General features: G+C 59.9%; 52 protein-coding genes and 1 rRNA gene (1 of these 53 running past the window's edge). 30 read left to right on the top strand and 23 right to left on the bottom strand.

Features of this window, described 5'->3' with window-relative positions; genetic code table 11:
• On the top strand, positions 1-819 hold the 3' portion of the coding sequence (locus GTP45_RS26750) for a thioredoxin family protein (RefSeq protein ID WP_161016879.1). 522 nt of this gene lie to the left of the window's left edge; 819 of the gene's 1,341 nt are visible here — the last part of the coding sequence; the start codon falls outside the window, past its left edge; its stop codon occupies positions 817-819.
• Here GTP45_RS26750 and GTP45_RS26745 read toward each other — a convergent pair.
• Complete coding sequence (locus tag GTP45_RS26745) at positions 734-2,302, bottom strand: M20/M25/M40 family metallo-hydrolase (RefSeq protein ID WP_161016878.1); 1,569 nt, start codon at positions 2,300-2,302, stop codon at positions 734-736. The two genes, GTP45_RS26750 and GTP45_RS26745, sit on opposite strands and share 86 nt — an antisense overlap.
• A gap of 178 nt (positions 2,303-2,480) precedes the next feature.
• Here GTP45_RS26745 and GTP45_RS26740 point away from each other — a divergent pair, with 178 nt between their 5' ends.
• Positions 2,481-2,768, top strand: a complete 288-nt coding sequence (locus GTP45_RS26740; protein ID WP_161016877.1) for a DUF4148 domain-containing protein — start codon at positions 2,481-2,483, stop codon at positions 2,766-2,768.
• 153 nt (positions 2,769-2,921) lie between these two features.
• Positions 2,922-4,529 (top strand): methyl-accepting chemotaxis protein, encoded by a 1,608-nt coding sequence (locus tag GTP45_RS26735; protein WP_161016876.1) that lies wholly within the window; start codon positions 2,922-2,924, stop codon positions 4,527-4,529.
• Between the two features lie 92 nt (positions 4,530-4,621).
• Here GTP45_RS26735 and GTP45_RS26730 read toward each other — a convergent pair whose 3' ends face one another.
• Both GTP45_RS26730 and GTP45_RS26725 read right to left on the bottom strand, forming a co-directional pair.
• On the bottom strand, positions 4,622-5,047 hold the full coding sequence (locus tag GTP45_RS26730; RefSeq protein WP_161016875.1) for a YdgH/BhsA/McbA family protein: 426 nt from the start codon (positions 5,045-5,047) through the stop codon (positions 4,622-4,624).
• A 46-nt stretch (positions 5,048-5,093) separates the two neighbouring features.
• Positions 5,094-5,699, bottom strand: coding sequence for an OmpW/AlkL family protein (locus GTP45_RS26725; RefSeq protein WP_161016874.1), 606 nt, complete (start codon positions 5,697-5,699; stop codon positions 5,094-5,096).
• A gap of 162 nt (positions 5,700-5,861) precedes the next feature.
• Between GTP45_RS26725 and GTP45_RS26720 the strand changes: the two genes are divergently transcribed.
• From GTP45_RS26720 to GTP45_RS26685, 8 genes are all read left to right on the top strand, one after another.
• The gene (locus GTP45_RS26720; RefSeq protein ID WP_161016873.1) at positions 5,862-6,365 is read left to right on the top strand and encodes a (2Fe-2S)-binding protein; all 504 of its coding nucleotides are present in this window, start codon (positions 5,862-5,864) and stop codon (positions 6,363-6,365) included.
• Positions 6,362-8,539 (top strand): xanthine dehydrogenase family protein molybdopterin-binding subunit, encoded by a 2,178-nt coding sequence (locus GTP45_RS26715; RefSeq protein ID WP_161016872.1) that lies wholly within the window; start codon positions 6,362-6,364, stop codon positions 8,537-8,539. The genes GTP45_RS26720 and GTP45_RS26715 overlap by 4 nt, the downstream gene beginning before the upstream one ends.
• A 2-nt stretch (positions 8,540-8,541) precedes the next feature.
• Entirely contained in the window at positions 8,542-9,009 is a 468-nt protein-coding gene (gene soxX / locus GTP45_RS26710; protein WP_161016871.1) for a sulfur oxidation c-type cytochrome SoxX, read from the top strand.
• Complete coding sequence (locus GTP45_RS26705) at positions 9,006-9,437, top strand: SoxY-related AACIE arm protein (RefSeq protein ID WP_229258669.1); 432 nt, start codon at positions 9,006-9,008, stop codon at positions 9,435-9,437. Before soxX ends, GTP45_RS26705 begins: the two co-directional genes overlap by 4 nt.
• Entirely contained in the window at positions 9,437-9,769 is a 333-nt protein-coding gene (soxZ, locus tag GTP45_RS26700) for a thiosulfate oxidation carrier complex protein SoxZ (protein ID WP_161016869.1), read from the top strand. Before GTP45_RS26705 ends, soxZ begins: the two co-directional genes overlap by 1 nt.
• Positions 9,766-10,518, top strand: coding sequence for a sulfur oxidation c-type cytochrome SoxA (gene soxA, locus GTP45_RS26695; RefSeq protein ID WP_161016868.1), 753 nt, complete (start codon positions 9,766-9,768; stop codon positions 10,516-10,518). Before soxZ ends, soxA begins: the two co-directional genes overlap by 4 nt.
• 105 nt (positions 10,519-10,623) lie before the next feature.
• On the top strand, positions 10,624-10,932 hold the full coding sequence (locus GTP45_RS26690) for a c-type cytochrome (RefSeq protein ID WP_229258668.1): 309 nt from the start codon (positions 10,624-10,626) through the stop codon (positions 10,930-10,932).
• Positions 10,929-12,194 (top strand): NAD(P)/FAD-dependent oxidoreductase, encoded by a 1,266-nt coding sequence (locus tag GTP45_RS26685; RefSeq protein WP_161016866.1) that lies wholly within the window; start codon positions 10,929-10,931, stop codon positions 12,192-12,194. The genes GTP45_RS26690 and GTP45_RS26685 overlap by 4 nt, the downstream gene beginning before the upstream one ends.
• Here GTP45_RS26685 and GTP45_RS26680 read toward each other — a convergent pair.
• Positions 12,191-12,916, bottom strand: a complete 726-nt coding sequence (locus tag GTP45_RS26680; protein ID WP_161016865.1) for a substrate-binding periplasmic protein — start codon at positions 12,914-12,916, stop codon at positions 12,191-12,193. The two genes, GTP45_RS26685 and GTP45_RS26680, sit on opposite strands and share 4 nt — an antisense overlap.
• 143 nt (positions 12,917-13,059) lie before the next feature.
• On the opposite strand from GTP45_RS26680, the gene GTP45_RS26675 reads away from it, so the two are divergent.
• The 5 genes from GTP45_RS26675 (at position 13,060) to GTP45_RS26655 (ending at position 17,395) form a co-directional block, all read left to right on the top strand.
• Positions 13,060-13,959, top strand: coding sequence for a hypothetical protein (locus tag GTP45_RS26675; protein ID WP_161016864.1), 900 nt, complete (start codon positions 13,060-13,062; stop codon positions 13,957-13,959).
• Between the two features lie 11 nt (positions 13,960-13,970).
• Positions 13,971-14,231: a HigA family addiction module antitoxin gene (locus GTP45_RS26670; RefSeq protein WP_308494630.1), complete on the top strand. Its 261-nt coding sequence runs from the start codon at positions 13,971-13,973 to the stop codon at positions 14,229-14,231.
• 687 nt (positions 14,232-14,918) lie between these two features.
• Positions 14,919-16,121, top strand: coding sequence for a DNA cytosine methyltransferase (locus GTP45_RS26665; RefSeq protein WP_161016863.1), 1,203 nt, complete (start codon positions 14,919-14,921; stop codon positions 16,119-16,121).
• Positions 16,114-16,983: a hypothetical protein gene (locus GTP45_RS26660; RefSeq protein WP_161016862.1), complete on the top strand. Its 870-nt coding sequence runs from the start codon at positions 16,114-16,116 to the stop codon at positions 16,981-16,983. Before GTP45_RS26665 ends, GTP45_RS26660 begins: the two co-directional genes overlap by 8 nt.
• Positions 16,937-17,395 (top strand): very short patch repair endonuclease, encoded by a 459-nt coding sequence (locus GTP45_RS26655; protein WP_308494629.1) that lies wholly within the window; start codon positions 16,937-16,939, stop codon positions 17,393-17,395. Before GTP45_RS26660 ends, GTP45_RS26655 begins: the two co-directional genes overlap by 47 nt.
• 19 nt (positions 17,396-17,414) lie before the next feature.
• Here GTP45_RS26655 and GTP45_RS26650 read toward each other — a convergent pair whose 3' ends face one another.
• Positions 17,415-18,440 carry an HNH endonuclease gene (locus GTP45_RS26650; RefSeq protein ID WP_229258667.1) on the bottom strand — a complete coding sequence of 342 codons (1,026 nt, stop codon included), beginning with the start codon at positions 18,438-18,440 and terminating at the stop codon, positions 17,415-17,417.
• Positions 18,441-18,618: 178 nt separating this feature from the next.
• Positions 18,619-18,828 (bottom strand): integrase core domain-containing protein, encoded by a 210-nt coding sequence (locus GTP45_RS26645; RefSeq protein WP_229258666.1) that lies wholly within the window; start codon positions 18,826-18,828, stop codon positions 18,619-18,621.
• Positions 18,829-19,157: 329 nt separating this feature from the next.
• On the opposite strand from GTP45_RS26645, the gene GTP45_RS26640 reads away from it, so the two are divergent.
• From GTP45_RS26640 to GTP45_RS26630, 3 genes are read left to right on the top strand one after another with little or no spacing between them, the layout of a single operon-like run.
• Entirely contained in the window at positions 19,158-21,731 is a 2,574-nt protein-coding gene (locus tag GTP45_RS26640; RefSeq protein WP_161016861.1) for a hypothetical protein, read from the top strand.
• A gap of 23 nt (positions 21,732-21,754) precedes the next feature.
• A complete protein-coding gene (locus GTP45_RS26635; RefSeq protein ID WP_161016860.1) occupies positions 21,755-23,905 on the top strand; it encodes a hypothetical protein in 2,151 nt (716 codons plus the stop codon).
• On the top strand, positions 23,898-29,819 hold the full coding sequence (locus GTP45_RS26630; protein ID WP_161016859.1) for a DEAD/DEAH box helicase: 5,922 nt from the start codon (positions 23,898-23,900) through the stop codon (positions 29,817-29,819). The genes GTP45_RS26635 and GTP45_RS26630 overlap by 8 nt, the downstream gene beginning before the upstream one ends.
• A gap of 139 nt (positions 29,820-29,958) precedes the next feature.
• Here the strand turns inward: GTP45_RS26630 and gyrB are convergent, their stop codons facing one another.
• From gyrB to dnaA, 3 genes are all read right to left on the bottom strand, one after another.
• Positions 29,959-32,451 carry a DNA topoisomerase (ATP-hydrolyzing) subunit B gene (gene gyrB, locus GTP45_RS26625; RefSeq protein ID WP_161016858.1) on the bottom strand — a complete coding sequence of 831 codons (2,493 nt, stop codon included), beginning with the start codon at positions 32,449-32,451 and terminating at the stop codon, positions 29,959-29,961.
• Between the two features lie 114 nt (positions 32,452-32,565).
• Positions 32,566-33,672 (bottom strand): DNA polymerase III subunit beta, encoded by a 1,107-nt coding sequence (dnaN, locus tag GTP45_RS26620; RefSeq protein WP_161016857.1) that lies wholly within the window; start codon positions 33,670-33,672, stop codon positions 32,566-32,568.
• Between the two features lie 101 nt (positions 33,673-33,773).
• Positions 33,774-35,177 carry a chromosomal replication initiator protein DnaA gene (gene dnaA, locus GTP45_RS26615; RefSeq protein WP_161016856.1) on the bottom strand — a complete coding sequence of 468 codons (1,404 nt, stop codon included), beginning with the start codon at positions 35,175-35,177 and terminating at the stop codon, positions 33,774-33,776.
• A 388-nt stretch (positions 35,178-35,565) separates the two neighbouring features.
• Here dnaA and rpmH point away from each other — a divergent pair, with 388 nt between their 5' ends.
• The 7 genes from rpmH (at position 35,566) to GTP45_RS26580 (ending at position 40,280) form a co-directional block, all read left to right on the top strand.
• Positions 35,566-35,700, top strand: a complete 135-nt coding sequence (rpmH, locus tag GTP45_RS26610; protein ID WP_040378179.1) for a 50S ribosomal protein L34 — start codon at positions 35,566-35,568, stop codon at positions 35,698-35,700.
• Between the two features lie 36 nt (positions 35,701-35,736).
• The gene (rnpA, locus tag GTP45_RS26605; protein WP_161016912.1) at positions 35,737-36,183 is read left to right on the top strand and encodes a ribonuclease P protein component; all 447 of its coding nucleotides are present in this window, start codon (positions 35,737-35,739) and stop codon (positions 36,181-36,183) included.
• Positions 36,180-36,437 carry a membrane protein insertion efficiency factor YidD gene (gene yidD, locus GTP45_RS26600; protein WP_161016855.1) on the top strand — a complete coding sequence of 86 codons (258 nt, stop codon included), beginning with the start codon at positions 36,180-36,182 and terminating at the stop codon, positions 36,435-36,437. The genes rnpA and yidD overlap by 4 nt, the downstream gene beginning before the upstream one ends.
• An 8-nt stretch (positions 36,438-36,445) precedes the next feature.
• Positions 36,446-38,200, top strand: coding sequence for a membrane protein insertase YidC (yidC, locus tag GTP45_RS26595; RefSeq protein ID WP_161016854.1), 1,755 nt, complete (start codon positions 36,446-36,448; stop codon positions 38,198-38,200).
• 68 nt (positions 38,201-38,268) lie between these two features.
• Complete coding sequence (gene mnmE, locus GTP45_RS26590) at positions 38,269-39,648, top strand: tRNA uridine-5-carboxymethylaminomethyl(34) synthesis GTPase MnmE (protein WP_161016853.1); 1,380 nt, start codon at positions 38,269-38,271, stop codon at positions 39,646-39,648.
• An 88-nt stretch (positions 39,649-39,736) separates the two neighbouring features.
• Entirely contained in the window at positions 39,737-39,985 is a 249-nt protein-coding gene (locus tag GTP45_RS29380; RefSeq protein ID WP_161016911.1) for a DUF4160 domain-containing protein, read from the top strand.
• Positions 39,972-40,280: a DUF2442 domain-containing protein gene (locus GTP45_RS26580; RefSeq protein ID WP_161016852.1), complete on the top strand. Its 309-nt coding sequence runs from the start codon at positions 39,972-39,974 to the stop codon at positions 40,278-40,280. Before GTP45_RS29380 ends, GTP45_RS26580 begins: the two co-directional genes overlap by 14 nt.
• On the opposite strand, the gene GTP45_RS26575 is transcribed toward GTP45_RS26580, so the two are convergent.
• A complete protein-coding gene (locus tag GTP45_RS26575) occupies positions 40,249-41,184 on the bottom strand; it encodes an SMP-30/gluconolactonase/LRE family protein (RefSeq protein ID WP_161016851.1) in 936 nt (311 codons plus the stop codon). The two genes, GTP45_RS26580 and GTP45_RS26575, sit on opposite strands and share 32 nt — an antisense overlap.
• Entirely contained in the window at positions 41,181-42,149 is a 969-nt protein-coding gene (locus tag GTP45_RS26570; RefSeq protein ID WP_161016850.1) for a sensor domain-containing diguanylate cyclase, read from the bottom strand. Before GTP45_RS26570 ends, GTP45_RS26575 begins: the two co-directional genes overlap by 4 nt.
• Positions 42,150-42,411: 262 nt before the next feature.
• On the opposite strand from GTP45_RS26570, the gene GTP45_RS26565 reads away from it, so the two are divergent.
• Positions 42,412-42,621 carry a hypothetical protein gene (locus GTP45_RS26565; protein WP_161016849.1) on the top strand — a complete coding sequence of 70 codons (210 nt, stop codon included), beginning with the start codon at positions 42,412-42,414 and terminating at the stop codon, positions 42,619-42,621.
• A gap of 6 nt (positions 42,622-42,627) precedes the next feature.
• Here the strand turns inward: GTP45_RS26565 and GTP45_RS26560 are convergent, their stop codons facing one another.
• Both GTP45_RS26560 and GTP45_RS26555 read right to left on the bottom strand, forming a co-directional pair.
• Positions 42,628-43,233 (bottom strand): Hpt domain-containing protein, encoded by a 606-nt coding sequence (locus tag GTP45_RS26560; RefSeq protein WP_229258665.1) that lies wholly within the window; start codon positions 43,231-43,233, stop codon positions 42,628-42,630.
• Between the two features lie 99 nt (positions 43,234-43,332).
• A complete protein-coding gene (locus GTP45_RS26555; RefSeq protein WP_161016847.1) occupies positions 43,333-44,280 on the bottom strand; it encodes a CAP domain-containing protein in 948 nt (315 codons plus the stop codon).
• Positions 44,281-44,405: 125 nt separating this feature from the next.
• On the opposite strand from GTP45_RS26555, the gene pssA reads away from it, so the two are divergent.
• Positions 44,406-45,164 carry a CDP-diacylglycerol--serine O-phosphatidyltransferase gene (gene pssA, locus GTP45_RS26550; RefSeq protein WP_161016910.1) on the top strand — a complete coding sequence of 253 codons (759 nt, stop codon included), beginning with the start codon at positions 44,406-44,408 and terminating at the stop codon, positions 45,162-45,164.
• A 13-nt stretch (positions 45,165-45,177) separates the two neighbouring features.
• Here the strand turns inward: pssA and GTP45_RS26545 are convergent, their stop codons facing one another.
• Positions 45,178-46,089: an aldo/keto reductase gene (locus GTP45_RS26545; protein ID WP_161016846.1), complete on the bottom strand. Its 912-nt coding sequence runs from the start codon at positions 46,087-46,089 to the stop codon at positions 45,178-45,180.
• 78 nt (positions 46,090-46,167) lie between these two features.
• Here GTP45_RS26545 and GTP45_RS26540 point away from each other — a divergent pair, with 78 nt between their 5' ends.
• Positions 46,168-47,478, top strand: coding sequence for an EAL and HDOD domain-containing protein (locus tag GTP45_RS26540; protein ID WP_161016845.1), 1,311 nt, complete (start codon positions 46,168-46,170; stop codon positions 47,476-47,478).
• Between the two features lie 6 nt (positions 47,479-47,484).
• Here the strand turns inward: GTP45_RS26540 and GTP45_RS26535 are convergent, their stop codons facing one another.
• The 9 genes from GTP45_RS26535 to GTP45_RS26495 all read right to left on the bottom strand — a co-directional run bounded on the left by GTP45_RS26535 (position 47,485) and on the right by GTP45_RS26495 (position 56,007).
• A complete protein-coding gene (locus GTP45_RS26535) occupies positions 47,485-48,630 on the bottom strand; it encodes a D-alanyl-D-alanine carboxypeptidase family protein (protein WP_161016844.1) in 1,146 nt (381 codons plus the stop codon).
• Between the two features lie 42 nt (positions 48,631-48,672).
• The gene (locus GTP45_RS26530) at positions 48,673-49,341 is read right to left on the bottom strand and encodes an alpha/beta hydrolase (RefSeq protein ID WP_161016843.1); all 669 of its coding nucleotides are present in this window, start codon (positions 49,339-49,341) and stop codon (positions 48,673-48,675) included.
• A gap of 5 nt (positions 49,342-49,346) precedes the next feature.
• Positions 49,347-49,664: a (2Fe-2S) ferredoxin domain-containing protein gene (locus GTP45_RS26525; protein ID WP_161016842.1), complete on the bottom strand. Its 318-nt coding sequence runs from the start codon at positions 49,662-49,664 to the stop codon at positions 49,347-49,349.
• 27 nt (positions 49,665-49,691) lie between these two features.
• Complete coding sequence (locus GTP45_RS26520; protein WP_166454754.1) at positions 49,692-50,882, bottom strand: VanZ family protein; 1,191 nt, start codon at positions 50,880-50,882, stop codon at positions 49,692-49,694.
• Entirely contained in the window at positions 50,879-51,499 is a 621-nt protein-coding gene (locus GTP45_RS26515; protein WP_308494628.1) for an ABC-type transport auxiliary lipoprotein family protein, read from the bottom strand. Before GTP45_RS26515 ends, GTP45_RS26520 begins: the two co-directional genes overlap by 4 nt.
• A gap of 10 nt (positions 51,500-51,509) precedes the next feature.
• Positions 51,510-52,448, bottom strand: a complete 939-nt coding sequence (locus GTP45_RS26510) for an MlaD family protein (protein ID WP_161016841.1) — start codon at positions 52,446-52,448, stop codon at positions 51,510-51,512.
• Positions 52,448-53,290 carry an ABC transporter ATP-binding protein gene (locus GTP45_RS26505; protein WP_161016840.1) on the bottom strand — a complete coding sequence of 281 codons (843 nt, stop codon included), beginning with the start codon at positions 53,288-53,290 and terminating at the stop codon, positions 52,448-52,450. The genes GTP45_RS26510 and GTP45_RS26505 overlap by 1 nt, the downstream gene beginning before the upstream one ends.
• Positions 53,287-54,405: an MlaE family ABC transporter permease gene (locus tag GTP45_RS26500; protein ID WP_161016839.1), complete on the bottom strand. Its 1,119-nt coding sequence runs from the start codon at positions 54,403-54,405 to the stop codon at positions 53,287-53,289. The genes GTP45_RS26505 and GTP45_RS26500 overlap by 4 nt, the downstream gene beginning before the upstream one ends.
• Before the next feature lie 129 nt (positions 54,406-54,534).
• Positions 54,535-56,007: a B12-binding domain-containing radical SAM protein gene (locus GTP45_RS26495; protein ID WP_161016838.1), complete on the bottom strand. Its 1,473-nt coding sequence runs from the start codon at positions 56,005-56,007 to the stop codon at positions 54,535-54,537.
• 333 nt (positions 56,008-56,340) lie between these two features.
• Between GTP45_RS26495 and GTP45_RS26490 the strand changes: the two genes are divergently transcribed.
• Positions 56,341-56,936: ribosomal RNA gene (locus GTP45_RS26490) — 16S ribosomal RNA — on the top strand; the annotation flags it as partial.

Here is a 56,936-nt window from a genome sequence, read left to right as displayed (position 1 = left end):
ACCAATCCCGATGCCGCCGTACGTTTGAACCTGCATGCCCAGCTGGCTTCCGGCACGGGCGATGCGGCAGCCTTGCTGGCCGTGTTGGCCGATGCGCGCCTGACGCGTTCCAATATGGACATCTTCAACAACAGCGGCATCAACCTCATCAAGATTGCCAGCCGCCGCGAAGAATTGGCGGCAGCACTGGGCAGCGTGGCGGCGCAGTGGGCCGATGATTTCTGGCTCAGCGCGCCGGATCGCCTGATGGCCGTGCGCTTGCAGATGCGTCTGGCGCGTTTGCTGGCGCCGTCGCACGGCTTGCAAGACGTGGTGCGCGAGCGCGTGGAAGCAGCGCTGGCGGAATCAAGCGATCCTTACGAGCGCCACATGCTGGTCAACACCGCAGTGAGCGCGCTCAACGACGCGGGCTTGTCGGCGCAAGCCGAGCAAGTGCTGCTGGCGGAATTGCCGCGCTCGCATTCGCCTTACTACTTCATGCTGAGCCTGGCCGCCGCAGCCAAGCGCCGCAATGATGTGGCCGGCGTGCTCGATTGGTATGGCAAGGCCTGGCATGCATCGGTCGGGCCGGCCACGCGCCTGCAATGGGGCGTGACTTATCTCAGCAGCCTGATTGATCTGGCGCCGCAAGACGCCGCGCGCATCGAACAAGCAGCGCAAGGCGTGCTGGCCGATGTGCAGGCTGCGGGCGCCGATGCGCATCAGCAGCGCAACCTGGCCCAACTGCAAAAACTCAGCGCTGGAATTCGGCGCCTGCCTTCCACTTGGGATGGTCCTTGGACTGGGCAGCTTGGTAGCCTGCTTGAAACAGTAGGTTGATATCCTCCACCGCGCCGCTGGTGTTCCAGCTGGCTTGCACCACATCGTTGACGGTGTGGTACTGGTGCGCCATGTAGCTCAACAGCTTGCCCGTGCTGCCGCGCAGATAAATCGTCGGCACGCCGGCGCGGGCAAATTCCAATTGATCGCCGCGGTAGTAGCTGTCGTAGCTGGGCTTGAGCACGCGGCCTTGCTTGGCCGCTTGCGCCGCCACCAGGTCATCCGCCGTTGATTTGCCCATGCCGCTCAGTTCCACATCGCGGCTGCGGCCCCACATATTCAAGCCGTCGATATTGATGTTGAGGATGGTCTTGCCGATCGGGTACAGCGGATGGCGCAGGTAGTATTGCGCGCCCTGCATGCCGCGTTCTTCCGCTGTGGTCGCCAGGAACAGGATGGAGCGCTTGGGTGCGGCCGGCAGCGCCTTGTAGGCGCGGGCGATTTGCAGCAGCGCCGCTACGCCGCTGGCGTTGTCGACCGCGCCGTGGAAGATTTGCTGCGTGCGCGGCCCCGGCAGGTTTTCGTCGATGCCGAAGTGATCCCAGTGTGCGGTATAGATGATGACCTCGTTCTTCAGCACCGGATCGGAGCCAGGGATGCGCGCCACTACGTTGTGCGAGGCCACGTCGCGCACCGCGTTCAGCATGTTGACGTTGAGCTTGAGGCCCAGCGGCACGGGCTTGAAGTCGCGTGACAGGGCGCGCTGCTTGAGTTCCTTGAAATCCAGTCCGGCCGCCTCGAACAGCTCGCCGGCGCGCTCTTGCTGCAGCCAGCCGGCCACCGGCGGCAGGTAAGGATCGGCCTTGCCGTCTTGCAGCGCGAAGTTTTCGCGGCCCCAGCTGTTCAGCACCGCCTCGTACGGATGGCCGGCCGCCTTCGGCTCGTGAACGATCAGCGCTGCCGCAGCGCCCAGCTTGGCCGCCATCTCGAACTTGTAGTTCCAGCGGCCGTACCAGGTGACGGCGTTGCCGCCGAATACTTGCGGATCCAGCTGCCTGGGGCGCTTGGGATCGGGCAGCTGCGGGTCGTTGATCAGCATGACCAGCGTTTTGCCCTTGAGGTCGGTGTCCTTGTAATCGTCCCACTTGAACTCGGGCGCGCGCACGCCGTAGCCGACAAACACCAGTTCGGAATTGCTCACCTCGACTGTCGGCGTGGCGCGGGTGGTCCATGCCACGTAATCGTCGCCGAACTTGAGCTGGGTGGCGCCGTAAGCCAAGGTCGGGTGGCTGGAGATGCCGACCATCGGCACCGCCTGCATGTAGGTGCCGTCCGGGTTGCCCGGCTCCAGCCCCAGCTTCCTGAATTGCTGTTGCAGGTAGTCGATGGTCAGCTGCTCGCCCCGCGTGGCGGGCGCGCGGCCTTCAAATTCATCCGACGCCAGCGTGCCGATATGCTCCAGCAGCGCCGCGCCGTCGACGGGCTGGGACGCGGCCGCGTGGGCGGCGCAGGCCAGCAGCGCACTCGGCAGGAGCAGTTTCATGTGGTCAAGGAATTGTTAATAAGAAGCCACCATTTTGACACACTTTCTTGCCGAAAGACACTGCCACGTAAACCAGATTAATCGGATAAACAGATGGGTTTAAGCGAAAAATCGCGCTTTTTTATCGTTATTTTTGATACTAAGATGAGCTCATCGAATCCCACTTAGGAGCAACATCATGAACACCAAAGCCATCCTCGCCGCCGCCACCCTGATGATTGCCGCCGGCAGCAGCTTCGCCGCCGACACCAGCGAAGCCGCCTTCGACCAAACCTTCCTGAGCAGCGCCAAGAGCACCCTGACCCGCGAAGAAGTGAAAGCCGCCACCATCGCCGCCCGCGACGCCGGCCAGCTGGACACCAACGAGGCTTACCAGGACATCGCCTACATGGCGCCGCGCGCCAAGAGCGCCGAGGTGAAAGCGCAACTGGCCGCCAAGCAGCAAAAAGACAAGACCGCGCAATAAGCCATTCGGCTGATTGCACGCAGCGGGCGCCGCGATTTAATCGCCGCGCCCGCTTTCACTTTGGCGCATAAACCACAGACTTGCATTTCATACACCACCTGTCCAGCCTTTGGAGGTATGCTGGTTTCCAGAAGACAATAGGAGACTCATACCATGAACAAGTTGTCGTTCCAGCAGAAGCTGTGGGTGCCGTTGATTTGCAGCTTGCTGTGCATCACCGCGATTTTTCTCTTCGAAACCATCCAGACGCGCAATGTGCGGATGGAGGAGCGGCAGGCCGATCTGCGCAACATGGGCGATCTGGCGCTCAACATCGTCAAGCAATTTGGCGATAAGGCTGCGGCCGGCACCCTCTCCAAGGAGGAGGCGCAAAAGCAGGCGATGGACGTGATCCGCGGCCTGCGCTACGCCAAGGACGGCTACTTCACCATCAGCAGCGGCACCATGTCGGTGATGCACCCGATTAAGCCGGAAAACAATGGCAAGGACCTGGCCGATCTCAAGGATCCCAAGGGCACCTACGTCTACCGCGCGATTGCGGCCACGGCGGCCTTGCCCGAGGGCGGCGGTTTCGTCGGCTATTACTGGTCGCGTCCCGGTTCCAACGAGCCGGTGCCCAAGCTGAGCCGCGTAGTGGCTTATCAGCCGTGGAACTGGGGGATCACCACCGGCGTCTACACCGATGACATCGACGACGCTTTCCGCGCTTCGCTGCTGAAGTCGGCTGGCTGGCTGGTCGTGGTGTGCGTGGTGCTGTCGGTGATCGTCAGCCTGATCAACAAGAACTTGCGCCACACTATCGGCGGCGATCCTGAGTACGTGGGCGAGATCACGCAGCGCATTGCAGACGGTGATCTTAGCGTGGGCGTGAACACGCATGCCACCGATACCGGCAGCATCTTGTACTCGGTGAAATCCATGCAGCAGCGCTTGGCTGAAACCATCGGCGAAATCCGCAACAGTGCCGAAACGATCGCCACCGCATCAGGCGAAATCGCGACCGGCAATATGGACCTGTCGGCGCGCACCGAGTCGCAGGCGAGTTCGCTGGAAGAGACGGCGGCGTCGATGGAAGAGTTGACCTCGACCGTGAATCAGAATGCGGACAACGCCGTGCAGGCCAACAAGCTGGTGCAGTCGGCCTCGGAAGTGGCCGAGCGCGGCGGCAAAGTGGTGTCGCAGGTGGTGCAGACCATGGAGACCATCAATGCTTCGGCCACGCGGATTGTCGACATCATCAGCGTGATTGACGGGATCGCGTTCCAGACCAATATTCTGGCCTTGAATGCGGCGGTGGAAGCGGCGCGCGCCGGTGAGCAGGGCCGTGGTTTTGCGGTGGTGGCGTCCGAGGTGCGGAATCTGGCACAGCGTTCGGCAGCGGCGGCCAAGGAAATCAAGGAGCTGATCAACGCCTCGGTGGACAGCATCGGCGCCGGCAGCGCGCTAGTGGCGGAGGCCGGCACGACCATGGATCAGGTGGTGGCCAGCGTGTCGAAGGTAACGCAGATCATGGCGTCGATTACCGACGCGTCGAGCGAGCAGAGCACGGGCATCGGCCACGTCAACATGGCGATCACGGAGATGGATTCGGTGACGCAGCAAAATGCCGCGCTGGTGGAGCAAGCCGCAGCAGCGGCCGGCAGCATGCAGGAACAGGCGGCGATGCTGGCTTCGCTGGTAGCGCGCTTCAAGCTCAGCGGCGAACAGCAAGCGGCGCCGCGCGCGCGTACCAGCTCGCGCCAGGTGGCTTTGGTTCGTTAAAAACCGGGGTCAGTTCTGCCAATCGGACACGAGCCCTGCCGTAGCAGCCGCTACGGCAGGGCTCGTGTCCGATTGGCAGAACTGACCCCGAATTATTTAGCGTCGGCGGGCACGGTTTCGACCACGGCGGCTTCGTAGACGAATTTGTCGCCGTCGGAGCGGAACACGCCCATCAGCTCACCGCCGTCGCCTTTCACGTCGGGATACTGGGTGCAGGTCTGCGTTTCGACCTGCCACATTTCCTGGCCTGCGCGCAGGGTCCAGACATTGTCGCCGCCGGATAGCAATTCGATTTCCACATCTTCCGCCGGCATCTCGGTCAGCTCGATGCGGCGCAGGCACTCGGGCAGGCGCTGCATGATCAGCTCGACCCGGCTCTCGCTACTCCAGAAATGCTTTTGCGCGCGATGGATGGTCAGCGCATGGTTGCCGACCGGGCCGTCCGCGTAGTACGACGCGGTGTCGTCCACGCAGGCGGCGAGCAGCAATGGCATCAGGACTATCAGGATCTTGCGCATGGGGCTTCCAATTCGTTGCTATCGATTTGGAAACAATTATAGCGCCTTAAAAGCGGTAGCCGACCCCAACTGCCAACATCAGCGGATCAATCTTCACGCGGCTGACCTTGGCGCCGCCGATCAGCACATCGCTGCGAATCTGCGCTTTCTTCACATCGAAGTTGAGCGACCAGTTTTTATCGAGCGCCACATCGGCGCCCGCTTGCAGCGCCAGGCCGATACTGTCGTGCTCAAGGCTGGCCGCGCCGTTCAGCATCTTGTTGCCGGAGAAGGTGGTGTAGTTCACGCCCGCGCCCACGTATGGCCGGACGGTGGCGTCCGGCAGGAAGTGGTACTGCACCAGCAAGGTCGGCGGCAGGTGCTTGACGGTGCCGATCTTGGCGCCATCCAGGGCCACATCGTGTTTTTGCGGATAGGTCAGCACCAGCTCCGCTGCAATGTTCTTGGTGAAGAAATAGGACACGTCCAGTTCCGGGATGGTCTTGCTGCTGACGCTGATGCGGTCGGCCGCGCCCACGCCGGCTACCGGATCGGACTTGCTCGCTGGGTCGAGGTGCACCGCGCGCACGCGCACTTGCCACGGCGTCTCTTGCGCCGTGGCGCCGCCGCTGATCAGGACTAATGCCGCTACTGCTGCTACATGCTTACTCATTTCACTTCCTCTTTGTCGTCGTTAAATAATCGTTCAGTACGAAGGGAAGTCTCGGCCATGCGCGCGTGAAAATCATTGATCCAAGTCAAAATTTTCTAAAACCTAAATAGTGGTAGTATGACCAGCGATCGATTTTGGCAAACAACGAACAGGAGATCGCGCATGGCCAAGCTAAACGTCAACGGCATCGTTAGGGAATATGAGGCGGAGGACGATACGCCGCTGCTATGGGTGATCCGCGAACAGCTAGGACTGACCGGCACCAAGTACGGTTGCGGCATGGCGCAGTGTGGCGCGTGCACCGTGCATATCGATGGCCAGGCGGTGCGCAGCTGTGTGTATCCGGCTGCCGCTGTTACCGGCACGCAGAAGATCACCACCATCGAGGGCTTGTCCAAGGACGGCTCGCATCCCATTCAAAAAGCATGGGCCGCACTGGATGTGCCGCAGTGCGGCTTCTGCCAGTCCGGCATGATCATGGCTGCCGCCGCGCTGGTGCGCGAGAAGCCGAAATGTACCGACGCCGATATCGATGCGGCCATGACCAATATCTGCCGATGCGGCACCTACAACCGCGTGCGCAAGGCGATCCACGTCGCAGTGCGCGGCGGCGATCCTGCCACCGCAGGCCTGGCGATTGAACGCATTGAAGGGAGCAAGGCATGAACTCGCGCCGCAGCTTCCTCAAGATCGCCGGCGGCCTCGTTGTCGCTTTCCATATTCCGTTTGATGCTGCAGCCGGCGAACAGCCGCCTATCGCCAAGGGCGCGTCCGACGCGACGCCGGAAGTCAACGCCTGGGTGGTGGTGAAGCCTGACGACACCATCGTGATCCGCATCGCCCGTTCCGAGATGGGACAGGGCACGCTGACCGGCCTCGCGCAGCTGGTGGCGGAAGAGCTGGATGCCGACTGGAGCAAGGTCGTCACCGAATATCCATCGCCGGGACAGAATCTGGCGCGCAAGCGCGTGTGGGGTTCGTTCTCCACCGGCGGCAGCCGCGGCGTGCGCGAGTCGCACGACTACGTGCGCAAGGGCGGCGCGATTGCGCGCACGATGCTGGTTCAAGCCGCAGCCGATGCCTGGAAGGTGCCTGCGTCCGAATGCGTGGCCGCAGCCAGCGTGATTACGCACAAGCCGACCGGCCGCACCATCAGCTACGGCAAGGTGGCCGACGCCGCCGCCAAGCTCACGCCGCCAACCGAGGTGGCGCTCAAAGATCCGAAGGATTGGAAGCTGGCCGGCAAGCGCCTCGCGCGCCTGGATACGGTCGACAAAACCACCGGCGCGCAAGTCTACGGTATGGACATCAAGATGCCGGGATTGCTGAATGCAGCCATCAAGGATTGCCCGGTATTCGGCGGCACGGTGAAGAGTTTTGACGCGTCGCTAATTGAGAAGCGGCCCGGCATCAAGAAAGTGTTCAAGCTCGGTGACAGCGCCGTAGTGGTGGTGGCCGATACGTGGTGGCGCGCCAAATCCGCACTGGACGCGCTGCCGATTGAATGGGACAAGGGGCCAAACGCCAAGCTGTCGCAGAAGGACATCAACGCCACGCTGAAGGCCGCGCTGGATGCGCCGGAAGCAGTGGTCGGCAATGCGAATGGCGACGCCAAGGCGGCCCTGCAAGGCGCCGTGCGCAAGGTCGAAGCGGTGTATTCCTTCCCATGGCTGAATCACGCCACCATGGAAACCATGAACGCAACCGCGATCTGGACGCCGGAGCGCTGTGAGGTCTGGACGCCGACGCAAAACGGCGAGGCGGCACTGGCCGCCACCGCCGAAGCATCGGGCCTGCCTGCAGCCAAGTGCGATGTCTACAAGATGCACCTGGGCGGCGGCTTTGGCCGTCGCGGCGCCACGCATGACTGGGTGACGCAGGTGGTGAAGATCGCCAAGGAGATGCCGGGCACGCCGGTCAAGTTGATCTGGTCGCGCGAAGAAGACATGCTGCATGGCCGCTATCACCCGATCACGCAGTGCAAGCTGACGGCGGGGCTGGATGCGAAGGGCAACGTCACCGCGCTGCACATGCGGATTGCGGGCCAATCGATTCTGGCGTCGCTCGGTTCTACGCTGAAGGATGGCAAAGACCCGGTGGTGTTCCAGGGCTTGAATGCGCCGGGGCCGGAGGCGTCCATCGGCTATAGCTTCCCGAATCTGCTGGTTGATCACGCGATGCGCAATCCGCCCGTGCCTGCGGGCTTCTGGCGCGGCGTGAACCTTAACCAGAATTCGATTTATCTCGAATGCTTCATGGACGAATTGGCGCATGCGACCAAGCAGGACCCGCTGGCCTTCCGCCGCAAGCTGATGGCCGACCATCCCAAGCACCTGGCGGTGCTGAATGCGGTGGCGGAGAAGGCCGGTTGGGGCAAGCCTGCGCCGAAGGGCGTGTATCGCGGGCTGGCGCAGACCATGGGCTTTGGCAGCTACGTGGCGGCATGCGCCGAGGTGTCGGTGGATCGCAAGACCGGCAAGGTGAAGATTCACCGCATCGTCGCGGCGACCGATCCGGGCTACGCGGTGAATCCGCAGCAGATCGAGGCGCAGGTGGAGGGCTCGTTTGTGTATGGCTTGTCCGCAGCGCTGTACGGCGAGTGCACGCTGAAGGATGGGCAGATGGAGCAGCAGAACTTCGACACCTACCAGATGCTGAAGCTGGACGAGATGCCGAAGGTGGAGTCCATCATCATGCCATCCGGCGGCTTCTGGGGCGGCGTGGGTGAGCCGACGATTGCGGTGGCTGCACCGGCGGTACTGAACGCCATTTTCGCCGCCACCGGCAAGCGCGTGCGCGATCTGCCGCTGAAGAATCACAGCCTGGTGAAGAAGGCCTAGCGATGGCAGCGCGCTGGCACCGGCGCGGCAGGGCAGCGAGCGCGCTCGCCCTCGCCGCGCTGCTGCCTGCCGCCGCCGCAAGTGAGCCGATCGCGGTCAGCGGCGACGGCATCGCTGGCCAACTTCCCGGCGTAGCGACGGGCGACGCCGCGCGCGGCCGCGCCATCGTGGCGAATCGTCAGCTTAGCCTTTGCCTGCTGTGCCACACCGGCCCCATTCCTGAAGAACGCTTTCAAGGCAATCTCGCACCAGACCTGCGCGGCGCTGGACAACGCTGGAACGCCGACGAACTACGCCTACGCATCATGGACGCCAGCCGCTTCAATCCATCCACCATCATGCCCTCGTACTACAAGACCGAAGGCTTAAACCGCGTAGCCGCAAACTACAAGGACAAGACCATCCTCACCGCCCAGCAAATCGAAGACGTGGTGGCATGGCTGCAAACACTGAAGGAGCCCGTACCATGAAGCGCCGCGACCTGCTCGCCGCCGGCGCCATGCTGGCGCTGGTGCGCCCGGCATCGGCCACGCCGGTGGAAATGGCCGCCGCCATCAACCACTTCACCGGCGGCGCCAAGCCGCAAACCGGCAAAGTCAAATTCGACATCGCTCAACTGATCGACAACGGCAACGCAGTCCCCGTCACAGTCTCGGTGGACAGCGCCGTGGAAAACGTCCGCGCCATCGCCATCTTCACCGAGCGCAATCCGCAAACAGATGTCGCCGTATTCACGCTCAGCCCACGTTCCGGCAAGGCCGAAGTCTCCACCCGCATCCGCCTCGCCACCTCGCAACGCCTGATGGCCGTGGCGCGCATGGCCGATGGCAGCTATTGGTCGCACAGCGTAGATGTCATCGTCGCGCTGGCAGCCTGCATCGAAGGCGAGGCTCCCTGATGGCCCGCGCCCTGATCCACATGCCCGCCACCGCCAAGCGCGGCGAGGTAATCGAAATCCGCGCCCTGATCGGCCACCCGATGGAAACCGGCTACCGCGTTGGTGCAGAGGGCAAGCTGCTGGCGCGCGACATCATCCGCCAGTTCGTTTGCCGCTACAACGGCGAACAAGTCTTCGGCGCAGAACTGCACCAGGCCATATCGGCCAATCCCTACATCGCCTTCTACACGTTGGCGACGGAAAGCGGCACGCTGGAATTCCAATGGGATGGCGACAACGGCTTTACGCACACCGAAAAAATGAAGCTGACGCTGACGGTGAGCCCATCATGAAGCGCGTGCTGCTGGCTTGCCTGCTCATCACCGGCATCGCGCTGGCAGCCGACGAGCGCCGCTCCGGTCTGGAATTCACCAGCCCTGCCACGCAAGCCATGCAGCGTGACGACGCACAGAATCCCGCCATGCTGTGGGTCAGCAGCGGCGAAGCACAATGGAACACGATCGCAGGCGGTAGCGGAAAATCCTGCGCCAGCTGTCATGGAGACTCCAGCAGCATGCGCGGCGTAGCAGCGCGCTTCCCGGCCTTCCACGCCGACAGCGGCAAGGTGGTCAACCTCGGTCAACGCATCAACATCTGTCGCGAACGCAAGCAGCAAGCCACGCCGTGGAAACTGGAGAGCGAAGAACTGCTAGGCATGGAAGCCTACGTAGCGATGCAATCGCGCGGCATGCCAGTGAATCCACCGCAGGACAGCGGCACGCAAGCCGCCGCCGCGCGTGGCAAGCAGTTCTACTTCCAGCGCATCGGCCAACTGAATTTGTCATGCGCGCAGTGCCACGACCAGCAATGGGGCAAGCGCCTAGCCAGCAGCACCATTCCGCAAGCGCATGCCGATGCGTATCCGATCTATCGATTGGAGTGGCAAGCGATGGGATCACTACAACGCCGCCTGCGCAACTGCATGAGCGGAGTCCGCGCCGAGATACCCCAATTCGGCGCAAAAGAACTGGTGGATCTGGAAGCGTGGCTCGCCGTGCGCGACAACGGAATGAAACTTGAATCACCAGGGGTGCGGCCCTAGCACGCCGCCACCCCGCACTGCGGCAAATAGGGGTCTGACCCCACGGGGTCAGACCCCCGCGTCCGGGCTGCGGGTCCACGTCTCAATCATACGAAGGAAATGATTATGTTTAGATGCCTGCTCGTCATCACGCTGCTCACCGCGCCGGGTTTTGCGCGGTCCGAGTCCTCCATTGGCGCGCGCCTCGCTGCGACATGCGCCGCTTGCCATGGCACCGCCGGCGACACCAAAGGAAGCACGCTACCACGCCTCGCCGGCCAATCGCAGCAAGCCCTATCGGCCAACCTGCAAGCCTTCAAAACCGGCAAGCGCCCCTCCACCATCATGACGCAAATCGCCAAGGGCTACACTGACGAACAGATCGAACAACTAGCCGCCTACTTCGCCGCGCAAAAACCGGAGGCCGCCAAATGAAACGCCGCCAATTCATCCAGGCCGCCGGCGCAAGCGCGCTGCTGGCCGGCTGCACCACCATCACCGGCCAGGCCAAACCGCACGTTGTCGTCATCGGCGGCGGCTACGGTGGCGCCACCGCCGCCCGCTACGTGCGTATGTGGAGCGACCACACCATAGCCGTAACGCTGATAGAACCCAACGCCAGCTTCATCTCCTGCCCACTCTCCAACCTCGTACTGGGCGGCTCGCGTCAAATCAGTGACCTGACCATGTCCATCAACGCGCTGGCCGACAAACACGGCGTACGTATCGTGCGCGACACCGTCACCAGCATCAACGCCGACAAACGCACGCTGGCGCTGGCCGGCGGCCAAACGCTATCCTACGACCGCCTGATCGTCTCGCCCGGCGTAGACTTCATGTGGGATCAACTTCCCGGCATGCTCAAATCCGGCGCACAAGACAGCATCCTCCACGCATGGAAAGCCGGCGCGCAAACCACCGCCCTGCGCGCCCAACTGGAAGCCATGCCGGACGGCGGCGTCTATGCCATGACCATCCCGCCCGCGCCATACCGCTGCCCACCCGGCCCGTACGAACGCGCATCGCAGATCGCCTTCTACTTCAGCCGCCACAAGCCTAAATCCAAAGTCCTGATCCTGGACGCCAATGACGACGTGGTCTCCAAAGGCCCGCTGTTCAAGAAAATCTGGAAAGAGCGCTACAGCGGCATCATCGAATACCGCCCATCTTTCCGCACCGCCGACGTGGATGCCCGCACGCGCACCGCCATCTCCGAACTAGGCGACAAAGTGCAAGCCGATGTACTTAACGTGATCCCGCCGCAGCGCGCCGGCAGCATCGCCGTACAAAGCGGCCTGGCCAACGCCAACGCGCGCTGGTGCGCAGTGGACTTCCTCAGCTTTGAATCAACGCAAGCGAAAAACATCCACGTACTAGGCGACGCTATCGCCGTAGCGCCGTTGATGCCCAAATCCGCGCACATGGCCAACCAGCACGCCAAGGTGTGCGCCGCCGCCGTGGTGGATCTGCTGAGCGGACGAGCGCCGTATGACCATCCCATGCTGACCAACACCTGCTACAGCTTCGTCTCCGATCAGGACGTGATCCACGTCGCCTCCGTCCATGCCTACGACGCGGAAAAGAAAACGCTGCTGGTGGTATCGGGCTCCGGCGGCGTGTCATCAGCCGCCAGTGCGCTGGAAGGAGAGTACGCGATGAACTGGGCCCGCAACATCTGGGCCGACACGCTGGGTTAGCGGTAGCGCGCCATGATCTGATCGATGCTGCCATCCTTCATCAGCGCATCGATCGCCTTGCTGACCTCATCGAACGGAATCGCAGATTTTTGCGAGAACGCGCACTGCGCCTTGTACGACGAGAACACCAAGTCCGCCCGTACCTTCAGGCCCGGATTCAAGCGGTGCTGATAATTAAGCGTGGCCTCGCTAATCATCGTGTAAGGAACCTTACCGGCCACCATCTGCTGGATATTCTTCTCCATATTGGCCGCATCCACGCGCTTGAAGCGCTTGCCCAGCACCAGCTCCACGCGCGGATAGCGGTAGCTGACCACCGTACCCACCGGCTTGTCCTTCAAATCCTTGAGTGAGCGCAGGTGCGGCGCATCGCTGCGGGCGGCGATCATCTCGGCGTCCGGCAGTAGGGGTGGGCTCCAGTTGTAATCGCCGTCGATCCAGAACGGCAGCAGGTAGCACATGCCGTCCGCGCGGCCGCTGCTGAGTGCCGGCGTGACCTCCGGCGAATCGGCGTTGATGTAGACCGCGCGCCGACCGAGGCGCTGGGCCAAGGCATCGCCGACATCCTTCACGATGCCGCCGCTGATGGCGCCATTTTGAAAACGCACAATCGGCATCGCCTGATCGAGCGGCGCCAGCATCACCAGCTCGCCGGGCCCGGCGAACGCGCAAGTGGCCGTCAGGCAGAAGGCGTATGGCAGATGGCGGAGGAAGGGGCGCATGGCCCATTATAGCTGGAGCACGATAGCGGCAATCTATGCGGTGCACCACAGATACGTTCCGATCAGCTTGCCTCACGGCAAACGGGCGCTGGCCTCGGCGCAGACACCTTAGACTGGAACGCGTCTTTCAAAAGGAGATCATCATGACACACACTCTGACGGCTGTATTTGAAACCCGCGCCGAAGCCAACTTTGCCAGCGACGAGTTGGTCAACAGTGGCTACGATCGCGATAGCATCCAAATACTCGATTCGGGCAGCGTTGCCGGCACCGCGCGTATCAACGACGACGCCTCCATTCTAGGCAATATCAAGCAAATGTTCAGCCAACTGATAGGGCCAGACCACGCCGACCGCCACGTCTACGCCGAAGCGCTGAACCGCGGCCACACTGTGCTGGCGGTGGACACCGCTACGCTGGAAGAAGCGGAACGCGCCGCCGACATCATCGAAGACTTCAATCCGATCGACATCGACGAACACGAAACCATGTGGCGCGCCAGCGGCTGGGGAGCGGACGTGCTGCAAAGCGGCCGAGGTGCAGCGCAGACCAGCGTCGGCGCACAGCAGATCGCACCCGAGCAGCATGGCATCCGCCAGCGCGAAGACGCCGTGGTGTTTGCGCGCGTCGAGCAGGTGGCCACGCCGGGCGCCCAGCAGCGCGGCGATGTGGCCGGTATTCCACCTGCCGCAGCGGAAGCCGTGGCCGATATCCAGAGCACCGTCCAGCGCAGCGGCATGCGCATCTATCCGCGCAATGAGCCCAATCAGGATACGCTCAACATCCTGCGCGGGAACGAGGAAGCGGAGGACGACTACTTCCGCTCGCACTGGGAAAAAACCTACACCGGTGGCACTTACCAGGAATACGATCCGGCCTACCGCTATGGCGAATCTATGGCGGGCAACCCCGGCTACAAGGATAAGCCCTTCGGCGAAGTGGAATCCGAACTGCGCGTTACCTGGCAAGAACGCCACCCGCAATCGAGCTGGGATAAGTTCAAGGAAGCAGTGAGGCATGGATGGGCGCGCATTGCAAAATAGCTGAATGAGGAATGCTGATGCTTAAGAATGGTATGCGTCCGGTACATCCGGGAGAAATTTTGTTTGAGGATTACATTAAGCCGAGCGGAGTTAGCTTGTCTGCCGTCGCTCTTGCTTTGGATATGCCTCATTCTGAGTTAGTTGCGCTTATTGAGGGCCGAGCTAAATTCACCGCCGATATCGCATTACGGTTGGAGCGCTATTGGGGGAGCGAGGCTAACGGATGGTTGGCTCTCCAAGTAACATATGATCTTCGGATTGCTGAGGGGTAGTCGCGGCTGTATTGAAGGCAGTGTGTAGTGCAGGCATAGCCTCTGAGATGAGTGCGCTATAGGGAGGGCCCTAGAAGTAAATGCCGCATAAAGAATTACCAGATGCGTAATTGTGCGGCACCATGTGCCTTATAGTTATACCTCTCGGTAAAGGAGTGCTTGAGCGCTTCACCGGTAAAGAGGTATTGAGTCGCATCCCTCTGGGCGGTCCATTGCACGACGTAACCGTTGGCGCCGCTCATGTTTCCATGCTAAAGCAACCCTCACTAACTCTGGATCTAAGAAGTCCGTTTCTCCTAAGCGTTGCGCAGCTGAGCTGCCGAATGCTCGCATCATACTTCGCACTCGTTGTATTTTTTCCGGTGACTCAATATCGCAACGACGCTGTTGGTAGCGCATGATATTCCTCCTAATGCGTTCTTGAAGAGGGCAGCCCCTCTCACGTGCTGTCTAGTTCGTTAGACCTTACTTATTCAAGTTAGTTCCGCAGTAGAGGCAGTGCACTTGCTGACAATCTCGCGACTGAGTCGTCTAGTTTGTTCAGCAAATTGACGTGATAGCAAAGATTTCGCGTGTGCTAACATGCTGGACACTTAAAGTCCACTGCAGGGCTTTTTTCATAGAAATTACTGTCCAGATATACAGTGGCGTCTTATAATTGCGAGATAGATTTTTTTTACACAATTCATGGCCATACAACCTGAGATCACGCTTGACTTAGATGCGCTCAAACCCTTCGGTTTTTACGAGTTCTTCGCTGGAGGTGGCATGGCTCGATTGGGCCTAGGCGCTGCTTGGTCATGTTTATTTGCGAACGATTTTGATGCTAAAAAGGTCGCTGCCTACACAGCGAATTTTGCTCCAGCCGATGAGCTACATCACGGCGATGTTACAAAGGTAACGACAGAGCAATTACCTAAACACGCTACGCTTGCTTGGGCTTCGTTTCCTTGCCAAGACTTGAGTCTGGCTGGTAACGGTAAAGGCTTGGCTGGCGAACGCTCTGGTGTATTTTGGGCATTTTTTAAGTTGATGCAGCAGCTCAAAAAAGAAGACCGCCGCCCTCCAATTATTGCACTCGAAAACGTCTCAGGTCTTCTTACCTCTCATAACGGTCAGGACTTGACTAGCCTTATCGGTGCGTTATCCGATGAGGGTTATCGAGTAGGCCTTGTCGCTGTCGATGGCGCGCTTTTTGTTGCCCAGTCTCGCCCACGTGTATTTGTAGTAGCGGTTGCACGCGGGGTTGCTATACCTAAAGGGTTGGTTGCAAAGGTCCCAAACCCTGTGTGGCATCCGCAGTCACTGCAAGATGTTGTGGACGCACTGTCACCTGAAGTGCGCCGTAATTGGTTGTGGTGGAAATTACCTCTGCCGAAAACTGAAGCTCCTCACCTCATCGATATCATCGAACGTGAACCGAAAGGTGTTCAATGGCATACGTCTCAGGAGACGAAGAAATTGTTGTCGATGATGACCCCAGGTAATTTGGCCAAGGTAGAAGACGCTAAGAAGTCTGGCCTGTTCCAAGTTGGTACTGTGTATCGGCGCACTCGAAATAATGTTCAACGTGCTGAGGTACGATTCGACGGTGTAAGTGGCTGCCTCCGTACACCATCAGGAGGATCGAGTCGCCAGATTGTAATGATTGTAGAGGGTAACAAAGTGCGCTCGCGACTCATTTCCCCACGGGAGACGGCGCGTTTAATGGGCTTGCCTGAGTCGTACGTTTTACCTGAGCGTTATAACGATACTTATCATTTGACAGGGGACGGGGTGGTTGTCCCTGCTGTCGCATGGATTGAGAAAAACATCATTCGATTACTTGCATTGTCGGCCCAAAAAACAATCAAGAAGCCGCAAGCAATCGAGGAAGTGGCGCATGGCTAATTACCCAATCATCCCGTGCAAAGAAACAGATGGCTGGAAAGATGTAGTTGCTGCTTACGCGGATGCGTTGCAAGCCGCTGCGCATACCGTTGGTAATCACGGTATGAATGAAGAGGAATTCTTGGAGTCAGGGTTGTTTAAGAGTGCGGTTGAGCGTTTGCGTGGACAAAGCGCTGCCTCAATGGGCGTCAAGAAACTGTTTATCTCCAACGTTTTAGACGTTCTGAGAGATCAAGGGCGTGTCGTTTCGTGGCAGTTCGCAGGAGCAGGTGATCGCCATGACTATGAGGTCGCGCTCCCTGATGGACGAATTTGCTGCATTGAAGCGAAAGGATGTTTAGACGGAAATAACACCAACATCTTCAAGCGCCCGGCAAATGCTGATGAGTTTATTATTTGGTCGTTGTGCCAGAATCCTGGGGCGAATCCGCGTCACAACGCTTGGAGTGGAATACACACACGACTGAGTGCAGAAATTATAGCTCGTCGTGAGCGTGTAGATGGTCTTGTCATTTGGGATATGTTGTGTGGTACTGCTGCGCGGCCGTGTCCAAAAGTGATAAATGACCCGACACGAGTAACTGAGGTTGGTGGTAAAAATTTACCTCCACCATGCATCTACTTGTTTCCTCGCAGTATTCCTGACGCCAGGAATAACCCTAAGCCTAGACCTTGGGGATTAAAAGATGTTCATTTCCTTGATATCCTTGCTCAGGCATTCCCAGTGCCTGAGAATGAGGCTATCAGTGTGGAGATTGAAGCACGTATGGAGGGGGTAGATGTGCAGCGATTGACCCGCTACAGAAACGGCGCTAATGTTCTTCACGAATCTAAATGGACAACTGTTCGTCGCGCCAACTGAAATGGATGTATTGACGCCAGAGCAGCGGCGTAAAACTATGGCCGCTGTGAAGAGTCGGGACACAAAGCCAGAGCTTACAGTGCGCCGGCTCTTGCATGCGGCTGGCTATCGCTTTAGGTTACATCGAAAAGACCTCCCCGGTAAGCCAGATATAGTACTGCCGAAGTTTAGAACGGTGGTTTTCGTGCACGGCTGCTTCTGGCACCAACATGTGAGTTGTAAAGCAGCCGCAAGGCCAACCTCAAAGCAAGACTACTGGCAAGCGAAACTGGATCGCAATATTGAGCGTGATATTGCGAATCAAAACAAGCTCCTTGAGTTGGGCTGGAAAGTGCTTGTCCTTTGGGAATGCGAAATCAAATCGCCTGATGCCATACTTAAACGCGTAGAGGAAGTTTGTTCCCTTGTGTAGGACGTACTCCTAGTGCATTTTAGGTGTCCCATTTTTTAATTGCCCATTCCAAATGCAAGTTCAGCGCGACGCGGTTAGGCTGATGTTCTTTAGCCCGAGGGGGACGTATAACAGTATTAGCAAAACTGCCGTACATACTGCCTAGTAGCGTAGGTCTTATCAAAACTGTCATCGAGGCTGCGCGAATTGTGATGAGGCCTAAGTCGTAAAGCGTGTGTAGGTCAGATCGCAGAGGCAGACCGTTAGTGACGATGTTCGTTTGCTGGCCGAGGTACGGATATATGTGGGCCGCTTCGATAGCTTCTACAACATCACAGCCAGTAATAGCGCAACTATTGTTATACGCAGATAAAACATCATTACGAAATTTCTTCTGTCCCTGGCGGCGAACAATAGCGGTCTGAATTCGCAAGCGAGCATCTTCTATGTTTTCTGGATCAAAAGAGTCGAGTTGTAGCTCTTCCCTATTATCTAATGAAACTCTTGACGTAGAGCTAACATCACCGGATGGTGCGCCCTCTAGCAGAAAATACCCATTTTCCCATTGCTTCACGAGTGCGAGACCAAGAACTTTGTAACGCGAACTTGGTTTGTCTTTTACCTTCCGCACCACGCCAATAGGAATCGCATCACGCTGACAAGCAAGCAGCGCGATGTTTGTATACATACTGTCACGTTTTAGCGGATCTGCCTGTTCTTGAAAATATTGAAAAATCCACGATCCGTCTGAATTAACGATCGGCTCTCGATCGGCATAAGGTCCGTTAAGCGATTGACGAATACTTAGTGCGTATTCTGAACCAGCTGGCTTATGGATTCCCTTTGCTTTGTTCACTAAAAACATACCGCTAGACATTTGAGCTGGCCATGAAACTTCGAGACCCTGATGTTCATCAAACCAACGTAGTGCTTCTACGTGATCTGGGGGAAGGGCTCGTACTTGTGGCAACGAGAGTAATGACATTGGCTTGATATAATTATCTAGAAAGCAATTCTTCTCAGCAATATACAATATTTTAGGCGTTATAAGTGTTAATTGTTTCAATTAAATTTAACAATTGGTGGGCAACAAGCCTCGAAATTTGATGAAGCAGAAAAATAAAGTTGAGTTGAATGTAATGACCCAGGGAAATCTGCTCAACTTACCCGGCTAATGCAAAAGTAGCCGCCAGGGTTTGCATCCGTAGCGCCTGGTGTGGACGCTTGTGGTTGTAAAACTGAATTCAGTCGCCGATCACGCGGCTGGTGTGCTGCAAAGTCTCGAAACGATGCCGGTGCGTGCATTGTTTCTTCAAAGTGCGGATTACCCGCTCCACCATGCCATTTTGCTGCGGGAAGTGCGGCTTGATGAACTCCTGCTTGAGGCCATATCCACGTACCAAGACAGTGAAGTTGCGGGTGGTGAAAACCAGGCTGTTGTCACTGCGCAGCATTAACGGCACCGGCACACAGTCCAGCGTGCCAAGCGGGCAATCATTCGAAAAATGGTCATTTGAAACACACCTCTGAACCAGAGGTTACTAGTATGTTGTATTTCTTGGTGGTAATTGGTATTATTAGAATAAATTTATGCAATAAGTATGCTGCTACTGAAAGGAAATAGGGGTAGCGTCAAACATCGAGGTAGCAACGTGGTTGTTAATGCTTCCCTAGTCGCCGAATTGCTGAACGTGGCGCTGCCCCTCACGTTGTCGCAGACCCCGCACTTCGAAAATAGCAGCTCGCTCGATGTTGAGGCATAACGCGAAGCGGGATTCGTAGAATGACGAACGTAAACGATAGACCGCCCCAACCGCGAATTGTAATCAATATCGATGAGTGGGAATCGATGTTGGTGCGACACTTTTTTGCCGTCGGGCCAAGCGGCGACGCTAGCGACATTCGCACCCTTGAGGTAAGTCCGCTGACTTTGGCGTTAGCCTGCGGCACGGATGCCATTTCCCCTGAGCAAGCCGAGAATGCCTTCCGCAGCGCCTTGCTGCGTGATCAATGCTATTTGTGGTCTGCATTGAAACGGGGTTCTAGCCGGTTTCCAAGCAAAGATGTGCCCAATTGCTTCGCCCCGTTGGCGATGACATTGCTGATTGATAGCCTGCTAGACGGCGATGGGTACGAAAACAACCAGTTTCGCGCCAAACTCGCCAGTTGGCTTGGCGTCGATCGTAACTTCAATGATCTTGCTGGCGTAAAGCTCATGTGGGAAGAACTGGCGGACTGGCTGGACGAGCAGGCCTCGGAGGGGCGCTCGTTTAGGCGGCTGGTGCTGCCAGAGCATCCTATGAATTGGGTGCACATCGGTTACACGCGGCGTCTGTCGTTTCCTAATCGCGCCGATGTCAGGGCCGTGGAGCGGGCGCTTCAATCTACTCCGCAACAAGACCTGGCCAATCCAACGGCGGTCATCAATGCGTTCTGGAATTGCCCGCATCGAATCCACATGTCGACGGGCTTAACCGACGCGTTCAAAGATTTTGAGCAAGCCTACTATTCACAGAGAAGAGCGCTTGCTGATCATCGTTTCTGGATCCTGATCAATAAAGTTCGCGCGGCGGCCAGCCCGAAGGTCACACCGTACGCGCAGCTGGAGATCGCGCTTAATCTTGACGATGAACGAGAATTTCGCGTTGTGGAAGGCGTCGACGGGCCCCGTCTATACCAAACCTTGGGGGGGGCACTGGCCGATCAATCGATTCGTACCAGCGCAAGCCTTGGAGCAAGCGTGTCCAGGGGGGTGCTGTTTTTCACACAGATGGGTATGGGACGCTGGATTGCTGAGCCGGCCTTTACCAATTGTCGAGGGCGGGTACTGGTCGCTTTCCATGACAAGACGGCGGCGCGTATTGCACATTGCTTGGGAAAAGTTGTTCGATATGATGATTGGCGTTTGAGCGTTGATCCCGTCAACGTGGGCCAGCTTGCCGCTGAGTTCGCTAGTTGCGGACTTGGACTAAATGACGTCGGTTTGTTTCGCCCAGCCGCATCCGACGGCGTCAGGGTCAACGGTACTTGGTTGGGACTGCCGGGATTTCTGCCGCTGATCGCATCAGACACTCCTAACTTGCGCATCATCGCCGACTCTGGCGTAGAAGGGCTGCGGCTAACGATGGCGGATGGTTTTCGGCTCGCTGCCGAACGTCCGGTGACCGGGTCCTGTGTGATTGAACCGAAGCCTGCTGCGAGCGAACGCGGCCCACATTGGCGCTTAAAGCTGCAGTTCGTCGATCGCGCCGCGCCACACTATGACCTGGCCGGCGCGCGCCGGCGTCAGCCGTTGCTTACCGACTGGAGTGCAGGAAACGGCGAGCGTGCAGCGTACGCGGTACCCAAGGCGATCGCATGGGGACGCGCCGACGATGCGCTGGAATGGCTGCTGGAAGCGATTTATGCCAGCGGAGGGAGCGGCTGGGATGAATGTGATCTGGTGGACTTGTTGAGGTGCGCTGATGCGGAAACGGCAGCGGCGCCGTGGCGCACGCTCAAGATGCTGCAAGATGGCGGCGTGATCGAGCCCCGCCTGCGGCAAGGGTGGAAGGGCAAAGTGTGGACCTTAGCTGCGCCGCGGATCGTCTCCCTCGACAGCGCGACAGGCCCACTTGCACTTGCGGAAGGCGCGTTCTGCGCGCAGTTGCAGGAGGCCTTCGCTGTAGCCGCCAAAGGTATGGGCGCGATGCCGTTTAGGCTGCCTGGCGCTGCTCGCTGGTCCGTGCCGGTGATGGGGGCAGTCGGTGCCGATCCAGAAAAACTGGCCCGCGTACTGCAATGGGAGTGCTTGGCCGATCCTGATGCTCCGCTGAATGTCCCGTTGGCGTTGACTATCACTGAGCGGCAGGCGGAACACTATCTCGCCGCTGCCGTATGGTGTTGGCGCAGTCAGCGTTTCGTTAAAGCGGGCGCGAACCAGGGTACAGTTCGGTTGACCTTGCTGGCGCATCCTGCCGGTACCGACCATGATGTGTACAGAGTCGAGGCAAAAGGCACGCGCACTCACTTTTTATCTCGCTGTGCGGCGATCGTCGCCGCCTACGCCATTGCTGCCGTTCCTTTATTCGTGTTCGATGGGCAGCGTCTTATTTCGATGGGACGAGACGGGACGCTTCCCGACGCCATATGCGCTGCCTTGCGCAGACGACGAATCGAGAATGGTGGCTTTACCGACAACGAATACGCTTATCCAGCGACGGCCGAAGACGCGCGCTGGATCGCTGGATTGTTGCCGAGATGCGTTGCCGGACTTCACGCCGGTACTGAGCTTGTCCCCGGCGTTGCGCTGTCTCGGGCACGCCGCTCTAACGGTGCGTTGCGCTCGCAGTGGATAGATGGACTATTGATTCTTTAGCGCGAGGAAAGCGAAACACAACGATGGGATCGAATTTAGCTTGGTATGCTGGGCACTGCATTAAGCGCGCTGAGCACGACAAACCGGCGTTGCTTGAAGCAGCCGCACAGCAAGTAGACGGCGTATGGAAGCCGATTGCGAATCGCGAATCGTTATTCAAACATATTGACCGCCTGGAATTGCGGACTGCCGACGCACGTCAGGTGCGCGCGGGCGAGTGGTTCGCATTTACTATGATCCCTATAGGTCCTGGAGGGAAAACATGGAAGGCCCCGCAGCATCGACGTCTGTACTGGTATGTCGATCTTTCTGCGGATGGCGGACAAGAGCGCGTGCATCGACGCTTGTTGGCGGAAGGCCTTAACACGCATCAACCGAGTGGCGTATGGATTATCCGGTGCAAGGACGATGAAGTGCTTGTAGTCGATTTGAAGCAACAGGACGGAACCGCTTATTTGGCCTGTGGTACCAGCAAAGTGCCGGCGCATCGTTTCAATCCTGCATCTGTGGCAGCGCTGCCGACCGTAAACGGCGAGATCCAGCTCTACGATTTGAACGACGCGGCGGTGCAGGCCACGTATGACTGGACTAGCGACGATGCGTTTGCGCTGCGCCTTGCCCGCGCTGCTGCCGCTGCCAGCGATGTGGAGGCAAACAAGTTCATTCCTTGGCTTGAAGCGCTCTCAAAGCAAGGACAAAGGCTGTCTTTAGTCGATCAGTCTGACCTCGCCTTAGCTCACGACTCTATTCGCGCCGGTCGACTGGCGAAGCAGCTCGCGGACGATCAGACGCTGTTGCGTAAATTCATTGACGCGTTCGCGACCGATGAACGTATTGGCGACGTGATCAATGCATACGCAGTGAAAGTGGCGGATCAAGAACGGCAGGCTGTTCGAAACAGAGCCGAGACCACGTTCGCCAAGGAGATCGCTGTGCACCGCGAAAAAAAACTGCGCGAACTAGAAAGCGAAATGCGCAGCATGGAACGCGCAAGGATGGTGGAGCTCGACGCTGATCGTGTACAGCGCTTGAAACAGCTTAGTGAAGATATTGAGCGCCAACGCGTGGCCGAAGAAGAAGTGCTGAACCGTAGCGTTGAAGCGCGCCGCGCCGCTATTGAGTCCAGGGTCCAAGAGCTCGAGAGCCGGCGCGCCACGCTCACAGAGCAGGCGGCGCAACTAGAGGCCGCGAACGAAGAAGCGCAACGCGAATTGGCATCCCTGCTCAGCACCGCCAGCGAAGCGAATGCGGGACTTGAGGCCACGCGTAGCGAAGCTGACGCCGTTCATGTTGCTTTACTGGCGGAGCAGGCGAGTTTGACGACGCTGCAAATGAAATGCCCGGTGCCGTCTGCGCCGGTCTCCGCGCCAACAGTTTCGCCCGTAGGACTGTCGAAAAAGATTGAATCGTCCAAGCTGTTATCGGTGCAGGGCAAAAAACTCATGATGCAATTCGCCGCGCTCGTGCTGGCGGGCGAGGTTCCTGCGCTATGTGGACCTGGTGTCAGCGATTTTCTGGTTGCAGCTGAAACTATGCTTGCAGCAGGTCGCGCCGTCAGGATGGAAGCGGACCCAACCATTATAACATTTGAAGATTTATGGATCCGTCCAGGCGTCGGTTTGTCCACCGCGTTCGGACATGCGCTGCGCAGCGCCGCTGGTGCGGCCAGCCAACCGCGGACAAACCTTGCCGTCATAGAACGTGCGGAACGCTCGGGAGCGCGCTTTTGGTATCCCTCCCTTTTACATGCTGCACAGCGCGGAGACGTGCCTCAACGCTTGCTGATGTGCGTCACTATCGAAAATCCAGAGAGCGAGGAGGCAGCGGCGATCTTCGCTCATGCCGTGCGCCTGGACGTCGATGGGGCGTTAGCTCCTAAGGCGGGAGTTGCCTTCGCCATGGCGAAGGTGGCCGGCATTGCCGAGGAGTTGGACCCGGGACCGGGATGCGCTGACGTCGCGCTGGGGGCAAATGAAGTTCTCGCTCACGCTGACGCGCTGGGCGCGTGCCGAACCTCCCGCGTGCTGCGCGTCCTTGCGCAGGCGCGTCAGATGCATAGCAATGCGCAGGCGACCGAGACTCACGCCAGTGCGCAGGCAGCTGCATTCATCAAACTTTTTATGACCGGCGGTGACGCCGTTGACAACACACTACGGAGCCTGCATCATGCTTGATCCAATCGGCGGTTTTGACCGCATCAAAGACTTCTTCATTTCGTATGTGGAGACCAGTTTCCGCATTTCCGATTCCTCTGCTGCCAAGGCGCGCCGGACGTTGTTAAATGGGCTTGGCGCGTTCACCACCGAGCCTTTTATTGAACCGGTGCTGCGCTATAAGTCTGACGGCGTGAAGTTAGAGGAGTTGGTCCAGATGAATGGAGGCCCGCTTGCGCCGTTGTCTCCAGAGGGCCGCCGCGCCTTTGCCGAACTCGCGCTGTCCGGTCTGTTTGAAGGCAAGCCGAGCCAAGGAGACATCCGCCGCGTCTCCAGTTACGCGCCGTATCGCCATCAAGTCGAGATGCTGGCACGCGGCGTGCGTCCTGGCCGTCCTGGCGTCGTCACATCAGGCACCGGGTCGGGTAAGACGGAAAGCTTTATGTTGCCGGTACTTGCTGCAATCGCGAACGAAGCAGTAGATTGGCAAAAACCTGACGACTCTTATCTCAAAAGCCAGTGGTGGCGCGAGCCCAGCGCCGACTGGGCGTTGATGCGCGCTGGCGAGCGACGGCCTGCAGCAATCCGAGCGTTGGTTTTGTACCCGATGAACGCGTTGGTCGAAGACCAAATGGTGCGCTTGCGCCGCACCTTGGATTCGGAGGACGCGCGTGCTGTCATGACGGAGCGGTTTGCAGGCAACCGCGTGTTCTTCGGTCAGTACACTAGCGCCATTGAAGTGACGGGGCACCAAGCGCATCCAAGGTTGTTCGGCGACACCGATGAAAAAAAGCGGCGTAAACGGCGTGTCGCCAAATTGCGTGCAGTCTTGCAGCGTGCCGACCAAGATCAAATGGCGGCGCGCCTGCATGATGCGCGCGAGACGCAGCGCGTGAAGGAGGAGCGCCGTATCGCTGAACAAGAGGGCCGCGAACCGCCCGCTCATCCCGAAGTCACGCGCTATATCTTTCCAGCGTTGGACGGCGGTGAAATGTTGTCGCGGTGGGACATGCAGGCCACCCCCCCCGATCTCTTGATCACCAACGCGTCGATGCTTGGCGCGATGCTCTCACGCGAGGTCGAAGACCCGATCTTCGAACAAACTCGTAAATGGTTGACGAGCAATGACGACGCCTACTTTTACCTAGTGTTCGATGAGTTGCACCTGGTTCGCGGCTCCGCCGGCACCGAGGTCGCGTTCTTGGCGAAGGCGCTCATTGAAAGGCTCGGGCTGGCTGATCCGAAGCACCGCTATAAGCTTCGCATTTTAGCTTCGTCAGCGTCGATGCCGATGGACGGCGAGGATGGACAACGCTCACGGCAATATTTGCGCGACATGTTTGCGCCGTACGGCACGAGCGGTGCAGCTGGAGATTTGGGAAACAACGCCGCCGATTTTTGGCGTGATTGCGTGGTCGAGGGCGAGCCCAACATCCCGGACTGGAACCGAGGCAAGCTTGACGCCGCACCGTTTGCCGCGCTGTTTAAGGCCGCCCTGGGCGAGCGCGCGGATTTTCTTCCTACACTGACGCGCAGTCCTGAGTTGTCCTCCGCGCTGATGGCGGCCGCGGCTGCTCTTGGCGTGCACGATGCGGACGAGAGCAAGCTCGTCGTTAAAGCGGCGGAGGCCGCGGCGTCGGCCTTGACCAACGCGTGCCGTGAGCAAAATAAAGTACGTGCTGCTTCATCCTCCGCCGTCAGCGCGCGGGTTTTCAAAGAGGGCGCACAGGAACTTGAGGTTGCGCTGCGCGGTTTGATGCTGACGCGTGCTTTGCCCGAATCGAAAATTTGGAAGGGCCGCGTTGCCCTGGACACCCCGGCATTTCGCGTGCACACCTTCATTCGAAATGTTGAAGGCTTATTCGGCGCGCCGACCGCGGCTCCCGGCGGCACGGTGTTTGAAGACCTCACAGTGGAGCGCGGCTTATCGCATGCGGTCCCGCGCGGAGATCAAAAAAAGGGACGAAGACTGTTTGAATTGCTGTATTGCGAAGCTTGCGGCGACTTGTTGATCGGTGGTCAGCGGGGAGAGCGTCGGTTCATGTCCACTTCGACCGAGTTGTTGCCTTCGTCAGGAAATCTGGAAAACCTGCCGGAGCGCGCGGCGAATGATTACTACGACAGGATGACTTTCGACGAGTTCGCAGTGTTTTGGCCGCGCCGCACCACGCCGATGCTTCCAGAATATGACTTTGACGCCTGGGATCCGGCGCATCTTGATCCCCACAGCGGCGTGGCTGTATGCGGGACGGACATCCCGCCAGGTAACATAGGCGGCTATCTATACTTTCAAAAAGACGGAGCGGTCGACGGCGTTCGCCCTGGTAAGAAAACGCAGAATGACCCAAAGCGCGCCAAGACTGCTCAGCCGTTTTGCTGTCCGAAATGCGGTGTGGACTATTCGCGTAGGCCGTCGACCAGCCGCCAGCGCTCGCCGATCCGCGCATTCCGTACCGGTGTCTCGAAAGCGTCTCAACTGGTCGCCACTGAACTGTTCGAGCTGCTACACGCGATTGGCGCTGAGCCTAAGGGCATCTGCTTCTCCGACAGCCGCCAAGATGCCGCCAACCAGGCACTCAACATTGAAACCATGCATCTGCGCGATCTCCGGCGTGAGGTATTGGTGGCTGCGGCGCGCTCTCGGGTTGATAAGCCGGCGGAAGATGAGCTCAGCACAGAGCAATTTCAACAAATGAGCGCGCGCCTGCTACAGGAGGGAGATCTTAATGGACTGGTAGCCCTATCCGCTAGGTATGGGGCACAACAATCTGGCGACCGAAATCGCGTCTCTCGTAAAGTTGCGTTGCGCGATTTGCTAAACGGCACGAATGGCGCGGGCGTCGGCGACATTGTCGCTGAGTTCGTCAAAATGGGCATTCATCCGTTCGATAAAAATGGACGCGAAACATTCAATGATCAACCTTGGCACGCGTTGTTCCGTGAGTCAGACGAAGGGGTTCAGTACGCAAGCAGCTTGACCGGCGCAGACCAAGCGACGCTGACTGCGACGATTCTCAATCAGCAGTATGAACTAACTGACGACGTGATCTTCGCCAACACATTTTTCGCGCTGGAAGAGACCGGGTTGGGCTACCCTTGTTTAGCTGACCTGCCTAACGAAAGCCAAAACGTGATGGACGCCTGGCTGCGCGTGTTCGCCGGAGCTTATCGTGTGGCGGACAATCAGTACGTGAATGACGACAAAGTAAAGGAATGGGTCAACGGTGGTGACATTCCGCCGACAAATCGCGTCAGAAAGCTCGCCAACAAGGCGTTCGTAGCGGACCCCATCGCCGGCTTGTCGGACTTGCTGCAGCGGTTCTCGCAGGCCGGGCACTCGAGCGGATTGTTCCACATCGAAAGCCTGTATTTGAAGGTGGCCGCGAAAGACGATCCCTATTGGCGCTGCCGTAATTGCGAGCGGGTGCATTTGCACACTGGATTCGGCTTGTGCACGCGCTGCGGGGAAGTGCTGGACAAAGAGCACGCCGGACGCGCCGGTGACCTGTGGACCACCAATTTCCTCGGCAAGCGAATTGTTCGCGGCGCAGCGGATGGGGTGCCGCGCTTCCGTCTACGGGTCGAAGAGTTGACAGGACAAACGGAGGACTTTGCCGACAGATTGCGCAGGTTTAAAGGGATCTTCGTCAACGGCGAAAGCGAGACAGAAAAGCGCGCGCATGCCATCGACATGCTATCAGTAACCACTACGATGGAAGTCGGGATTGACATCGGGGCGCTACAAAGCGTGTATCAAGCGAACATGCCGCCGCAGCGCTTCAACTACCAGCAGCGTGTTGGCCGCGCCGGACGGCGCGCGCAAGCGTTCTCATTTGTCGTCACCTTCTGTCGCGGGCGGTCGCATGATGCGTATTACTTTGCACATCCTCACGCCATCACAGGCGATGCACCGCCCCCGCCGTTTTTGGCGGTCGAACATGATCCCATTCCAATGCGGCTGCTTCGCAAAGCCTGGCTGCGCGCTGCGTTCCAAAAATTGCGGAATGACTGCAGCAAGGCTGGCCGGCCCTACCCGGGCGACGATCTGACGCCGCCAGATGTGCACGGCGAGTACGTCACTACACGTGACTATTATCACGATCCAGATCGGAAGTGGGTGGGGCGTTTAAAGGCGGGGCTGGAGGCCACACAGAGCGCGCGCGACGCATTTTTGGACGCTGCCGTCGGGGGCGCTCAGCGCGCCCGCCTACTGACCGAAGCGACAGCAGACAAACTTATTGCAGACATCGAATCTCTGCGCGAACATGCGCCGGACGCCGCCGTTGGACTAGCAAAATTCTTCGCTGAATGGGGGATTCTGCCGATGTATGGCATGCCGACTAGAGTAAGAAATCTGTATTTAGGGCTGCGCGCGGAGCGGGGCGAAAAGTATGAGTACGCGTGGTCGACCATGGACCGCGATCTGGACATGGCCGTGCTTGAGTACGCCCCGGGCAATGTGCTGGTCAAAGACAAGCTGCGGCATAAAGTCGTCGGCTTTACAGGAAACCTCACTGATCCGATTCCTAGCCGTGGTGGCTTGTCCGCCAAAGCTGTATCGAGTTGGTGTGAAAGTCAGTCTTATGTCGCGTTGTGCGCCGCTTGCGGGTCCGCGAAATTTATGGAAGAGTCGCCTGTCGAAGATGCGTCGTGCGACGACTGTGGACAGACGATGTCAATCGACGCCTTTTCTCGCTACGTGACGCCGGCGGCGTTTCGCACAGACTTCAACCCTTCCAGTGACGATGAAACGACTGCGAGGCTTTCGCAGCGCACAGTCGCGACGGTGTTGAAGGAAGGTGTCCCTGTGGATCATGCGAACATGCGGATTTGGCGTGGAGCCGGCGCGACTATTTTGCAGCTGAACGATGGGCCAATGGACGCCGACGGGCAAGCGATGCGCTTCGTTGTTGACGAGGCAGTCGATAATCGCGTTACTGTGCCTGGCGGCACAACCTTGCGTCTCGACAGCCAGCAAGCTATTGAATCTAGCGTACGGCAAAAGAACGCGTTTCGGTGGCCGCTTGCCGACCAAGGTTCATCCAACGTCCAGCTTGGACTTATCGCCCGCAAAGAAACGGACGCGATTTATCTGGAACTGCAGGGGTTTGATGAACGTCTGAATCTGGATCGCGTGGCACGCAAAGGACACAATTCCGATATCGCCGCGCGCGCCGCGGCCATCAGCGCCACACAAATCTTGGTGCAGCGCGCCGCGCTGGAGCTTGACGTAGCACCGGAGGAATTTGACGCGCTTGAGCCCCGGCTGAGAAACGGAAGACCGATGCTCCAAATCGCAGACTCCTTAATCAATGGTTCCGGCTTGTGTCGTCGTCTTGGTGAGCCAAGTGTTCCTGGCGGCCCCGCTTACATCGGGCAAATTGTGGCGGAGATGTTGTCGCGCCACGATGTTTGGCCACTCAAGGACTTTGTTGAAACTCGTTCAGACGCTGTTCATCACCAAGATCAATGCAAGACGTCTTGCTACCGCTGCGTCCAGCGCTTCAGCAACCGCAGCTACCACGGTCTGCTGGATTGGCGCCTTGGCCTGGCGTATTTACGGGCGTTGCACAATCCTAGCTATGGCTGCGGTCTCAATCTCGGCGAAGCGAAATTGCCTGAATTGGCCGGATGGCGCGAGCGCGCGCACGCCCTCGCCGCTGAAGTGGCGTTCATGCGGCCCAGCGCCATGCGTGCCGAGATCCTGCCGCATGCGGGATTGCCATGCATTGTTGAACGCAGCGATAAGGAAACTTGGCGCTATGTGGTGGTGCACCCGCTGTGGAGAAAGGACGGCGACGCACTCAGAAAAATTTTAGGGAGCGACTACCATGAGGGCATGATTGCTGTCGACACCTATAACTTGGAAAGGCGTCCACTGCGCGTGTTGGCCGAATTAAGAGAACGGCGTGCTAACCAAGTACCTTCCGCTTAAGCAGTACCCCTTGCCGCTCGTCCGACCGCAGACGCAAAGACACGCCTGCGGTTGATTAGTAAAACGCCCGCGGAAATGCGGGCGTTTTGAGTCAACTATTTGAAATATTTCTCAACTATTCTGAGAACCTACAGTTGCTTTAAACGTCGATATTACCTGCGCGCAGAGCGTTAGTTTCAATGAACGCACGTCGTGGCTCAACATCATCCCCCATCAGCGTAGTGAAGATCTGGTCCGCGGCAATCGCGTCTTCGATCTGCACTTTCAGCAGGCGGCGTACCGTCGGGTCCATGGTGGTTTCCCACAGCTGTTCCGGGTTCATCTCGCCCAGACCTTTGTAGCGCTGTTTCGATACCACGCGTTCGGCTTCGTCACGCAGCCATTGCATGGCTTGGTGGAAGTCGGTCACCACGGATTCTTTGGTACGCTCGCCTTCGCCGCGGCGCACGTAGGCGCCTTCGCCGATCAGGCCTTTGAAGGTGGCGGCTGCGCTGGCCAGCACGCTGTAGTCCGCGCCTTGCACGAAGTCCGCATCGATCGCGCTGACTTTCACGTTACCGTGGTGCATGCGCTCGATCCACAGCATGTGCTTCTCCGACAGCTCATCCGAACGTACCGATACTTTCACGGCGATGTCGTTGATCTCGGCCGCCAGGGTGCGGGCCGATGCTTCGGCCGCTTCCAGCGTGTCCAGGTTCAGCTGCACGCCGGTCATGATGGCGGTCAGTGCTGCGCGGTCGATCACGCGGGTCAGGCGGGTCATGATGACGTTGGCCAGGTTGAATTGGCGTACCAGTTCGCCCAGTGCTTCGCCCTGGATCGGCTCGGCGCCTTCGCGCGGGGTCAGCACGGCGGTGTTCAGCGCCACGTTCATCATGTAGCCGGCTTCTTCGGCGTCGTCTTTCAGGTAGCGCTCGTCGCGGCCGGCCTTCACTTTGTACAGCGGCGGCTGGGCGATGTAGACGTGGCCGCGTTCCACCAGCTCAGGCATCTGGCGATAGAACAGGGTCAGCAGCAGGGTACGGATGTGGGCGCCGTCGACGTCCGCATCGGTCATGATGATGATGCGGTGGTAGCGCAGCTTTTCCACGTTGAATTCGTCCGGGCCGATGGAGGTTCCCAGCGTGGCGATCAGGGTGGTGATCTGTTCCGACGACAGCATCTTTTCGAAGCGCGCCTTTTCCACGTTCAGCACTTTACCGCGCAATGGCAAGATGGCCTGGAACTTACGGTCGCGGCCTTGCTTGGCCGAGCCGCCTGCGGAGTCACCCTCGACGATGTACAGTTCGCACAGCGCCGGGTCGCGTTCCTGGCAGTCCGCCAGTTTCGACGACAGGCCCAGGCCGTCCATCACGCCTTTGCGGCGGGTCAGATCGCGGGCTTTGCGGGCCGCTTCGCGCGCGCGCGCCGCTTCGACGATTTTGCCGCAGATGATTTTGGCGTCGTTCGGCTTTTCCATCAGGTAGTCGGACAGCGTCTTGGCGACGATCTCTTCGACCGGGCCGCGCACTTCGGACGACACCAGCTTGTCCTTGGTCTGCGACGAGAACTTCGGCTCAGGCACTTTCACCGACAGCACGCAGGTCAGGCCTTCGCGCATGTCGTCGCCGGAGACTTCGACCTTGGCTTTCTTGGCGAATTCGTTCTCTTCGATGTATTTGTTGATGACGCGGGTCATCGCCGCGCGCAGGCCGGTCAGGTGGGTGCCGCCGTCGCGCTGCGGGATGTTGTTGGTGAAGCACAGCACCTGTTCGTTGTAGGCGTCGTTCCATTGCATGGAGACGTCCACGGTAATGGTGGTGTTTTGATCCGACTGGCGCTCGCCGGTGGCCTGGAACACGGTCGGGTGCAGCACGGTCTTGGCTTTGTTGATGTACTCGACGAAGCCGCGGGTGCCACCTTCGAACGCGAAGATTTCTTCCTTGCCGGTGCGCTGGTCGGTCAGCTTGATGTTGACGCCGTTATTCAGGAACGACAGTTCGCGGATACGCTTGGCCAGGATTTCGTAGTGGAATTCGACGTGGGTGAAGATTTCTTCGTCGGCCCAGAAGTGCACGTCGGTGCCGCGCTTGTCGGTTTCGCCGATGACTTTGATCGGCGAGACGGCCACGCCGTCGCGCATTTCAATTTCACGGTTCTGCGCCACGCCGCGCTGGAATTCCATCTGGTGCACTTTGCCGTCGCGGCGGATGGTCACGCGCAGCAGTTTGGACAGCGCGTTCACGCACGACACGCCAACGCCGTGCAGGCCGCCCGAGACTTTGTAGGAGTTCTGGTCGAACTTGCCGCCGGCGTGCAGTTCGGTCAGCACGATTTCGGCCGCCGAGCGTTTCGGCTCGTGCTTGTCGTCCATCTTCAGGCCGACCGGAATGCCGCGGCCGTTGTCGGTGATCGAGATCGAGTTGTCCGAGTGGATGGTGACGTGGATCTCGGTGCAGTAGCCGGCCAGCGATTCGTCGATCGAGTTGTCCAGCACTTCAAACACCAGGTGGTGCAGGCCGGTGCCGTCCGAGGTGTCGCCGATGTACATGCCGGGACGTTTGCGGACTGCTTCCAGGCCTTCGAGGATCTGGATCGAGGAAGCGCCGTATTCTTCGTTCTTTGGTACTGGTGCTGCGTTATCTGCGGACATGTGCTGCTTTCTGAATATACGAATTACTTGGGGCGTCATCCCGGCGGACGCCGGGATCCATGCTGAGCATGCGTTCTATGGGCCCCGGCCTGCGCCGGGGCGACGGTGGTGCTTTTAAATGCGCATCGGCATGACGACGTACTTGAAGTCGGCATTGTCCGGGATCGAGATCAGCGCCGACGAATTCGAATCGCCGAGCGCGACGTTGACCTGGTCGCATTTCAGGTTGTTCAGCACGTCCAGCAGGTAGGTGACGTTGAAGCCGATGTCGACGCTATCGCCGCCGTAATCGATTTCCAGTTCTTCCACTGCCTCTTCCTGGTCGGCATTGGTCGAGCTGATCTTCATGCTGCCAGGCGTGATGATGCAGCGCACGCCCTTGAATTTATCGCTGGTCATGATGGCGGCGCGTTGCAGCGAGCGCAGCAGTTCATCGCGGCCGATGGTGAATTCGTTTTTGTAGCCCTTCGGGATCACGCGGGTGTAGTCAGGGAACTTGCCTTCCACCAGTTTCGAGATCAGCTCGATGTCGGCAAAGGTCAGCTTGACCTGGTTGGCGGCGATGTCCAGCTGGACGGTCTCGTCGTTTTCTTCCAGCAGGCGCTGCAGTTCGATGATGGTCTTGCGCGGGATGATGACTTCCTGGCGCGCGAACGATTGCTCAGTTTCGACCTGGCAGAACGCCAGGCGGTGGCCGTCGGTCGCCACGGCGATCACGTTGTTGCCGTCCAGGACCAGCAGCAGGCCGTTCAGGTAGTAGCGGATGTCCTGCTGCGCCATCGAGAAGTGCACCATGTTGAACAGGTGCTTCAGGGTTTTTTGCGGCAGGGTGACCGAGGCGCTGTAGCTGTCGGCTTGCTGCACGGTCGGGAACTCCTCGGCGGCCAGCGTTTGCAGTGCGAAGCGCGATTTACCCGATTGCACGGCCAGGCGCTTGTTTTGCAGGGTGATCGAGACGTCGCCCGACTCCGGCAGCGCGCGCAGGATGTCGAGCAGCTTGCGCGCGGCGACGGTGGTGCCGGTCACTTCCGGGCCGGAGCCGATCTCGGCGTTGGTGGTAATTTGAACTTCCGTGTCAGTCGACAGGAAGGATACGCTCTCGCCCTCTTTGCGGATGAGGATATTGGCCAGAATCGGCATAGTGTGCCGACGCTCGACAATACCGCTCACGATCTGCAGTGGCCGGAGTAGCGTATCTCGGGTGGTTTTGACCAATTGCATAGATTATCCTCAAGTAAAAATTTAATGTTGTTTCAATACTTTTTGCCTTGTGAGCAGGCGGACAGGTTTGACTAAATGATAAAGCCAAAGCCTGCCTCAGGCTAGCCCTTGAGCGTCTGTTCCAGCACGTGCAGCTCGTGGTTGCATTCCGGGTTCTTGGTGCGGTCCAGCGCGATCTTGCGCACGGCGTGCAGCACCGTGGTGTGGTCGCGGCCGCCGAACAGCTCGCCGATTTCCGGCAGACTCTTCTGCGTCAACTCCTTGGCCAGGTACATGGCGATCTGGCGCGGGCGGGCGATGTTGGCCGGCCGGCGCTTCGAGTACATGTCCGCGACCTTGATGTTGAAGAAGTCGGCCACGGTTTTCTGGATGTTTTCCACCGAGATCTGGCGGTTCTGCACCGACAGCAAATCCTTCAGCGCTTCTTTCACGATGTCGATCGTGATGTCTTTGCCGTGGAAACGCGAGTACGCCAGGATCTTGCGCAGCGCGCCTTCCAGCTCGCGCACGTTGGAGCGCAGGTGCTTGGCCACGAAGAAGGCAACGTCGTCGGAGAAGGTCACGCCTTCCTGCTTGGCTTTCTTGAGCAGAATCGCCACGCGCATTTCCAGCTCCGGCGGCTCGATCGCCACCGTCAGGCCGGAGTCGAAGCGCGAGATCAGGCGGTCATCCATGCCGGTGATCTCTTTCGGATAAGTATCCGAGGTGATGATGATCTGCTTCTTGGCCGCGATCAGCGCTTCAAACGCATAGAAGAATTCTTCCTGCGTGCGGCTCTTGCCGCCGAAGAATTGAATATCGTCGATCAGCAGCATGTCCAGCGAGTGGTAGTAATGCTTGAAATCGTCGAAGCCCTTGCGCTGGTAAGCGGTCACCACGTCGCGCACGTACTGCTCGGCGTGGATGTAGCGGATCTTGGCGCCCGGCTGGTCGGCCATCACCTGGTTGCCGATAGCGTGAATCAAGTGAGTCTTACCGAGACCAACGCCGCCGTAGAAGAACAGCGGGTTGTACGACACGCCCGGATTGTTGGCCACTTGAATCGCGGCGGCGCGCGCCAGCTGGTTGGCCTTACCGGTCACGAAGCTGTCGAAGGTCAGGTCGGTGTTGATGCGGCTTTGCTCGCGGCGCGGCGGCGCCGAGGCCGGCAGTTCCGGCACCGACGGCACCGGGTCGGCCATGGCCATGCGGGCATTATTGCTAGGCGCGCCGCCATTGTGGTCCGGCACCGGCGCGGTGGTCGTGGCCTTCTTCGGCGCCGACAGGCGCGGGTCGAGCACGAACTGCACTTCGGTCGGCTGTTCCCAGTACTGGCAGGCCAGCGCCGTGATGCGGCTGGCGAACTGGGTCTTCACCCAATCCAGCTTGAAGCGGTTGGGTGCGGCCACGCGCAGCTTGCCCGCCTCGTAATCGAGGGGGATAAGCGGCTTAATCCAGGCGCTGAATTGTTGCGGCGTCAGCTCCAGCTCCAGCTGGGCGGAGCAGGTCTGCCAAAAATTTTCCATGAATCGACTGTCTGTGTTCTTACTGTATAAGGGTGTGGGCAACTTTGAAGTTTTTCACACGTAACGCGCTATTCTACTCTCGCTCGCTACAGTTATCCACAGGCGCGGCAGGATTTTTTCGCGGCCGGGGCCGGTTCAAGGCGGTGATCCGGGCCAGCCAGTTGTTGACAAGCGGGGCCGAAATGCTGATAATTCAGGGTTCCCCGCCCGTATTCCTTGTTTCTTCACATGGATATTAATATGGAGTAGCGAGGATTTAGCGGGCGATGAGATGGACCCAGCTTGTGCCGGATAGCGTTGGCATAGGTGCGCGAAGTGTCATTGGCACCAAAAACTGACGGGCCGTCTGACCCGATTTTGCATTTTTTTTGCTTTAAGCGAGACCAACATGAAACGTACTTACCAACCTTCCGTTGTACGCCGTAAGCGTACCCACGGCTTCCGCGCACGTATGGCTACCCGTGGTGGCCGCCAAGTGCTGAACGCACGCCGCGCCAAAGGCCGCAAGCGTCTGGCTGTATAAGCTAGTCACTTGTTAGCTGATCGCGTGGACAGCTGCATCAACAGCGGCTCGACAGGCGAAGGTTCACACGACTTCGCGCGCGCTCGGCGTATCGTTAAAACGGATGAATTTTCATCCGTTTTTCGTTTGCGCCCTAGCCAAAAAAGCGCGCACTTCGTGCTGTACACCCGTCTGAATCAACTGCCGCATGCGCGGCTGGGCGTCGTGGTGGCCAAGCGCTTTGCGCCGCGTGCCGTCACCCGCAACACGATCAAACGCGTCACCCGCGAACTGTTCCGCGTGACCGGCCTGCCCGCCATCGATTGCGTGGTGCGCCTGGCCAAGCCGGTCAACAGCAAGGATGGCCCTGCCACCACTGCAAAGCTGAAAGCGGCCTTGCGGGTGGAATTGGCACGCCTGTTCGCGGCGCAAGCCAAATTGTCCGTGGCAGCCAATAAGCCGGCCTTGCCTCCCTCGTCGCCGCCTCCACCTAGGTCGCCATGAAAACCGTGCTCCGCTTCCTGCTGCGCTTTTATCAACTGGCCATCAGCCCGATGATGACGCCGAGCTGCCGTTTTTATCCGAGCTGCTCGAACTATGCACTGGAAGCGCTGCAAGTGCACGGCGCCGCCAAAGGCAGCTGGCTGGCCGCCAAGCGCGTCTGCCGCTGCCATCCGTGGAACGCGGGCGGGCATGATCCGGTGCCGCCGGCCAAATCGAATTCCTCTACGACCGCTTGCGGTTGCAACCACTCCTGATTGAAATAATGGATATCAATAAACGTACCATCTTGTGGATCGTGTTTGCGGTGTCGCTGTTTGTTCTGTGGAACAACTGGCAGATCTCCAACGGCCATCCATCGATGTTTGCGCCGCCGCCGGCGCAGACGGCCAAGGCGCCTGAGGCGAAGAAATCCGACGTGCCGGCCGCCGTAGTTGCTGGCGCTGCCGCCGTGCCGGGAGCTGGCGCCGCCGCTGCTGCCGATGCCGTGCCGTTCAAGGCCGAGCGCATCACCATCACCACCGACGTGGTGCGTGCCGATATCGACACCCAGGGCGGCGTGATCCGCCGCCTGGAACTGCTGAAGTACAAAGAAAACAGCCACCCAGGCTGGTTCGGCGGCTGCTTCGGCCTGTTCGACTGGTGCAAGCCGGGCGACAACGCCAAGAACGTGGTGCTGTTTGACGTCGACGCCAGCACTGGCAAGACCTATCTGGGCCGCACCGGCCTGATCGGCGCGCCGGACCTGCCGAATCACACCACCGGTTTCGTTGCCAAGCCAGGCCCGCGCATGCTGAACGACGCCAACCAGGTGCAACTGGTGCTGGAAGCGGAGTCGGGCGGCGTCAAGCTGACCAAGACCTTCACCTTCAAGCGCGGCGACTACGTGGTCGACGTGCGTCACGACGTGACCAACACCGGCACCGCGCCGGTCGCGCCGCAGCTGTACCTGCAACTGGCGCACGACGGCAACAAGCCGGCCGGCGACTCGTTCTTCAACAGCAGCTACACCGGCCCGACCCTGTACACCGACGAGAAGCACTACGAGAAGCTGCAATTCGAGAAGCTGGAAAAAGCCGCGCAGGAAGCCGAGAAAACCGGCAAGCCGGTGCTGCAAGACCACGCGACCAAGGCCGACAACGGCTGGATCGCGATTTCGCAGCACTTCTTCGTGTCGGCCTTTGTGCCCCAGCCTAAGCTGATGCACGACATCACCACTGAGAAGATCAGCAACAACGTCTACGGCATCAGCATCAAGCAGCCGCTGGGCACGATTGCGCCGGGCGCCTCGGTGTCGAACGACGCCAAGCTGTTCTCGGGCCCGCAGGAAACCAAGCTGCTGGAGCCGGTGTCGCCGGGCCTTGAGCTGGTGCGTGACTACGGCTGGCTGGCCATGATCGCCAAGCCGATGTTCTGGGTGATCGAGCACATCCACGCGGTACTGGGCAACTGGGGCTGGACGATTATCGCCTTCACCATCCTGATCAAGCTGCTGTTCTTCCCGCTGTCGGCTGCTGGTTACCGCAGCATGGCCAAGGTCAAGCTGGTGACGCCGAAGATGCAAGCCATCCGCGAGCGCTACAAAGGCGACCCGGCCAAGATGAACCAGGCCACCATGGAACTGTACAAGGCCGAGAAGATCAACCCGCTGGGCGGCTGCCTGCCGATCCTGGTGCAGATGCCGGTGTTCATCGCGCTGTACTACGTGCTGCAATCGGCGGTGGAAATCCGCGGCGCGCCGTGGATGGGCTGGATTACCGACCTGGCGCAGCATGACCCGTATGCGATTCTGCCGGTGCTGTACGCGATCTCGATGTACATCACCACCAAGCTGAACCCTGCGCCGGCTGATCCGATGCAAGCGAAGATGATGCTGTTCATGCCGCTGGCGTTCTCGGTGATGTTCTTCTTCTTCCCGTCCGGCCTGGTGCTGTACTGGGTAGTGAACAACGTGCTGTCGATTGCGCAGCAGTACGTGATCTCCAAAAAATTTGGTGCAGTAGAGCCTGTTAAGGCCTAACGCTGAAAAGCTGTTGCTTTAAAGCCCGCGTTGATCGCGGGCTTTTTTTATTGAATACAATACGTCTTATGAATATCGACTCTTCCCCAATCGCCGCCATCGCTACTGCACCGGGACGCGGCGGCATCGGCGTCGTCCGTGCTTCCGGCAAAAACCTGAAGCCGCTGATCGCCGCCCTGTTCGGCGACACCGAGCTGCAACCGCGCCACGCCACCTACATCCCGTTCAAGCAAGCGGATGGCAGCGTGATCGACCAGGGCATTGCCATCTGGTTCAAAGGCCCGAACTCGTACACCGGGGAAGACGTGCTGGAACTGCAAGGCCACGGCGGCCCGATCGTGCTGCAAATGCTGCTGGCGCGCGTGCTGGAAGCGGGCGAGGAGAGCGGCCTGCGCCTGGCCGAGCCGGGCGAATTCACGCGCCGCGCCTACCTCAATGACAAGCTCGACCTGGCGCAGGCCGAGGCGGTAGCCGACCTGATCGATGCATCGACCGAAGCGGCGGCCAAGTCGGCCTCGCAATCCTTGTCGGGCGCGTTCTCTAAAACCGTCAACACCTTGGTCGGCAGCGTGACCAACCTGCGCATGCTGGTCGAAGCGACGCTGGACTTCCCGGAAGAAGAAATCGACTTCCTCGAAAAATCCGACGCGCGCGGGCAGCTGAAAGGCATCGTCGACGCTTTAGAGCAAGTCTTCAAGCAAGCGGCGCAGGGTGCCTTGCTGCGCGAAGGCCTGAACGTGGTGCTGGTGGGCCAGCCGAACGTGGGCAAATCCTCGCTGCTGAATTCCTTGGCGGGCAATGACGTGGCCATCGTCACGCCGATCGCCGGCACCACGCGCGACAAAGTGACCGAGACCATCCAGATCGAAGGCATCCCGCTGAACATCATCGACACCGCCGGCATCCGCGCGCCGGAAGAGGCGGTGGACGTGGTGGAGCGCATTGGCATCGAGCGCACCTGGAACGAAGTGGGCAAGGCCGACGTCATCCTGCACCTGCTGGATGCAGATCACGGCCCGTCGCGTTCGGATGAAAGCATCACCGCCGCCTTCCCGGAAGGCTTGCCGGTGCTGCGCATCTGGAACAAAATTGATTTGTCGGGCCACAAGCCGGCGGTGGATCAAATGGAAGACGCGACCCACATCTACCTGTCGGCGCATGAGCACGTGGGCATCGACCTGCTGCGCAAAGAACTGCTGCGCATCGCTGGCTGGCAGCAAACGGGCGAATCGCTGTACCTCGCCCGCGAGCGTCACCTGATCGCGCTGAAAAACGCCGGCGCCCATTTGGCGCGCGCCGGCGAGCACGCCGCCCAAAACGACCAGTCGCTGGACCTGTTCGCCGAAGAACTGCGCCTGGCGCAAGTGCAACTCTCCAGCATCACCGGCGCCTTCTCCTCCGACGACCTGCTAGGCGTCATCTTCAGCCGCTTCTGCATCGGCAAGTAATCGTTGAGCTTGCGCAAAGGCGCTTTGCCCCTTGAGTGACAAGCTAGAAGCCTTACGCGAATTTTGCGGGCTTTTAGTCGTCACTAATATGCCTACTGTATTAATTTTGAGCGGGCTCAAATTCGTTATTTACTTTAACGACCATAGTCCCGCACACGTGCACGTTTTCGCGCATGGCTGCGAAGTGGTGCTAGACTTGTATTGTCCCGATGGACCTCCAGAAATGCGCGAGAACTATGGCTTCTCGCTCAAGGAAGTTAGAAAAATCATCGATGCGCTGACTACTCATGTGGCCACGTTGTGCGCTAAATGGAAGGGGCTATATGGGCATTACTAAAAGAGAATTTGAAGCAGCTAACCGGCGTGGCCGAGAGATGTTGGCGAAGTTTCCTGCGGCGCTAACGGTACGTTATGACAGTGGCCTTGAGCAGCTTGTTATCGCGCTATCGAACGGTCAGCAGCTCATCGTAGCCCCGCAGACTATTCGTGGGCTTGAGAAGGCGCTGCCCGAGGATCTGGTTGAAGCAGAAATCAGTCCCTCAGGCCTAGGCGTGCATTTCCCTAAGATTGATGCAGATGTTTACCTGCCGCCGTTATTGGTCAATATGGCGAGCCAGTCACGTCGAGCTTGAGTTGCCAGACGGCGCCGGCGCCGGTGATGTAGAGGGTTTTGCCGTCGGCGCCACCGAAGGCGGCATTCGTCACGTTGGCGTCCACCTTGATCGTCGCGATTTGCTTGCCGGCCGGCGTGAATACGCGGATGCGCTTGTCGGTGTGCTCGGTCACGTAGATGTTGCCGTGGCAGTCGACCGCCATGCCGTCCGGGATGCCCAGATTATCGACCAAGGTCTTGCCCTGCTGCGGCACGCCTTTCACGATCGGGTACGCGCGCAGCACGCCGTGCTCGCCCAGCATGCCGTTCACGTACAGCACGTCACCCTTCGGCGACAGCGAAACGCCGTTTGGATTTTTCAGCGTGTCTTCCACCACCGTGACTTTGCCATCGGTGCCCACGCGGTACACGCGGGTTTTGTCTTGTCCGCCCGGCGCCGCATCGCGCTGGAAGTCGGGATCGCTGAAGTACAAGGTGCCGTCCGAAGCCAGCGTCAGATCGTTCGGCGAGTTGAAGACGTTGCCGTTGAACTGGCTCACCACGTCCGCGCGCTTGCCGTCCAGCGAGTAGCGCGATACCGATTTGTACTTGTGCGTGCCGGCGATCAGGTTGCCCTTGCCGTCGGTCGCCAGGCCATTGCTGCCGCTATCCTCGATCACGGTGCTGACTTTGCCGCTCGCATCCAGCTTCAAGATGCGCGACGGGAAGCCCGGGCCGAACGTGAAGTCGGAGAAGTACAACGCATCCTTGATCCACACCGGCCCTTCATACAAGCCCGGCTCGCTACGGGTGGTGTTGGCGGCGGCGATGCGCGTGGCGCTCAGTTCGCCGGACGGTGCTTTACCACTGCACACGCCGGTCGCGGACTGGGCCAGCGGCGCAGCGAATATGGCTGCCCAAATCAAGGTACTGCGTAACTTCATGCTGCATTCTCCTGTGGTCGATGAACGATCACGCAGTCGCGCCCTGCGTGCTTGGCGGCATACAAACAGCTATCGGCTGCGGCCAGCATGGCGGCAGCGTTATTCAAATGGTCTTTGTCGAAGGTGGCCACGCCGATGCTCATGGTCACGTGCGGCCGCGTTGCCGCCGGCGCGTGGTTGATGCTGAGCGAGGCGATCTTGGCGCGGATGGCTTCCGCGTGCAGCGCCGCTTGCTCGGCGCTGGTGTCCGGCAGCACGGCGGCAAATTCTTCGCCGCCGTAGCGCGCCGCCAGGTCGGCCGGCCGTTGCAGCATGGAGGCAAACGCTTCCGCCACCATGCTCAGGCAAGCGTCGCCCTGCTGGTGGCCGAAGTGGTCGTTGTAGGCTTTGAAGGAGTCGATGTCCATCAGCAGCAGCGACAGTTGGCCTTCGTTGCGCTGGGCGCGCCGCAATTCGCGGTCGAGCGCGACGTCGAAGTGGCGGCGGTTGGCAATGCCGGTCAGGCCGTCCACATACGATTGCGCGCGTAGCGCTTCGGCCTGGCTGCGCAGCTGGCGCTCGCGGCCGACGATGGTGCTGATGTCGCTCACTTCGATCAGGCAGTAGCGCTCCTTGCCCTCATTGAACGGCGTCACCGACACCGCTTGCTCAACGCGTTCGCCGCCCCAGCTACCGGCCGGGTACAGCGGGAACGGCGACGGGTTCAAGGACGGTGACACGGTCTGCGGCACATTGCTTTGCAGCGCGCTCAGTACCGCCTGCTCCAGCCGCTGCCCGCGCAATTCGCCATACAGGTCGAACAGATCCTGCCCGATCACCCGGTGCGAGGACTTGCCGGAACGGCTGGCCATCCACTGGTTCCACATGACGATATGCATGTCGGCGTCAATAACGATCAAGCCCAGCTGGGCCAGTCCGAGCACGCGCGCGGACAAATGGTGCGGGACAGGGGCGGTTTCAGCCATGCGTGCTTTCCTTGAAGGAATAATAATCGTGTCCAGATTATACGGGCAGCGGCGCGCCTTGCTGCACTATCGTTTCCAGCTTTTTCATTGAAAAATATTTCCCCCACGTTAGCCGCAGCGAGCGTCGCGTTTATCCTGCTATTATTGGTCGTCGCAAATGGCGGTGCGGTTTCATGCAACCGTTGAGAATTCTCATGTCTGCGGCAATTCCGCTGAAGTAATCTTGCAACTGACCTGGGCTTTGCTTGGAAAGGAGTAGATCGTGGAACCGATACAAGAGAGCGTCCCGGACGACGGGCCCGCCATGCCACCGCCGAGCTCGGCCACGAGCGCGCCGCCGGTGCGCACGCGCCAAATGCTGCCGCCCAAGGGGTCTTGCTGGTATTGCGAAAAGCCGCTCGATAATGTGCGCCGCTTCTGCGACAAGGAATGTGCCGACGCGTTTGACGAAGAGAAGGAATACACCCGCTAGGCCGGCTTACGCCATCGCTCCCTGCAAGGTCGCCAGCGCCGCCTCAAAATCGAACTGGTGCGCCGCTTCCGTCACTTCCTGAAATACTTCCACTCCCAGGCTCGCCGCCAGCACCGTGGCCGATTGCTCCAGCACATCGATTGCCGCTCCGTCTCCCTCGTCCAGCAAGCGCGCCAGGTGTTGCAACAGCATGCGCGTCTCCGGCATCTTCGCGGCCGTGTCCGCCGCATGGGCTTGCGCTGCCAGCATTTGCTGCGGATCGCCGTCGAGCACACCGTCGATGACGGTAATCAAGCTGCGCAGTGCCTGCTCCAGCTGCGCCAGCAGTCCCGACCAGCCGGACGCCGGCCCCGCGCACAGCGGTTCCAGCTGGGAGGCCAGCAGGTACACCTGCTGCGCGCCTATCATGCCGGCCGCACCTTTGAGCGTGTGAACAATGCGCTGCGCGTGGCCGGGTTCGCCGCCGGTGAGCGCCTTGCGCGCCTCGCAGCCGCTGTCCGGGTAGCGCTGGCGGAAGCGGCGCAGGATTTGCAGGTAGAGCTCGCGGTCACCCATCAGCTGCTGCAAGCCGGTCTCCACCTGGAGGATGTGGCCCCCGGTGGGAGCGAGCATGCTGGTTGAGGTCATAATGCGCCTGAACGGATGTGTGAAGCACTACGATAGCAGACCCAGCCGTCAGTCACAGTTAAAATCGTGCAACATTTGCAGCTTTTATTTCGTGGTGAAGCTCCAGTTGCGGGTGACTGCCGTCCCGGCCACCGTGCCGCTGAAGCTGACGTCGTAGGTGGTGGCCGCCTGGAGCGGCGCCAGCGGCACGATGGCTGCCGCCGTGGCGGTCATGCTGGTGCCGGCGTCGATGCTGAGCAGGCGCGTGGCCAGCGCCGCACCGCCGCGCGGCGTGACCGTGAAGCTCTGCACCGCCACCTTGCCGTTGCCGGCGTCAGCATGCACGCTGATCGGATAGCCGACTTCGTTCTGGTTGGGCACCGGATCGGGCGATTCGCTGTCGCTGAAGAAATTGCGCGGCACATTGGCTTGCTGGTCGGCAGGATAGACCGCGATCCTGCCCCGCCCCAGTCCGCTGAGGCTGCCTACCACCGCAAAGTCGGCTGTGAAATAGGTGTAGCTGCCGCTGATGGTGGCAGCGCCGGTGCCGATTTCGCGGAACACCGGCTCGAAGATCACGAAGCGGTGGTAGATGGCGGTAATTAATTCCTCGGCCTGATAAAAGCCGGAGCCGCTGGTGGTGGCGGAAATCACCTCGCCGGACAGCGAAGCGGCGCCGTTGGACGAGTAGCCAGCCGCCGCCAGGCGGTTGGTGAACGTGACACCGGTAAAGCCGGGTTGTCCCTGCGTTTGCTCGTGGGTAATCACGCGGTTCAAGCGCTGGTAGTCGGAGTGGCCCTGTGCGGCCGCATCGATGCGGCTATTGCGCGTGAGCGTAGACAGGCCGAGCTGCGCGCGCCGGTAATTAATCCAGTTATAGCCGTCGGTCGCGGTGTTGCCGGTCAGCGTGGGCATGCCCGGTTCCTGCATGATGGGCGGGGTCGTGGTGCTGGGGCCGGTCACTGCCGAGGTATTGCCGCCGCCACCGCCGCCGCACGCTGCCAGCAATGCTGCGTACAGCGCCGCCGCAAGGGGTAATCGCCATTTTTCCATGATGAACTCCTATGCCATGGGGCCGATTCTATGCCTGATTTCGAAACCGCCGCATCCGTTACACATGGTAAGCTTGCCGTTTCTTTAGGATAGCCATCGTTTTGAAGCCTTTACACCATCCGCGCATGCAGCGCGCCAAGTTTGCCTTGCCCAGCATGGTCACCCTGATGTCGATTGCCTGCGGTTTCGGCAGCATCGTCATTTCGGTCGATAACGCGCTGATCGGCTCGGCACAGGATTACCGCTTGGCGGCCGTGCTGCTGGTGCTGGCCGGCGTGTTCGACGCGCTGGACGGCATGGTTGCGCGCGCCACCAACACCCAGTCCGACTTTGGCATGCAGCTCGATTCGATCGCGGACGTGATGAATTTCGGCTGCGCGCCGGGCTTGCTGTTGTACTGCTGGGGCTTCCAGAAACTCGGCATCGATCATCCGACCCTGCTGCGCCTGGGCGGCATGGCCAGCTTCTTCTTCGTGGCCTGCGGCGCGCTGCGTCTGGCGCGCTTTAATGTGAACGTGGGCCGTACCGATCCGCGTTATTTCGTCGGCATGCCGATTACGGCCGGCGCGGCCTGTGTCGCTTCGGTAGTGGTAGCGTGGCCCGATCCTGCCGCCTCGGCACTGCAAGGCGCGCTGGTGGTGGCGCTGCTGTTCGTGGTGGGCACGCTGATGGTGTCGACCGTGCGCTTCCCTAGCTCCAAGCAAAAGAAAAGCTGGGCAGCGCTGGTGGTGCTGCTGATTAATCTCGGCCTGCTGGCGTGGCTGCAGGCAGCGTACTTCGTGCTGTTCTTTGCCTTTTACATCGTGCTGACGCTGGCGCTGAACGCGGCGTGGAAGACCGGCTGGACGGGTGTCGCCCCGCCGGTCGTGTACAACGACGCTTAGTTAAGCAAGCCCGTTAGGCAACTTCGTGGCCACGGGCCGCGCGCAGGATCTCAAACCACTGGCTGCGGCTCAGGCTGAACTGAGTCGCTTCCACCGCTTCCTTCACTGCCGCAATGCGGCCCGAGCCGGTCAACGGCACCGGGCGGCTCGGCAGCTGCATAATCCACGCGAACACCACCGCGCCGAATGGGCGTTGCAGCTCGTCGGCCACTTTCTGGATCACGGTGCGCACGCGCTGGCCTGCCGCATCGTCGCTGCTGAACAGGCGGCCGCCGGCCAGCGGCGACCAGATCATCGGCGCCACGCCGAGGTCTTGCAGGCCGTCGAAGGTTTCGTCGAACATCGGCGCCACGTGCAGCGGCGAGAATTCCACCTGGTTGGTCGCCAGCGGGATGCGGCGGTTCAGGCTTTCAAACTGGTGGCGGGTGAAGTTGGACACGCCGAAGTGCTTGACCTTGCCATCAGCTTTCAATTTCTGGAACGCGCCGGCGATTTCATCGAAGTTCATCAGCGGATCCGGGCGGTGGATCAGCAGCAGGTCGAGGTGGTCGGTGCCCAGCTGGCGCAGCGAGTTCTCGGCCGACGCAATGATGTGGCTGGCGCTGGTGTCATAGTGCTGGATGGTGTGCTCCGGGCGCGCCGCGTTCACCAGCTTGATGCCGCACTTGCTGACGATCTGCATCTGGTCGCGCAGCGACGGTTGCAGCGCCAGCGCCTCGCCAAACGTGGCTTCCACGCCATAGCCGCCGTAGATATCGGCGTGGTCGAAGCTGGTCACGCCCATGGCCAGCGCCTGCTCGATCCACTCGACGCGCTGCTGCGGCGACAGATTCCATTCATTCATACGCCACATGCCGGCAACGATGCGCGACAGCGTCAGGCCGCCTTGGTAGGTCGCGAGGGAAGGGCAGGTCAGGTTGGTCATCGGCAAACTTTCCAAGTTAAATGAGAGCAAGAATTATAGTATGATCGTGACGTACGCCAGACCGAATGGAGAGATGACGTGGGACTTTTATCGTTTCTGAAATCGAAACCGGAACCTGAAGCGAAACCCGCCAGCGCCCCTGGTGCAGCCCCTGCACCGGCCCCAGCGCAGACGGCCGCAGCGGCGCCGGACGCCAATGCCATCGTTACCCGTTCTGAGATTGTCGACGAACGTCACCGCCTGTGCGGCTACCGCTTCAGTGCGCCGCTGCCGGAAGCGGAGATGATCGGCGCGCTGGTGGCTGCCCACCTCCCTGACTTTGCCCAGAGGCGCTTGGCGCTGGTGCAAATCACCATGGATGCGGTGGTATTCAACCGCCACCTGCCGCTGGCCGCTCCCAATACCGTGTTCCTGCTCGACCGCAAGGCCGCCAACCTGCCGGCGGATCAGATTGCCGGCCGCATCGCGGCGCTGCGCGAGACCGGCTCCAAGGTCGCGCTGCGCGGCGTGTCGCTGGATGCCGAAGATGCCCCGCTGCTGGCAGCGGCCGACATCGTCCTGCTGCACCTGCAGGAGCACACGCTGGCCGAATTCCAGACCCTGTCCAAGCAGCTGCGCCTGCGCTACCCGGAATTGAAGCTGCTGGTAGACGGCGTAGAGTCGTGGGATGAGCAGCGCATGTGCGCTTCGTGGGGCGCGAATTACCTCATGGGCCACTTCCTGACCACCAGCGACAAGGTGGACCCGGACGCCAAGATCGATCAAAGCCGCATGACCTCGATCGAGCTGCTGAACCTGCTGCGCACCGATGCCGAACTGCCGGCCATGATCGAAGTCGCCAAGCGCGATCCCGGCATGACTTACCAGGTGCTGCAATGGGCCAATGCGCCGGGCAGCGGCCAGACCACCAAGGTCACTAGCTTGCAGCAAGCCTTCATGGTGCTGGGACGGAACCAGCTGTATCGCGGCTTGACGGTGTCGATGTTCCGCCTCGGCGGCGGCGCCAACAAGGAGCGTGATGAATCTTTGCTGGAAGTGGCGCTGACCCGCGCGCGTTTCCTGGAGACGTGCAGCAAGCTGCCGCAAGCCAAGCGCGACGAATTGTTCCTGGTGGGCTTGCTGTCGCTGTTTGATGTGCTGCTGGGTGTGCCGATGGCGAACCTGGTCAGCAAGATGCGCCTGTCGGATGATATCCGCGATGTGCTGCTGGGGACGGAGGGCGCTTACAGCCCGTACTTGACGATGGTGCTGCTGCTGGAGCGCAACAAGGTGGAGCGTGCGCTGGAGATTGCGGAAACGCTGGAGATAGATGTCGACGGCCTGCCGCTAGTGGGACAGGCCGCCTTCCAGTGGGCGCAGGAATCGATGCAGCAGACCGGCGCCGACTGATCTAAGTTACTTCAGCCAGAGGCGGATCGAGTCCCAGGCGCGGCCGAAGATCGAGGCTTGTTCCACGGTCTCCAGCGCCACGACTGGGAGTTCCAGCATCGGCTTGCCGTCCACCACCATCTTCAGGGTGCCGACGCGGCTGTTCTCGGCCAGCGGCGCGACCAGCGGGTCTTTACGCTCCAGCGCCGGTTTCATCTTGCCAGCCACGCCCTTGGGCACGGTCACCATCACGTCTTGCGCGAAGCCGATCTTCACGGCGTTCTTCGAACCTTTCCAGATTTCCGGCGTGGCGATAGGCTGGCCTTTCGAGTACAGCTTCACCGTATCGAAGTTCTGGAAGCCCCAGTTCAGCAGCTTCTGGCTTTCCTGCGTACGCACTTGATCCGACGAGGTGCCCAGCACCACCGAGATCAGGCGGCGCTCGCCGGTGCCGTTCGGACGCTTGGCCGAGGCGATCATGCAGTAGCCGGCCGCTTCGGTGTGGCCGGTTTTCATGCCGTCCACGGTTGGATCCAGCCACAGCAGGCGGTTGCGGTTCGGCTGGGTGATCTTGTTGTAGGTGAAGGTCTTCACCGAGTCAATCTTGTAGAACTCCGGGAAGTCCTTGATCACGTGCTGCGCCAACTGCGACAGGTCTTGCGCGGTCGAATAGTTTTCCGGCGACGGCAGGCCGTGCGGATTGGCGAAGTGGGTCGAGGTCAGGCCCAGGCGCTGGGCTTCCTTGTTCATCAGCACCACAAAGGCGGACTCGTCGCCGGCAACGGCTTCGGCCAGCGCCACCGCAGCGTCGTTACCCGACTGCACCATCAGACCGTACAGCAGGTCGTTGATGCTGACCGGGGTGGCTGGGTCGATGAACATCTTCGAGCTGCTCGAATCAACCTTCCATGCCTTGGTCGAGACATTGACCATCTGGTTCAGGGCAATCTTCTTGTCGCGCAGCGCGCCGAAGGTCACGTAAGCCGTCATGATCTTGGTCAGCGAAGCTGGCTCGATGCGGGCGTTCGGATCTTGCGAGGCGATGATCTGGCCGCTGGTCGCGTCCAGCAGCAGCCAGGACTTGGCGGCGATGTTCGGGGCTGGCAGCGTTTGCGCCACGGCGGAGGTCATCAACATCACACTGGTGGCCAGTGCCGCGATAATTTTCTTCATGTGATCTGGTGTAAAAGTTAAAAGCCCGATGATTATAGTTGCTTAATCCGCATTTGCGGTGTCCGTTTCAGCCTCGGTTAAGCCGCCGCGGCCCCACAGCTGCGTGACCCAGCTCTTGATGTGGCCGAGCTTGCGGTGGAAGAAGTGGTCGGCGCCGGGGATGACGATCACTGGAATCTCTTGCGGACGCAGCCAGTCCAGCACGTCGATCAGGGGGATGGTTTCGTCTTGCTCGCCGTGGATCAGGATGGTGTCCGCAGGGATGTCGGCCATCTGCCATTTCTTGGCGGCCGCGCCGACCAGCACCAGACGCTCGGCCGGCTTGCCGGCGGCGGCAAGGCGCTGGGCCAGATGCGTTTGCACGTAGGTGCCGAAGGAGAAGCCCGACAGCGCTACCGGCAAGTCCGGGAATTTTTCGGTCATCCACGCATGCAGGATAGCCATGTCGTCGGTCTCGCCTTGGCCATGGTCGTGCACGCCTTCGGACTTGCCGACACCGCGGAAGTTGATGCGCGCCACCACGTAGCCGAGGTTGACGAAGGTGCGCATCAGGGTCACGGCCACCTTGTTGTCCATGGTGCCGCCGTACAGCGGATGCGGGTGCGCCACCAGCGCTACGCCGCGCGGTGCGGCGTCATCCGCCGGATAGTCGATCACGCCTTCCATTTGGCCGGCGGCGCCAGCCAGCATGAATTTTTCGCTCTTGTTCATATGCCTTAGATTTTGAGACGTTCAACAACTTGGCCGTTGACCAGGTGGGAGTCGATGATTTCATCGATATCGCTGGTGTCAACGTAGGTGTACCACGTGCCTTCCGGGTAGACCACCATCACCGGGCCTTCCTCGCAGCGGTCGAGGCAGCCGGCCTGGTTGATGCGCACCTTGCCCGCGCCGTTCAGGTTGAGTTCCTTGCAGCGCTTCTTGGCGTGCTTTTGCGCGGTTTCGGCGCCGTGGTCGCCGCAGCTATTGCGGCCGTCGTCACGCTTGTTCATGCAGAAGAAGACGTGGTGCTTGAAGTATTGGGTATCGCTCATGGCCGTGCCTCTTTAAAGTCGTAGCCGCTATGATACCTTGGCGGCGTTTAGCTTGTGGGCCGGCAGCCAGAGGAACCAGACCGCAAAGAATGGCCACAGCAGCGATAAGAACTGCGCCGCGCCGTTGAAGTTCAGGAATTTCCCCTGCACCCATGTTTGCAAAGTTGCCACGAAATATGGGTTGGCGGGCGTGGTGTTGATGATGACCAGTCCCAGCAGCAGGGTGGTCACGGCCAGGCGCCGCTGTGCCACGTGCGGGGCGTAGGCGAGGCCGGCCAGCATGATGGCGCCGATCAGGAAGCCGCCCTCGGCGCCGGGCGTGACCCAGACGAAGGCGTTTTCCGGCGAGAACAGCAGCGCCGAGGCCAGTGCTTTGACCAGCACCGAGCTGGCGATCATGGCCGTCACCAGCAGTCCGCGCGGCGACGGTTTGCGCAGCAGGCATAGCAGCGTCAGGCCGGCGCCGACCATGCCGCATGCGGTGATGATGGTTTCGGATAGCCAGTACTGCTCCACCGTCAAGTCCACATCTGGCCGAATCAGGCTGGCGAGGTCGATTTCCATGTCCAGCAGCTGCGACAGCCAGTCCGACAAGATCGGCAGCAGCTGGCCCAGGCCGTACAGGAAGTTTTGCGGATAAATCTGCGCCAGCGGCCACAGGGCCAGCAGCACAAAGCCTTGGCTGGCGTGCGGCGCAAACCACGCTTGGCGCAGGCGCTGCAGCTGGCTTTGATCGAGCAGGCGGCGCACGGTCAGCACGCCGATCAAGCCGCCCACTGCGCAGCCGGCGGCGTTAGTGTAGAAGTCCAGATTGGAGGACACGCGGCTTGGCAAATAGGTTTGCACCGCTTCCATGGTGCCGGACACCAGCAAGCCGCTGGCGCTGGCAATCAGCAGCGCCCACAAGCCTTTGACGCGCGGGTACAGTGCATAGGCGATCAAGATGCCGAACGGGATGTAGCCGATCACGTTGATGATGGCGTCGAACTTGGTCCAGTAGCGCGGCATGCTGGTCGTCTCGAGGAAGATCAGCGGCGACAAGCCTTGGTTATGCCAGCCGGAGAACGGGAACCAGCTGGCGTAGACGATCAGCAGCAGGTAGGCCAGCAGCGCCGCACGCGTGATCGGCGAGGTTCTTTGCATCGGCGCGAGCGGCGGCTTGGCCGGCGTCGCTGCCGGCGTGGGCTCGGGCGGCGCGGCCTGTGAGTGTTCTGTCATTTCGACGGCGGCAGCGCCGCCAGCCACGTGATCAGCTCAGCGGCGACTGCGTCGCTGGCGTCGGCCAACGCGCTGGCGCCGCCCGCGGCATCGGCGCTTGGCGCGGAAACGCTGCTGCTAAAGGCTTTCTGCTCCACCAGCCGGTGATTGCGGAACACCGAGGCACGCAAACGCACCACGCCCTTGCTGCTGGTGGCGCTGTCGAAGTTCTGTGCAAAGTCCTCCACCTCCATGCGCAGCACGGTGGCGCTGGCCGCAGCATCGGTGGTGGACAGCACTTTCACGCCGGCTTGCGACAGGCGCGCCTTCATGCGCTGCGTGAGCAGCTGCGCCGGCGTGCTTACCCACTGGTTGTAGGCGTAAGGGCGCGATTGACGCGCATCGGAATACAGCAGGCGGTAATGCATGCGCTCCGTGTCCAGCGAGGCCGGGCCGCTGACATCGGCCACAATAACGGCGCCGATGCTGGCGCTGGCGGCTTCTGAGGCGGTGCTTGTGGCCGCAGGCAGCGGGCCGAAATCATACTGCGCGGTCGGCTGGCCTTTGCTGGCGCACGCGCCCAGCGTCACGGCCATGGCGGCGATCATCAGGGCGTTACGGATGGTGGTGGTCATCATCTCGTGTTCCTTATTTGGTCTGGGCGGAGAAGCCTTCTTCACCGGGGCCGGGCGGCGTGCCGGGCGCGCCGAAGATCAGGCTTTGCGGACGGTCGTTAATCTTGTTCATGGTCTTGCGCAGCGCGCGCATGGAAGCGCGGGTGTCGTCCGACAGCGAATTCACTTGCGGCAGCGTGTCCAGTTCCAGCCCGCCGGCCACTGCGTCCACCGAGCCGCCGATGCGCTCCACCGTGGTGGTAATGCGGTCTATCGGGCCGTCTTTCGCCTGCAAGTTGGTGGTCAGATTGTTGACGTCAGTGGCCAGCGCGGTCACGGAGTTCAGCGTCTTCTGGGTTTGGTCGGCCAGTGCCGGCAGCTTGTCGATGGTCGGTTGCAGTTTTTCCGGCAGTTCTCGGTACTTCTGCGCGGTCTCGCTCACATCGGCAAACGCGCCGAGGATGACTTTTTGGTTGTCGGGATTGAGCAGCGTGTTCAAACGGCGGGTGACTTCCTCGGTCTGCGCCAGAATCTCGCGGCCCCGCTTGTCGATCTGGTCGAACAAGCCAGCACGCAGCGGAATGCGCGCTGGATGATCGGCACTGGACTGCAAGCGCGGCGAACCAGTCTTGTCGTCATCGAGCGCGATGAAGGCAATGCCGGTCACGCCCTGGTAGCCGAGCGAAGCGAAAGTGGTGTTGGTGATTGGCGCATCGGTGTCGATATTGAGCGTAACGATAATCTGGCCGGCCACCTTGGGATCGAAGTCGATGCCGCCAACCCGGCCCACTTCCAGGCCTCGGTAGCGGATCGGCGCTTGCGGATTCAGGCCGGGAATTGCCTGCGCCGTAGCGATAATGTACGGCACGCGTTCGACGCGGTCGCGGTTGAACCAAAGGCCGTACAGGATCGCCGCTATCAGCAGCGTGATCGTGAAGAAGCCGGTAGTAAGGGCGTGGGATCGGTTTTCCATCAGTGCTCCGTTGATGTTTTTTCTTCCAGCGCTTCCAGTGCGCGGCGGCCACGGTCGCCAAGGAAGAACTCCTTGATGAATGGGTGGTCGACTTTCAGCAGATCGGCCAGTGGGCCAAGCGCGATTACGTGTTTTTCCGCCAGCACGGCAATGCGGGTGGAGAGGGCGAATAGCGTATCCAGATCGTGGGTGACCATCACCACCGTTAAACCAAGTTCACGGTGCAGCGATTTAATCAGCGCCACGAAGGCTTCCGACAAATCGGGATCGAGACCGGCGGTGGGCTCGTCGAGGAACAGCAGCTTGGGTTCCAGCGCCAACGCACGCGCCAAGGCCACGCGCTTGACCATCCCGCCTGACAGATCGGACGGCATCTTGTTGGCGTGTTCGGGGCCGAGGCCGACCATGTTCATTTTCAGCAGCACGGCGTCGTGCACCAGATCTTCCGGCAGTACGTGCAGTTCGCGCATCGGCTGGGCGATATTCTCGAACACGGTTAGCGCCGAATACAGCGCGCCTTGCTGGAACAGCATGCCCCAGTGATTGCGTAGTTGCTGCAATTGGTCGGAATCGATTTCGCTGATGTCTTCACCGAACACGCGCACGCAGCCGCGCGCCGGGCGTTCAAGGCCCAGCATCTGGCGCAGCAGCGTGGTCTTGCCGGTGCCGGAGCCGCCGACGATGGACATGATTTCGCCCTGTTCGATTTCGAGATTCAAATCCTGGTGCACCACGGTGCGGCCGTACTTCGTCCACAGGCCGGTGATTTCGACCACCGGCACGCTGCCATCGAGTGTCAGTTCGCCGGTGCCTGGGCCGCAGCTGGCTTCCTGATCGCTCATCCCGAGAACCCCACGCCGCTAAAGACAATCGCAAACACTGCGTCGGCCAGAATCACGGCGGTAATTGCCGTCACCACGGAAGTGGTGGTGCCGCGCCCGAGGCTTTCCGTATTCGGCTTGATGCGCAGGCCAAAGTGGCAGGACACCAGCGCAATCAGCATGCCGAACACCACACCCTTGCCGATGCCGATCATGTAGTTCGCCAGCGGCACTGCTTCCGGCAGCTTAAGCAGGAAGTATTGCGGCGACAGGTTCAGTTCCAGTTTGGCCGACAGCATGCCGCCCATCAGCGCGATGGTGTCGGTCCAGATCACCAGCAGCGGCATGGCGATGGCCAGTGCCAGCACCTTCGGCATGATCAGGCGGAAGCCGTGCGAGATGCCCATCACCAGCATGGCGTCCAGTTCCTCGGTCACGCGCATCACGCCCAATTGCGCGGTGATGGAAGAACCGGAGCGGCCGGCCACCAGGATCGCCGCCAGCAGCGGCCCCAGTTCGCGGATGATGCTCATGCCGAGCAGGTTGACCAGGAAGACGTCGCCGCCGAAGTTACGCAGCTGCTGCGCCGATAAATACGAGAACACCACGCCGATCAGGAAGCCCACCAGCGCCGTAATGCCCAGCGCTTGAAAGCCGGCGTGATAGATGTTGGCGGAGATTTCTTTCCAAGGCCCGCGCAGCGGATTGCGCAGGAAGCGCCAACAGTCCAGCACCACTTGCCCGATGAGCCTTATCAGGCCGGCCATGTGCTCGAAGAACAGCAGCATGGCAAAGCCCAGCTTCATCACCAAGGTCAGGCGATGCTGGCGTGGGCGTGGCAATTCCAGCGCGCCGGTAGTTTCAAGGCGTTTGAAGAATTCTTCCAGCTCAGGCGCGAGTTGTAGATTGGCCGGGCGGGCCTTGCCCCACGCATTCCAGAACAGCTGGGCGCCGATGTGGTCCATGCTGTCGATGGCCGACAAGTCCCATTTCAGCTGATCGCCCTTGAGCGACTGCAGGAAGGTGGTAATGGTGGCCATCGCCTTGCCCTGCGCCAGTGCGTGCACTTGCCACGTGCCGGTAGCGGCGACGGCGCCAGCATTCAGGGTCAGGGTAGGCTCTTGGGCAGTAGGCATACCTCAAGTTTAAGGGAGTTTGGCTTCCGAGGCTACCTAACATAAGCGCTATAGTTATCCCCCGCACAGCCAAGCAGGGTCAGACCCCTTCGGGGTCTGACCCTTGGTGCCGGTTTGCGGGGTAGTGCCTCAAGCGGCCAGCCTTCGGGCCTGGCGCTTCGGCGCTGGCGTTTCTGCGGCTTTAGGCTTCGCCCCCGCATAATCGCTGGCCAGCAGGGCTTCGGCTTCTTCTTTGCCCATGCCTTGTGTTTGCAGGTAGCGCGCCACCATGGCCACCAAACGCTCCAGCGCAATGCGGTGGGTGGCGTCGGTATTCGCATACAGCCAGTCGGAGAAGGCCATGAAACGCTGGAACGGCGCATCGCCCAGCAGCACCGGCAGCGTGTGCGCGAAGCGGCCGGAGTTGGCCACCAAGTCCCAGTAGCGGGCAAAGCGCACCAATCGCTGCATGGTGCTGAAGTCGATGTCTTTATTGGCCAGGATGGTGTACGGCGCGTACGGGTCGTACACCATGCCGAATTCCTGCGTATGGCGAATGATCGGCGTGCCGCGCAGGCGCTTCAGAATGCCGAACTGGATCTCGTGCGGCTCCAGCGCCCACAGCTTGTTGAAGCCTTCGGCAAAGCTGTCCACCGTTTCACCCGGCAGGCCGGCGATCAGGTCGACGTGCATGTGGGCGTGCGATTGCTTGGTCAGCCAGCGGATGTTATCAGCGGCCTTTTGGTTATCCTGCTTGCGGCTGACCAGCATTTGCACCTCGGGATTGAAGCTCTGGATGCCGATTTCGAATTGCAGCGCGCCCTGCGGGAATTTGGCGATGCCTTCTTTTAGTGCATCCGGCAGATGGTCTGGCACCAGCTCGAAGTGGGCGTAGACTGGATCGTCCGGGTTGGCTTCCAGCTTATCGAGGAAGAACTGCATGATCTTCAGGCTGGTCTTGATGTTCAGATTGAAGGTGCGGTCGACAAACTTGAACAGGCGCGCGCCGCGCTGGTATAGCGACTCCATCTCCGCCAGGAAGTTATCGAGCGCGAACGGCCATGCCGTCTTATCCAGCGCCGACAGGCAGAACTCGCACTTGAACGGGCAGCCGCGCGAGGCCTCTACATATAGAGTGCGATTCTTGATGTCGTCATCGCTATATAAAGAGTAGGGCAGCTTGATCTCGGCCATCGGCGGCTGTACGCCGGCGTGCACCTTCATCAGCGGCTTGGGACCGTGCAGGATTTCGCCGCACAGTTTCGGGAAGGTGACGTCGCCCCAGCCGGTAATCACGTAATCGGCCAGCTTGACGATTTCCTGCTCATTGGTCTCGTGCGAAACCTCCGGGCCGCCCAGCACCACGACCACCTGCGGCGCCACGCGCTTGAGCATGGCCACGACCTTGGCGGTTTCCTCGACGTTCCATATATAGATGCCGAAGCCGACGATCTTCGGCGAGTAAGACAGGATGCGTTCAACAATCTCGGTCGCCTTGGCGCCGATAACAAATTCCTGCAGGCGCGTTTGCTCCTGCAGCTCGCCCATATTGGCTAGCAAATAGCGCAGGCCAAGGGAGGCGTGCGTGTAGCGGGCGTTAAGCGTGGTAAGTAAGATAGACATCCGCGTATTTTACCCTTGTCAGCAGGGCGGGCCGCTGTTATAGTTCTGTCCCTCGCGAAACACTACATGCAAATGCAGAGCGAAACGAGAAAAAAGAAGAGCTTGACGAGATGTGCGAAACGCCTCATAATCTTGCCTCTTCGCTGATGAACAAAACGCTTCTTCAGCAAATGCAGTACCAAATTCTGATCTTTAAAAAATTACAGTCGATAAATGTGGGCGTTTGATGCTGCAACAAAAAGCATTAAATGCTCAACAAGAAATAATACAGTAGTAATACTGTCAGTATTTTGAGTGGGCGAACCATCCGGTAAAACGGATAAAACAGAGATTAAACTAAAGAGTTTGATCCTGGCTCAGATTGAACGCTGGCGGCATGCCTTACACATGCAAGTCGAACGGCAGCACGGAGCTTGCTCTGGTGGCGAGTGGCGAACGGGTGAGTAATATATCGGAACGTACCCAAGAGTGGGGGATAACGTAGCGAAAGTTACGCTAATACCGCATACGATCTAAGGATGAAAGCAGGGGATCGCAAGACCTTGTGCTCCTGGAGCGGCCGATATCTGATTAGCTAGTTGGTGGGGTAAAGGCCCACCAAGGCAACGATCAGTAGCTGGTCTGAGAGGACGACCAGCCACACTGGAACTGAGACACGGTCCAGACTCCTACGGGAGGCAGCAGTGGGGAATTTTGGACAATGGGGGCAACCCTGATCCAGCAATGCCGCGTGAGTGAAGAAGGCCTTCGGGTTGTAAAGCTCTTTTGTCAGGGAAGAAAAGGTTGCGGCTAATATCCGCGGCTCATGACGGTACCTGAAGAATAAGCACCGGCTAACTACGTGCCAGCAGCCGCGGTAATACGTAGGGTGCAAGCGTTAATCGGAATTACTGGGCGTAAAGCGTGCGCAGGCGGTTTTGTAAGACTGT

Source organism: Duganella rivi, from assembly GCF_009857435.1.
Lineage (GTDB): Bacteria > Pseudomonadota > Gammaproteobacteria > Burkholderiales > Burkholderiaceae_D > Rugamonas > Rugamonas rivi.
Note: the sequence above shows the minus strand (reverse complement) of the source record. Positions and strands in the feature narration are given on the sequence as shown.

Coding starts and splice junctions, on each gene's coding strand:
- gyrB (WP_161016858.1), bottom strand. CDS start 32,451: ATGTCCGCAGATAACGCAGCACCAGTACCAAAGAACGAAGAATACGGC.
- GTP45_RS26720 (WP_161016873.1), top strand. CDS start 5,862: ATGGCCAAGCTAAACGTCAACGGCATCGTTAGGGAATATGAGGCGGAG.
- GTP45_RS26660 (WP_161016862.1), top strand. CDS start 16,114: ATGGCTAATTACCCAATCATCCCGTGCAAAGAAACAGATGGCTGGAAA.
- soxX (WP_161016871.1), top strand. CDS start 8,542: ATGGCAGCGCGCTGGCACCGGCGCGGCAGGGCAGCGAGCGCGCTCGCC.
- GTP45_RS26690 (WP_229258668.1), top strand. CDS start 10,624: ATGTTTAGATGCCTGCTCGTCATCACGCTGCTCACCGCGCCGGGTTTT.
- GTP45_RS26640 (WP_161016861.1), top strand. CDS start 19,158: ATGACGAACGTAAACGATAGACCGCCCCAACCGCGAATTGTAATCAAT.
- GTP45_RS26735 (WP_161016876.1), top strand. CDS start 2,922: ATGAACAAGTTGTCGTTCCAGCAGAAGCTGTGGGTGCCGTTGATTTGC.
- GTP45_RS26570 (WP_161016850.1), bottom strand. CDS start 42,149: ATGGCTGAAACCGCCCCTGTCCCGCACCATTTGTCCGCGCGCGTGCTC.
- GTP45_RS26525 (WP_161016842.1), bottom strand. CDS start 49,664: ATGAGCGATACCCAATACTTCAAGCACCACGTCTTCTTCTGCATGAAC.
- GTP45_RS29380 (WP_161016911.1), top strand. CDS start 39,737: ATGCCTACTGTATTAATTTTGAGCGGGCTCAAATTCGTTATTTACTTT.
- GTP45_RS26495 (WP_161016838.1), bottom strand. CDS start 56,007: ATGTCTATCTTACTTACCACGCTTAACGCCCGCTACACGCACGCCTCC.
- GTP45_RS26575 (WP_161016851.1), bottom strand. CDS start 41,184: ATGAAGTTACGCAGTACCTTGATTTGGGCAGCCATATTCGCTGCGCCG.
- GTP45_RS26520 (WP_166454754.1), bottom strand. CDS start 50,882: ATGACAGAACACTCACAGGCCGCGCCGCCCGAGCCCACGCCGGCAGCG.
- GTP45_RS26680 (WP_161016865.1), bottom strand. CDS start 12,916: ATGCGCCCCTTCCTCCGCCATCTGCCATACGCCTTCTGCCTGACGGCC.
- GTP45_RS26670 (WP_308494630.1), top strand. CDS start 13,971: ATGCTGATGCTTAAGAATGGTATGCGTCCGGTACATCCGGGAGAAATT.
- GTP45_RS26655 (WP_308494629.1), top strand. CDS start 16,937: ATGTTCTTCACGAATCTAAATGGACAACTGTTCGTCGCGCCAACTGAA.
- pssA (WP_161016910.1), top strand. CDS start 44,406: ATGCAGCGCGCCAAGTTTGCCTTGCCCAGCATGGTCACCCTGATGTCG.
- GTP45_RS26705 (WP_229258669.1), top strand. CDS start 9,006: ATGAAGCGCCGCGACCTGCTCGCCGCCGGCGCCATGCTGGCGCTGGTG.
- dnaA (WP_161016856.1), bottom strand. CDS start 35,177: ATGGAAAATTTTTGGCAGACCTGCTCCGCCCAGCTGGAGCTGGAGCTG.
- dnaN (WP_161016857.1), bottom strand. CDS start 33,672: ATGCAATTGGTCAAAACCACCCGAGATACGCTACTCCGGCCACTGCAG.
- GTP45_RS26745 (WP_161016878.1), bottom strand. CDS start 2,302: ATGAAACTGCTCCTGCCGAGTGCGCTGCTGGCCTGCGCCGCCCACGCG.
- GTP45_RS26665 (WP_161016863.1), top strand. CDS start 14,919: ATGGCCATACAACCTGAGATCACGCTTGACTTAGATGCGCTCAAACCC.
- GTP45_RS26510 (WP_161016841.1), bottom strand. CDS start 52,448: ATGGAAAACCGATCCCACGCCCTTACTACCGGCTTCTTCACGATCACG.
- GTP45_RS26560 (WP_229258665.1), bottom strand. CDS start 43,233: ATGCTCGCTCCCACCGGGGGCCACATCCTCCAGGTGGAGACCGGCTTG.
- GTP45_RS26580 (WP_161016852.1), top strand. CDS start 39,972: ATGGGCATTACTAAAAGAGAATTTGAAGCAGCTAACCGGCGTGGCCGA.
- GTP45_RS26675 (WP_161016864.1), top strand. CDS start 13,060: ATGACACACACTCTGACGGCTGTATTTGAAACCCGCGCCGAAGCCAAC.
- GTP45_RS26530 (WP_161016843.1), bottom strand. CDS start 49,341: ATGAACAAGAGCGAAAAATTCATGCTGGCTGGCGCCGCCGGCCAAATG.
- soxA (WP_161016868.1), top strand. CDS start 9,766: ATGAAGCGCGTGCTGCTGGCTTGCCTGCTCATCACCGGCATCGCGCTG.
- yidC (WP_161016854.1), top strand. CDS start 36,446: ATGGATATCAATAAACGTACCATCTTGTGGATCGTGTTTGCGGTGTCG.
- GTP45_RS26555 (WP_161016847.1), bottom strand. CDS start 44,280: ATGGAAAAATGGCGATTACCCCTTGCGGCGGCGCTGTACGCAGCATTG.
- GTP45_RS26505 (WP_161016840.1), bottom strand. CDS start 53,290: ATGAGCGATCAGGAAGCCAGCTGCGGCCCAGGCACCGGCGAACTGACA.
- GTP45_RS26515 (WP_308494628.1), bottom strand. CDS start 51,499: ATGATGACCACCACCATCCGTAACGCCCTGATGATCGCCGCCATGGCC.
- GTP45_RS26545 (WP_161016846.1), bottom strand. CDS start 46,089: ATGACCAACCTGACCTGCCCTTCCCTCGCGACCTACCAAGGCGGCCTG.
- GTP45_RS26725 (WP_161016874.1), bottom strand. CDS start 5,699: ATGAGTAAGCATGTAGCAGCAGTAGCGGCATTAGTCCTGATCAGCGGC.
- mnmE (WP_161016853.1), top strand. CDS start 38,269: ATGAATATCGACTCTTCCCCAATCGCCGCCATCGCTACTGCACCGGGA.
- GTP45_RS26535 (WP_161016844.1), bottom strand. CDS start 48,630: ATGAAGAAAATTATCGCGGCACTGGCCACCAGTGTGATGTTGATGACC.
- rpmH (WP_040378179.1), top strand. CDS start 35,566: ATGAAACGTACTTACCAACCTTCCGTTGTACGCCGTAAGCGTACCCAC.
- soxZ (WP_161016869.1), top strand. CDS start 9,437: ATGGCCCGCGCCCTGATCCACATGCCCGCCACCGCCAAGCGCGGCGAG.
- GTP45_RS26500 (WP_161016839.1), bottom strand. CDS start 54,405: ATGCCTACTGCCCAAGAGCCTACCCTGACCCTGAATGCTGGCGCCGTC.
- GTP45_RS26685 (WP_161016866.1), top strand. CDS start 10,929: ATGAAACGCCGCCAATTCATCCAGGCCGCCGGCGCAAGCGCGCTGCTG.
- GTP45_RS26740 (WP_161016877.1), top strand. CDS start 2,481: ATGAACACCAAAGCCATCCTCGCCGCCGCCACCCTGATGATTGCCGCC.
- GTP45_RS26635 (WP_161016860.1), top strand. CDS start 21,755: ATGGGATCGAATTTAGCTTGGTATGCTGGGCACTGCATTAAGCGCGCT.
- GTP45_RS26715 (WP_161016872.1), top strand. CDS start 6,362: ATGAACTCGCGCCGCAGCTTCCTCAAGATCGCCGGCGGCCTCGTTGTC.
- GTP45_RS26730 (WP_161016875.1), bottom strand. CDS start 5,047: ATGCGCAAGATCCTGATAGTCCTGATGCCATTGCTGCTCGCCGCCTGC.
- GTP45_RS26645 (WP_229258666.1), bottom strand. CDS start 18,828: ATGCTGCGCAGTGACAACAGCCTGGTTTTCACCACCCGCAACTTCACT.
- yidD (WP_161016855.1), top strand. CDS start 36,180: ATGAAAACCGTGCTCCGCTTCCTGCTGCGCTTTTATCAACTGGCCATC.
- GTP45_RS26630 (WP_161016859.1), top strand. CDS start 23,898: ATGCTTGATCCAATCGGCGGTTTTGACCGCATCAAAGACTTCTTCATT.